General features: G+C 48.4%; 46 protein-coding genes and 1 pseudogene. 25 read left to right on the top strand and 22 right to left on the bottom strand.

Going from position 1 to position 50,097, the window contains the following annotated elements:
* From proS to HMPREF3179_RS11095, 9 genes and pseudogenes are all read left to right on the top strand, one after another.
* The coding region (gene proS, locus HMPREF3179_RS12555; protein WP_246824457.1) for a proline--tRNA ligase at positions 1-936 on the top strand (936 nt) is incomplete at its 5' end.
* 80 nt (positions 937-1,016) lie between these two features.
* Entirely contained in the window at positions 1,017-1,457 is a 441-nt protein-coding gene (ybgC, locus tag HMPREF3179_RS11130) for a tol-pal system-associated acyl-CoA thioesterase (protein WP_070471263.1), read from the top strand.
* Positions 1,458-1,462: 5 nt separating this feature from the next.
* Positions 1,463-2,152 (top strand): protein TolQ, encoded by a 690-nt coding sequence (tolQ, locus tag HMPREF3179_RS11125; protein ID WP_018025509.1) that lies wholly within the window; start codon positions 1,463-1,465, stop codon positions 2,150-2,152.
* Position 2,153: 1 nt separating this feature from the next.
* Positions 2,154-2,594 (top strand): annotated as a pseudogene (tolR, locus tag HMPREF3179_RS11120) (protein TolR).
* A gap of 11 nt (positions 2,595-2,605) precedes the next feature.
* Positions 2,606-3,748: a cell envelope integrity protein TolA gene (tolA, locus tag HMPREF3179_RS11115; protein WP_070471261.1), complete on the top strand. Its 1,143-nt coding sequence runs from the start codon at positions 2,606-2,608 to the stop codon at positions 3,746-3,748.
* Positions 3,749-3,825: 77 nt separating this feature from the next.
* Positions 3,826-5,109: a Tol-Pal system beta propeller repeat protein TolB gene (gene tolB, locus HMPREF3179_RS11110; RefSeq protein WP_036556810.1), complete on the top strand. Its 1,284-nt coding sequence runs from the start codon at positions 3,826-3,828 to the stop codon at positions 5,107-5,109.
* 303 nt (positions 5,110-5,412) lie between these two features.
* Positions 5,413-5,898: a peptidoglycan-associated lipoprotein Pal gene (gene pal / locus HMPREF3179_RS11105; RefSeq protein WP_018025505.1), complete on the top strand. Its 486-nt coding sequence runs from the start codon at positions 5,413-5,415 to the stop codon at positions 5,896-5,898.
* 200 nt (positions 5,899-6,098) lie between these two features.
* Positions 6,099-6,764, top strand: coding sequence for a tol-pal system protein YbgF (gene ybgF, locus HMPREF3179_RS11100; protein ID WP_018025504.1), 666 nt, complete (start codon positions 6,099-6,101; stop codon positions 6,762-6,764).
* A 16-nt stretch (positions 6,765-6,780) separates the two neighbouring features.
* The gene (locus HMPREF3179_RS11095; protein WP_070471259.1) at positions 6,781-7,578 is read left to right on the top strand and encodes an alpha/beta fold hydrolase; all 798 of its coding nucleotides are present in this window, start codon (positions 6,781-6,783) and stop codon (positions 7,576-7,578) included.
* A gap of 42 nt (positions 7,579-7,620) precedes the next feature.
* On the opposite strand, the gene HMPREF3179_RS11090 is transcribed toward HMPREF3179_RS11095, so the two are convergent.
* Positions 7,621-8,160, bottom strand: coding sequence for a copper chaperone PCu(A)C (locus tag HMPREF3179_RS11090; RefSeq protein ID WP_036556815.1), 540 nt, complete (start codon positions 8,158-8,160; stop codon positions 7,621-7,623).
* Between the two features lie 89 nt (positions 8,161-8,249).
* Here HMPREF3179_RS11090 and HMPREF3179_RS11085 point away from each other — a divergent pair, with 89 nt between their 5' ends.
* Entirely contained in the window at positions 8,250-8,864 is a 615-nt protein-coding gene (locus HMPREF3179_RS11085; protein WP_048767741.1) for a tRNA 5-(aminomethyl)-2-thiouridylate-methyltransferase MnmM, read from the top strand.
* Here HMPREF3179_RS11085 and ubiM read toward each other — a convergent pair.
* The 5 genes from ubiM to HMPREF3179_RS11060 all read right to left on the bottom strand — a co-directional run bounded on the left by ubiM (position 8,850) and on the right by HMPREF3179_RS11060 (position 16,624).
* The gene (gene ubiM / locus HMPREF3179_RS11080; RefSeq protein ID WP_070471258.1) at positions 8,850-10,046 is read right to left on the bottom strand and encodes a 5-demethoxyubiquinol-8 5-hydroxylase UbiM; all 1,197 of its coding nucleotides are present in this window, start codon (positions 10,044-10,046) and stop codon (positions 8,850-8,852) included. The two genes, HMPREF3179_RS11085 and ubiM, sit on opposite strands and share 15 nt — an antisense overlap.
* Before the next feature lie 95 nt (positions 10,047-10,141).
* Positions 10,142-12,259, bottom strand: a complete 2,118-nt coding sequence (locus tag HMPREF3179_RS11075) for a UvrD-helicase domain-containing protein (RefSeq protein WP_070471256.1) — start codon at positions 12,257-12,259, stop codon at positions 10,142-10,144.
* 34 nt (positions 12,260-12,293) lie between these two features.
* Positions 12,294-14,498, bottom strand: a complete 2,205-nt coding sequence (locus HMPREF3179_RS11070) for a primosomal protein N' (RefSeq protein WP_070471253.1) — start codon at positions 14,496-14,498, stop codon at positions 12,294-12,296.
* Positions 14,499-14,586: 88 nt separating this feature from the next.
* Positions 14,587-15,657 carry a uroporphyrinogen decarboxylase gene (gene hemE / locus HMPREF3179_RS11065; protein WP_070471251.1) on the bottom strand — a complete coding sequence of 357 codons (1,071 nt, stop codon included), beginning with the start codon at positions 15,655-15,657 and terminating at the stop codon, positions 14,587-14,589.
* 115 nt (positions 15,658-15,772) lie between these two features.
* The gene (locus HMPREF3179_RS11060; protein ID WP_018025496.1) at positions 15,773-16,624 is read right to left on the bottom strand and encodes a hypothetical protein; all 852 of its coding nucleotides are present in this window, start codon (positions 16,622-16,624) and stop codon (positions 15,773-15,775) included.
* Positions 16,625-17,180: 556 nt separating this feature from the next.
* Between HMPREF3179_RS11060 and HMPREF3179_RS11055 the strand changes: the two genes are divergently transcribed.
* The 10 genes from HMPREF3179_RS11055 (at position 17,181) to HMPREF3179_RS11010 (ending at position 27,212) form a co-directional block, all read left to right on the top strand.
* A complete protein-coding gene (locus tag HMPREF3179_RS11055; RefSeq protein ID WP_070471250.1) occupies positions 17,181-18,674 on the top strand; it encodes a DEAD/DEAH box helicase in 1,494 nt (497 codons plus the stop codon).
* Positions 18,675-18,811: 137 nt separating this feature from the next.
* Complete coding sequence (gene prpF, locus HMPREF3179_RS11050) at positions 18,812-20,002, top strand: 2-methylaconitate cis-trans isomerase PrpF (protein ID WP_070471248.1); 1,191 nt, start codon at positions 18,812-18,814, stop codon at positions 20,000-20,002.
* A gap of 29 nt (positions 20,003-20,031) precedes the next feature.
* A complete protein-coding gene (rpe, locus tag HMPREF3179_RS11045) occupies positions 20,032-20,736 on the top strand; it encodes a ribulose-phosphate 3-epimerase (protein ID WP_180963759.1) in 705 nt (234 codons plus the stop codon).
* 3 nt (positions 20,737-20,739) lie between these two features.
* The gene (locus HMPREF3179_RS11040; RefSeq protein WP_070471245.1) at positions 20,740-21,450 is read left to right on the top strand and encodes a phosphoglycolate phosphatase; all 711 of its coding nucleotides are present in this window, start codon (positions 20,740-20,742) and stop codon (positions 21,448-21,450) included.
* Positions 21,451-21,806: 356 nt separating this feature from the next.
* Positions 21,807-23,330 carry an anthranilate synthase component I family protein gene (locus tag HMPREF3179_RS11035; RefSeq protein WP_036556834.1) on the top strand — a complete coding sequence of 508 codons (1,524 nt, stop codon included), beginning with the start codon at positions 21,807-21,809 and terminating at the stop codon, positions 23,328-23,330.
* A gap of 21 nt (positions 23,331-23,351) precedes the next feature.
* On the top strand, positions 23,352-23,927 hold the full coding sequence (locus tag HMPREF3179_RS11030; protein WP_036556836.1) for an anthranilate synthase component II: 576 nt from the start codon (positions 23,352-23,354) through the stop codon (positions 23,925-23,927).
* 32 nt (positions 23,928-23,959) lie between these two features.
* Positions 23,960-24,997 (top strand): anthranilate phosphoribosyltransferase, encoded by a 1,038-nt coding sequence (gene trpD / locus HMPREF3179_RS11025; protein ID WP_070471243.1) that lies wholly within the window; start codon positions 23,960-23,962, stop codon positions 24,995-24,997.
* Between the two features lie 18 nt (positions 24,998-25,015).
* On the top strand, positions 25,016-25,816 hold the full coding sequence (gene trpC / locus HMPREF3179_RS11020; RefSeq protein ID WP_036556839.1) for an indole-3-glycerol phosphate synthase TrpC: 801 nt from the start codon (positions 25,016-25,018) through the stop codon (positions 25,814-25,816).
* Positions 25,817-25,833: 17 nt separating this feature from the next.
* Entirely contained in the window at positions 25,834-26,280 is a 447-nt protein-coding gene (locus tag HMPREF3179_RS11015; RefSeq protein ID WP_070471241.1) for an HIT family protein, read from the top strand.
* A gap of 23 nt (positions 26,281-26,303) precedes the next feature.
* Positions 26,304-27,212 (top strand): hydroxymethylglutaryl-CoA lyase, encoded by a 909-nt coding sequence (locus HMPREF3179_RS11010; protein WP_018025486.1) that lies wholly within the window; start codon positions 26,304-26,306, stop codon positions 27,210-27,212.
* Between the two features lie 127 nt (positions 27,213-27,339).
* On the opposite strand, the gene dprA is transcribed toward HMPREF3179_RS11010, so the two are convergent.
* Complete coding sequence (gene dprA, locus HMPREF3179_RS11005) at positions 27,340-28,254, bottom strand: DNA-processing protein DprA (RefSeq protein ID WP_246824455.1); 915 nt, start codon at positions 28,252-28,254, stop codon at positions 27,340-27,342.
* A 153-nt stretch (positions 28,255-28,407) separates the two neighbouring features.
* Here dprA and def point away from each other — a divergent pair, with 153 nt between their 5' ends.
* The gene (gene def, locus HMPREF3179_RS11000; protein WP_036556847.1) at positions 28,408-28,932 is read left to right on the top strand and encodes a peptide deformylase; all 525 of its coding nucleotides are present in this window, start codon (positions 28,408-28,410) and stop codon (positions 28,930-28,932) included.
* 91 nt (positions 28,933-29,023) lie between these two features.
* Here the strand turns inward: def and HMPREF3179_RS10995 are convergent, their stop codons facing one another.
* The 7 genes from HMPREF3179_RS10995 to HMPREF3179_RS10965 form a co-directional block, all read right to left on the bottom strand.
* Positions 29,024-30,322, bottom strand: coding sequence for a phenylacetate--CoA ligase family protein (locus HMPREF3179_RS10995; protein ID WP_070471237.1), 1,299 nt, complete (start codon positions 30,320-30,322; stop codon positions 29,024-29,026).
* 12 nt (positions 30,323-30,334) lie between these two features.
* Positions 30,335-31,189: an ABC transporter ATP-binding protein gene (locus HMPREF3179_RS10990; RefSeq protein ID WP_070471235.1), complete on the bottom strand. Its 855-nt coding sequence runs from the start codon at positions 31,187-31,189 to the stop codon at positions 30,335-30,337.
* A 33-nt stretch (positions 31,190-31,222) separates the two neighbouring features.
* Complete coding sequence (locus HMPREF3179_RS10985) at positions 31,223-32,557, bottom strand: ABC transporter substrate-binding protein (protein WP_070471232.1); 1,335 nt, start codon at positions 32,555-32,557, stop codon at positions 31,223-31,225.
* An 81-nt stretch (positions 32,558-32,638) separates the two neighbouring features.
* Positions 32,639-33,703, bottom strand: a complete 1,065-nt coding sequence (locus HMPREF3179_RS10980; RefSeq protein ID WP_048767713.1) for a branched-chain amino acid ABC transporter permease — start codon at positions 33,701-33,703, stop codon at positions 32,639-32,641.
* A 26-nt stretch (positions 33,704-33,729) separates the two neighbouring features.
* Entirely contained in the window at positions 33,730-34,659 is a 930-nt protein-coding gene (locus tag HMPREF3179_RS10975) for a branched-chain amino acid ABC transporter permease (protein ID WP_070471231.1), read from the bottom strand.
* A gap of 12 nt (positions 34,660-34,671) precedes the next feature.
* Complete coding sequence (locus HMPREF3179_RS10970; RefSeq protein ID WP_018025478.1) at positions 34,672-35,460, bottom strand: ABC transporter ATP-binding protein; 789 nt, start codon at positions 35,458-35,460, stop codon at positions 34,672-34,674.
* Between the two features lie 11 nt (positions 35,461-35,471).
* The gene (locus HMPREF3179_RS10965; protein WP_048767711.1) at positions 35,472-37,409 is read right to left on the bottom strand and encodes an AMP-dependent synthetase/ligase; all 1,938 of its coding nucleotides are present in this window, start codon (positions 37,407-37,409) and stop codon (positions 35,472-35,474) included.
* A gap of 184 nt (positions 37,410-37,593) precedes the next feature.
* On the opposite strand from HMPREF3179_RS10965, the gene HMPREF3179_RS10960 reads away from it, so the two are divergent.
* A complete protein-coding gene (locus tag HMPREF3179_RS10960; protein WP_018025476.1) occupies positions 37,594-38,271 on the top strand; it encodes a Crp/Fnr family transcriptional regulator in 678 nt (225 codons plus the stop codon).
* Between the two features lie 70 nt (positions 38,272-38,341).
* Here HMPREF3179_RS10960 and HMPREF3179_RS10955 read toward each other — a convergent pair whose 3' ends face one another.
* The 3 genes from HMPREF3179_RS10955 to galU form a co-directional block, all read right to left on the bottom strand.
* The gene (locus HMPREF3179_RS10955) at positions 38,342-39,652 is read right to left on the bottom strand and encodes a hemolysin family protein (protein ID WP_070471229.1); all 1,311 of its coding nucleotides are present in this window, start codon (positions 39,650-39,652) and stop codon (positions 38,342-38,344) included.
* Between the two features lie 136 nt (positions 39,653-39,788).
* Positions 39,789-40,661: an acyl-CoA thioesterase gene (locus tag HMPREF3179_RS10950; RefSeq protein ID WP_048767709.1), complete on the bottom strand. Its 873-nt coding sequence runs from the start codon at positions 40,659-40,661 to the stop codon at positions 39,789-39,791.
* Between the two features lie 29 nt (positions 40,662-40,690).
* Positions 40,691-41,530, bottom strand: coding sequence for a UTP--glucose-1-phosphate uridylyltransferase GalU (galU, locus tag HMPREF3179_RS10945; protein WP_070471227.1), 840 nt, complete (start codon positions 41,528-41,530; stop codon positions 40,691-40,693).
* 112 nt (positions 41,531-41,642) lie between these two features.
* Here galU and pgi point away from each other — a divergent pair, with 112 nt between their 5' ends.
* Genes pgi through HMPREF3179_RS10930 form a run of 3 tightly spaced genes read left to right on the top strand, consistent with a single transcriptional unit; the run spans position 41,643 to position 45,190 of the window.
* Positions 41,643-43,217: a glucose-6-phosphate isomerase gene (pgi, locus tag HMPREF3179_RS10940; protein ID WP_070471225.1), complete on the top strand. Its 1,575-nt coding sequence runs from the start codon at positions 41,643-41,645 to the stop codon at positions 43,215-43,217.
* Between the two features lie 18 nt (positions 43,218-43,235).
* Complete coding sequence (locus tag HMPREF3179_RS10935; protein ID WP_070471222.1) at positions 43,236-44,342, top strand: glycosyltransferase; 1,107 nt, start codon at positions 43,236-43,238, stop codon at positions 44,340-44,342.
* On the top strand, positions 44,339-45,190 hold the full coding sequence (locus HMPREF3179_RS10930) for a polysaccharide deacetylase family protein (RefSeq protein WP_070471220.1): 852 nt from the start codon (positions 44,339-44,341) through the stop codon (positions 45,188-45,190). Before HMPREF3179_RS10935 ends, HMPREF3179_RS10930 begins: the two co-directional genes overlap by 4 nt.
* On the opposite strand, the gene HMPREF3179_RS10925 is transcribed toward HMPREF3179_RS10930, so the two are convergent.
* From HMPREF3179_RS10925 to HMPREF3179_RS10905, 5 genes are all read right to left on the bottom strand, one after another.
* Positions 45,187-46,356, bottom strand: a complete 1,170-nt coding sequence (locus tag HMPREF3179_RS10925) for a nucleotide sugar dehydrogenase (RefSeq protein ID WP_070471218.1) — start codon at positions 46,354-46,356, stop codon at positions 45,187-45,189. The two genes, HMPREF3179_RS10930 and HMPREF3179_RS10925, sit on opposite strands and share 4 nt — an antisense overlap.
* Positions 46,357-46,437: 81 nt before the next feature.
* The gene (rfbC, locus tag HMPREF3179_RS10920) at positions 46,438-46,974 is read right to left on the bottom strand and encodes a dTDP-4-dehydrorhamnose 3,5-epimerase (protein WP_070471216.1); all 537 of its coding nucleotides are present in this window, start codon (positions 46,972-46,974) and stop codon (positions 46,438-46,440) included.
* Positions 46,949-47,995: a dTDP-glucose 4,6-dehydratase gene (gene rfbB / locus HMPREF3179_RS10915; RefSeq protein WP_083290762.1), complete on the bottom strand. Its 1,047-nt coding sequence runs from the start codon at positions 47,993-47,995 to the stop codon at positions 46,949-46,951. The genes rfbC and rfbB overlap by 26 nt, the downstream gene beginning before the upstream one ends.
* 24 nt (positions 47,996-48,019) lie before the next feature.
* On the bottom strand, positions 48,020-49,309 hold the full coding sequence (locus tag HMPREF3179_RS10910) for an O-antigen ligase family protein (RefSeq protein WP_083290761.1): 1,290 nt from the start codon (positions 49,307-49,309) through the stop codon (positions 48,020-48,022).
* A gap of 115 nt (positions 49,310-49,424) precedes the next feature.
* Positions 49,425-49,967 carry an isochorismatase family protein gene (locus HMPREF3179_RS10905; protein ID WP_018025465.1) on the bottom strand — a complete coding sequence of 181 codons (543 nt, stop codon included), beginning with the start codon at positions 49,965-49,967 and terminating at the stop codon, positions 49,425-49,427.
* Positions 49,968-50,097: the final 130 nt, after the last annotated feature.

The following is a 50,097-nucleotide window of genomic DNA, read 5'->3' as shown; positions in this document are numbered from 1 at the left end:
TTATTAGGGTTGCCCTTAGCTCAAACCGTTAAATCTGTGGTTTTCCATACCACAAACGATGAAGGACAGGAGCAAATCTACTTATTATTAGTGCGCGGTGATCACGAGGTTAATGAGGTCAAGGTATCCAAGCTACCCGCCTTTAAACATGGCTACCGCCTAGCTACGGAGGAAGAAATTCGTGACTACTTCGGCTCCAATCCAGGTTTCTTAGGCCCGCTAAACACACGTAAAGCAGTGCATGTGATCGCTGACCGGACGGTGGCTAAGATGCACGACTGGGTCTGTGGCGCCAATAAGGAGGACTACCACTTACGCGGCGTTAACTGGGGTCGTGATTTAGCTGAGCCAGAGGTCGCCGATATTCGTAATGTGGTAGCTGGCGACCCTACGCTGGACGGCAGTGGCACCTTAGCAATTCAACGAGGCATTGAGGTAGGTCATGTCTTCTTCTTAGGCGATGTTTACTCCAAAGCGCTTAACGCCACCTTCCTTAACGAGGAAGGCAAGGCTGAGCCTTTACAAATGGGGTGTTACGGCATCGGCGTGAGTCGTATTGTGGCCGCTGCGATTGAGCAAAACCATGATGATAAAGGTATTATCTGGCCGATCAGTATCGCTCCCTTTGAAGTAGTGATTTGCCCCATCGGTTGGGGTAAAAGCGAGGCGGTACGTGAGGAGGCGAGCAAGCTTTACCACAGCCTCTTGCAGGCCGGCGTAGAGGTCATTCTGGACGACCGTGATGTGCGTCCCGGCGTGATGTTCTCCGAATGGGAGCTTATCGGTGTGCCTATCCGTGTAACCATTGGTGAACGAGGCCTAGCTAAGCAGGAGGTGGAAGTACAGTCACGTGCTGCCGCCGAATCACAACAGATCAACTTAGCTGATTTAAATGCTTACGTTTTAGAGCTTTATCAGAGCTTAAAAACTAAGTAATATAGGCTGTTATTTACTGAGCAAGTCTACGCCCAACACCATTAGGTCGTAGACTTTTACTGCATTTATCCTAATTATTTATGAACGATACCAAAGCGCATCAGGACGAGAGCAAACGCTTTGTCCTTCCGGTTCGGGTTTATTATGAGGACACCGATGCTGGGGGCGTAGTCTTTTACGCAAACTATTTAAAATTTTTCGAGCGCGGGCGCACTGAATGGTTACGTAACTTAGGCGTCAATCAAGCGCAACTTGCCGAGGAGCAACAACGCATCTTTGTGGTGGTGGGTACTCAGCTACGTTACCGCAGCCCCGCAAGGCTTGATGATCTACTGCAAATTAACACCACATTGAGCAAAGTTGGTAATTCCTCCTGCTCTTTTGAACAAATCGCGGAACGAAATGGCGAGATCTTGGTCGAAAGCTCTATCCAGATCTGCTGTGTCGATACCCAAAGCTTTAAACCGGCACCCATTCCGGCTGATATTCGTAGTTTATTTCTTTCTGTTCAGGATAATTAATCGCTATGCCACCGATCGAAACTTCAGACACCTCCATGTCCGTTACTTCATTAATTCTTAATGCTAGTTTGCCTGTGCAAATTATTATGCTGATTTTAGTCATTGCCTCCGTTGTATCGTGGGCCATTATGATCAGCAAGTACCTACAGGTTAAACGTGCCTTGCAGCAAACACGTGATTTTGAAAGCCACTTTTGGCAAAGTAAGGAGCTCTCAGACCTCCATCAATCAGTGAGCAAGGATTTAGATCAAAGTGGCCCGCTCGCACGCATTTTTAATGCTGGCATGACTGAGTTTTTACGTCATCGCCGCAGTGGTCAGACTGATGGTGAGCGTATCATCGACGGCACCCATCGTGCCATGCAGGCTACCACACAGCGCGAGCTTGATAGCTTAGACGCTAAGCTTAACTTTTTAGCCTCTACTGGCTCGGTCAGCCCCTATATCGGTCTACTCGGCACGGTGTGGGGTATTATGCATTCATTTATCGGCTTATCAACGGCGGTAAATGCCACCCTGGCAGCGGTTGCACCGGGTATTGCTGAGGCCTTGATTGCCACGGCCATCGGTCTATTTGCGGCGATTCCAGCCGTGTTGGGTTACAACTACTTCAGTACTCAAAATGATATTCTCGCCGGTCGCTTCGACAGTTTCTCTGATGAGCTTTTAAATATTTTACAACGCCAGCTTCGCTAAGATGAAAACATATCAACGCCGCCGCCAGCGCGGCTCACGCCGTAAAAATGAAATTAATGTCGTCCCCTACATTGATGTCATGCTGGTGCTATTAGTTATTTTTATGGTGACGGCGCCCATGATTACGCCGGGGGTCGTGAATTTACCTTCAGTCGGTCAAGCAACCGAGGTACCGGCCACGCCAATTGAGATTCAGATTGCAGAAGACGGTGCTTAGAGTATTCGTCTGCGTAATGCCGGCGCTAATTTTCAGGATATCCCCAAAGAGGCGCTACTGGATGAGGTAAAAATGTTATTGCAACAGCCCGACACCCCAGTGGTGATTGCCGCGGACGGCAAGATTGCCTATGAAGAAGTGATGCAAGTGATGGACACCTTACGTGCTAACGGCGTCACTCGTTTGGCTTTGATGGTCAATCAAAATCAAAGCAGCAAAAAATAGTTTAATAGTCAATGATTAAGTTTGAGAATCCTAACGAGTACTATGAAAATAGTGATAATACCAAGGGCCTGATTGGCTCCTTGGTGTTTCACTTAGCTATTATTGTGCTGATTGTGGCTAGCCTGTTCTTAAAGCCTGAGCAAGCGGCGGGACCAATTCAACTCGAACTCTGGGCTGAGGGTACTGAGCAGATTCTTAAAGCGCCCACTGAAACAGCCACCATGGACCCGGCCGACGAAGACACGGTCAATGAGGACGAAGTCGACCCGGAACCGGAGCCTACGCCTGAACCAGAACCGGAGCCCGCAGCGGAACCTGAAGCCCCTGCACCCGAACCAGAGCCTGCGGTGACTCCACCCGTCGCGGCAACGCCTCCGCCAGCACCACAGGAAGATCCTGACATTGCTTTAGAAAAAAAGCGCGAGGAAGAGCGCAAGCAGCGTGAAGCCGAAGAAAAGCGCAAGCAAGAACTCGCGCAGCGAGAGGAACAACGCAAAAAAGAAGAACAAGAGCGCAAACGCAAAGAAGAGCTGGCTAAGCAAGAAGAACTGCGCAAAAAAGAGGAAGCGCGTAAACAAGCACTCGCCAAACAGGAAGAGGAGCGCAAAAAACGCGAAGCCGAAGAAAAGCGCAAGCAAGAACTCGCGCGCCAAGAGGAACAACGTAAAAAAGAAGAGCAAGAGCGTAAGGCAGCCGCTGAGAAAAAACGTTTAGCCGAGGCAGAAGCCAAGAAAAAAGCCGCTGCCAAAGCCGCTGCTGACGCACGTGCCGCAGCTGAAACCAAGGCTAAAGCCAATCGTCAAGGAGCCGATGTACGCGGTGCCATGCGCGGTGATATCAATAGCATCGCCGGCATTCAAGGCGGGCGCAATGCACAAAACCAACGTGGCGGTGGCGGTGGTAATAACGCCGTGATTCAGGCGATTCAACGTTGTGTCCAGCCATTATTACGCTATGGCGGTGCGCAGCGCTTAACGGCGCACTACGAAGTGACGATTAATGCCAATTTAAAAGCCACGAATGCACGGATCACCCGTCGTTCTGGCAACGCAGCCTTTGACAATGCCGTGGTTAATGCGCTTAAAGCTTGCCAAAACTACCCAGCGGCAATTCGTAGCTCGAAGTTTACTGGACACTTTAATTACGTCCGCTAATGTGGCTTCAGCTTTTTATGTTAACTTAATAAAACTGATCAATTTATCAAAGACATTTATCTAGGAGATGGTTTGCTATGACTTCAGCATTATTTCCACGCAGTACTAACCGTCTGCGCTCAACTGCTTACCGCCTCGTCGGTAGCCTGGTGACCTCTGTTGCGCTAAGTCTAGGCATCGGTGCTGCCCAGGCGCAACTCTATGTACCGCTGCAATCCAGCGGTCAGGAAAATTTCAAATTCCCAATTACCGTCGCTGACTTTACCGGCCCTAATGGCAAGGAAATTGCTGATATTGTGGCAGCTGACTTGACGCGCTCAGGTGAGTTCGAAGTTAATCGCGTGGAGGCCGTGACCTCAGACTCAGCCGGTACACCTAACTGGGATGCGATTAATGCCCTCCAAATCGCCACGCCTTTAGCCTATGGTTCTAGCACCGGCACTACGGTCAATTACGGACTCGTCGATCCAACGCAGCAGAGCACCATTGAAAGCAAATCAGTGACTGGCAGTAACCTACGCCGTCAGGCTCACCGTGTGGCTGATGCAATTTATGAAAATCAAACCGGCGTGCGCGGTATCTTCTCAACGCGTGTCGCCTATGTTGCAGGCAACCAGCTTTATGTGGCTGACGCCGATGGTCAAGGCGCTCAAGTTGTCGCCTCCTCCAACTCATCGATTATCTCGCCCAAATGGTCTCCAGACGGCCAAAAGCTAGCCTATGTTAGCTTTGAAACAGGTAAACCGGTAGTTTATGTACAAAATCTTGCCACTGGCGGTCGTACGGTCGCAGCTAATTTCCACGGCAATAACAGTGCCCCGGCATGGTCACCAGACGGTAGCCAATTAGCGGTTGCACTCAGTCGTAGTGGTCTTTCTAATATTTTCTTAATCAGTGCTAATGGTGGTGATAGTGCCCGTCAAATTACCGATTCACCAGAAATTGATACCGAGCCGTATTTCTTCCCAAATGGCAGCGGCATTATCTTTACGAGTGACCGCGGTGGCAGCCCGCAGATTTATCGTGCTGGCCTAGGTGGTGGCGGTGCTAGCCGAATCACTTTTAACGGTTCACAAAACGTTTCCGGTGCCATTTCACCAGACGGTTTAAAGCTAGTTAACTCCAGTATGCGAGGTGGCGCGTATTCAATCGCTCTCACCAATTTAGGCGGCGGTGGTGACCAACTGCTAACCCGTGGCCCTAACGATTTATCGCCCAGCTTCTCGGCCAATGGTGTACAGATTCTTTACGTCTCTGGCTCAAACTTAGCCTTAGTGAATGTGGATGGCACGAATCAACAAATTATCCCAACCTCATCTGGCAGCATCAGTAGTGCGGCTTGGGGACCATTTGTTGATTAAGCAATAGCGGATATAGCGCAAGCTTTTTAATACGTCTTGTGATAAAACTGTCATATTTTGCTAACACATTCGCTGATAACTTGCATCGAGTCGCAATTTGTTGCAGGTTTTACGCCACTTAATGCTTTAAACCTGTTATATTTTAATTTAAGAGGTAGTGCGCACTCTACAGCATAATCCAGCGTTTGGGGAAGGCGGTGAGTAAGTTCTCACACGAGGAGTTAGCGAGCTGTCTTCGAGCTTTGCTACCATATGGTTTGCAATTATAAAAATTTTATTTAATCAAAAACTAGGAGTTTTCCGATGAAATCTCGTATCGTTAAAACATTTGCTATTGCTGCTTTAGCTGCTACTCTAGCTGCGTGTAGCTCCACCAAGACAACCACTGACACAACAGGTCAAACTGGCGCACAGACTGGTGCTGTAATGGATCCATTCAACCCTAACAGCCCATTAGCTCAACAACGTTCTGTATTCTTCGGTTTCGACCGTTACAATGTTGAAGAGCAGTACTTACCACTAGTACAAATGCACGCTCAATACCTATCTGCTAACGCTCAGCAGCGCATCCGCATTGAGGGTAATACTGACGCCCGCGGTTCTTCTGAGTACAACTTAGCCTTAGGTCAGCGTCGTTCAGTTGCCGTTGCTCAGCAATTAGTTAACCGTGGCGTTAACGGTGCCCAAATCGAAGCTGTCAGCTTCGGTAAAGAGCGTCCTATCGCTCAGGGTTGGTCTGAAGAAGCTCACGCTCAAAACCGTCGCGCGGATATCAACTACATCCGCTAGGATCGATGATCTTCAGTGATCTTCGGATCTGAGCTTGTCATAATGCCGCAACTCCATAGTTGTGGCATTATTTTTGCAACAAACAGCAACAAGTCATTAATCACAAAACAGCCTTATTGCTGTAGGATAAAGAGTAGCTTTTTCAAAGCACAAGCCAACTTTTACGACTTAAAACGATAAACCACCAAGGAATGTAAAGCATGTTTAAACGTCAACTCTCCTTACTAGTGTTCAGCAGTGCTATTTTAGGTGCCGGTTTTAGCAGTCCGGCGATGGCTTTTGAAGATGAGGATGCAAGACGCGCCATCTTAGAGCTGCGCTCACAATTAAAAATGGCCGGCTTATCACGTTTAGAGTTATCCAACCAGATTCAGGCCTTACAAAAGGAGATCGCGCAGTTACGCGGTCAGTTAGAGAGCTTGGACCATTCAGCGAAGCAAGCTTCTTCACAGCAAAACTATGACGATTTTGGACCTAACCCGCAAGTAGGTGATCCGAATGAGCAGCATGACTATGATAATGCGATCAACCTATTCCGTCAGGGCGAGTACGAGATGGCGGCAAATGCATTAAACAACTTTGCCAGCGCCTACCCACGCAGTGTCTTAACACCGGCTGCACGTTTCTATGAGGGCAGCAGCTATTACGCTATTCGTGATTTCCAAGGCGCAATCAGCCGCTTAGAGCGCATGGTCAGCAGCTATCCTCAGGATCCACAAGCGGGTGATGCCTTATTAGTTGTTGCCGGCAGTCAATTAGAGCTGAATAATATTGAGGGCTCTAAGCAAACCCTACAGCGCGTGATTCAGCAGTACCCTAATTCGCCTGCAGCCGATACTGCCCAAGAACGCTTAAAAATGTACTAATTAGCTTTATTTTCCAGTGTCCGAATTCCAAGAACAATCAATTAACGGTCTGACCCAAGCCTTTATTGATGAGGGCGAGGGTCAGACCTTGGTACTTATCCATGGCTCACTTTGCGACTACCGCTATTGGCGCTTCCAAGCCCCTACTTTAGCCGCTAAATGTCGCCTGATTATCCCTAGCTTAAGGCATTATTGGCCGCTTAATGAGCCTGAAGCCATCGGTTTCAGTGCAGAGCAGCATGCTGCCGATTTGCTCAATTTACTACAGCACTTAGGGATTGAAAAAGCGCATTTGCTCGGTCATTCCAGAGGGGCTGCGGTTGCCGTACGTATGGCCCAACAGGCGCCTGAGCATATCGCCTCCTTAATTCTGGCCGATCCGGGCTTGCGCAATCCGCAAGAGCTCCAAGAGGGTATCCACTGGAAGGCTTCGGCTTTGCAATTAATTCAATCGGGTGCGGTTGATGAGGGGCTAGAAATCTTTATTGATGCGGTGAGTGGTGAAGGCACGTGGGCCAAGATGGTTCCTTGGTTTAAGCGCATGGTTCGTAACAATGCCAATACCTTAGAATTACAACAGTATGAGCAAGCGGTGCTATTTGATAAGGAAGCGCTAGCCCCCTTGGCTCAATTCCAGATCAGCTTAATCGGTGGCGCTCAGAGTCCGGCACCCTTTCCACATATCATCCGTGAACTGAGTGCACTCTGGCCTGAAGCCGCCGTGTCTATCCTAGAAAATGCCACGCACGGTATGAATCTGGCGATGCCACAACGCTTTAACCAGGCAGTATTGACGCATTTAGGACTTGATTAGAAAAAATAAGGCAGGAATCGCCTCCTGCCTTAACCCTATGAATTAATCAAAGGAAATGGCATTAATCGGTTTTACCACACATTCAGTGGTAGCAACCTTGTCACCCTCAAACTTAAACTCCAAGTTGATTTTGTCACCCACCTTGACCACATCGGCAGAATCAGCTGTTAGCATCACGTGATTATCCTTGGGCTTGAACACCGCCGTTTGCCCTGGCTCAAGCGCCAATTTATCAAGGTTGATCATCTTACTGCTACCATCCTTAACCACTGTCTGATGCAACATCACATCGTGGAAATTCGTAGCACGGGCACCAATTAAAGTAATCGTCTCAGAGCCAGTATTTTTTAGCTCAAAATAGGCAGCTGAAGGACGCTCAGGCACTAAACGCACCCAACAACGGCTAAACTCTACGCTATCCAAAGTGCTTTCTTTGCCAGTGAACTCAACCTTGGAATGGCCACCATGATGCATATCATGACCATGATCATGATCGTGATCACCATGACCAACAGCACACGCACTAAAGGTCAACAGAGCAACAGCTGCTGCGCTGAGCTTCAATTTATTAACTTTTAACATGTTATTCTCCTTAAAAATTTAGCTAAACTAAATGTGACATTGTAATATTATAGCTAAGATCAAAAAAGCACAACACACAGAAATTGATAATGACTAGCAAGCAAGCGCTGACACCTCGTCGCAGCAAAGGTCCCTTGATACTGCCTCAGATAATCCATTTTGCCGATAGCTTAGCCGCCCGGGCGATAGCCCCCGGCGACACGGTGATTGACGCCACCATGGGCAATGGTCACGATACAGTGAAGTTAGCCCAGTGGGTAGGGCCTGAGGGGCTGGTGCACGCCTTTGATATACAAACACAAGCCCTCCAAAGCACCAGAGCACGCCTAGAAGCGCATGGCTTAGTTGAGCGCTGTCAATTGCATTTATGTGGTCATCAGTTGATGCAGGAGGTGGTAGAAACTGAAGTCGCCGTGGTGCTTTTTAATCTAGGCTATTTACCAGGACAGGATAAATCCATTACCACCTTGGTCGAGACCACCTTAAGCGCGATTGAACAAGCACTAAGGCTATTAAAAGAAGGTGGCGTATTGATTGTGGTGGTCTATCCGGGGCATGCGCAGGGTCGTGATGAGCAAACAACCCTGGATCAGTGGATTCGCAAGCTTGATACTGAGCGCTACCGAAGCCTACGCTATCAATTTGAAAATACCGCTGCACCCGCCCCCTACGTCTTAGCCGTGGAAAAGCTAAAAGCCCGTTAATTGACGACTGATAAAGAACTTCACCGGCGGTAGATTATTACTCAAGCGCACCACGACCGAGCGTAGCAATCGAGCCGGTGCACGCTCATTGGTAAAGAGCTTAACAATGGCATTAGTCCCATGGAATAAAAACAGGGTGTGTGGCATATGCTTGCGCTCATAGCGCTTTAACACCGCCTCAGAGGCAAAGTCCTCGCCCCGCGTATGGGCTTCACTAATCACTGTCGCCAAAATGTCAGCGCCGCCCAAACCCAAGTTAAAGCCGTGCGCAGTGACCGGGTGCATACCCACAGAAGCATCACCGATTAAGGCGCTACGCTGCGCCACAAAGCTACGCGCATGCACTCCGACTAGAGGATAGGTATGCACATCACTCAGTACCTTCATCTTACCAAAGCGATTATTCAGCATACGCATCATCTCAGCAGCCAGCTCCTCGCGATTAAGACTTAAAATCTCCTGCGCTCGATGCGAATCAATGGTCACCACACAGTTTGTCATATGGTCGCCCAAGGGCAATAAGGCCAAGGTGCGTCCGTAGAAAAAGCACTCCGATGCGATTTCATGATTGGGTACCGTATGCTCAGTGCGGAACACCATCACAGTGCGCCCAAAATCATGCATATCGGTCGCAATGCCCAGCTGACGACGAGTATTAGAAAAACGGCTGTCAGCTGCAACTAACATGCGCGCAGTCAGTACACGATTATCCTCTAAGGTCACGGTGACTTTATCAGTACCAGTGGTGACCTGCGTCACACCCAACCCGGTCTGAAAGGTGATATTGTCAAAACCCTGCAGCGATTCATAGGCAACACGGCGGATATTGTAATTGGAAATTAAATAGCCTAAGGTGTCAATTTCACGACCGCGCACGCGCTTTGGATGCGGAAAGGTCAAGGAGTAATCAGACTCACCATCCAATACCCGCGCCTCACGCAAGAAGTAAATGGATTTTTCATCAACCCGCTGCCACATATCCAGCTTTTGCATAATCTCGCGCGAGGTGTGAGTTAAGGCAATTTCACGACCATCATAGGGCGGATCGGCCAAAACGGACTCAGGGCTTTTCTCAATCAAGGTGACTTTTAAGCCAGTGGGCGCCACGCCGCGAGCAAAGCTAAGACCGGCGGGACCCGCACCAATTACAATAATATCGCTATCAAACTGATTTTCCTGCATAAGCAAAATCCTATTATTTCTGCATAGAGCCTGTTATTACCCTATGAGTTTAACAAAGGCTGCCCCGCTAAGGGCACAATCGACCCCGTGATAAGCTACTTATTTTGCGTCAACATGTCGCGTAGCCGCGCTAAACGCTCCTTAGGCGACATGCCCTGAAAGGGATCCTTTTCAATGGCGACACCACTCTCTAATCCCATTTCGGCAATAAAGCGCGATGGCTCACAGATTATATCCTCGCGCGCACGGCGACGTTTTTTACACCAGGTTACGGTCAAATGCTTCTGCGCTCGGGTAATGGCCACGTACATCAGGCGCCGTTCTTCTTGAATGCGATCACTGTAACCGCCGTCCTCCTTATTCGGGTCGCCGTATTCATCATCCTTGCCCAAATGCGGTAATAAGCCCTCTTCGGTGCCGATTAAATGCACATAAGGGTACTCCAAGCCTTTGGAAGCGTGAATGGTGCTAAGCTTCACCGCATCAATCTCTTCCTCGTCCTCACTGCGCTCCAACATCGTAATGAGGGCAATGCGTTGCACCAACTGCAATAAATCCATTTCCTCCTCAACTGCCTTGGTTTTAAGCCAGCTCAAGAGCTCTTGGACATTTTGCCAGCGCGATAAGGCACTACGCTCTTCTAAGCTATCGTATAAATAACGCTCATAGTCAATAAAACGCATTAATTCATCTAATAGCTCGGGCGCCTTACGCTCCTCACTCCGGTACAACGCTGGATTACTCAGCAAATCGACCGCCCGTGCAGGGGCACGCCCACGGTTAGCCTGCCAACGAATACTTTCAATCACATGGGCAAAGGCTCTCAAAGCTTGAAGCTGCTTTTCATTGATGTAATTTATCAGCTCATCCTCAAAAATCGCCTCATATAAACTGATTTCCTTGGCGGCAGCCAATTCACCCAAGCCGGTCAAGGTCGCTTGCCCAATACCGCGCTTAGGGGTAGTAACGGCGCGGATAAAAGCTGGATCATCTTCCTCATTAACCAACAGACGTAAATAAGCCAAGATATCCCGCACCTCGGCCTTATCAAAAAAGCTTTGCCCACCCGTCAACACATAAGGAATATGCATTTCCCTAAAGGCCTGTTCAATCACCCTGGCTTGGTGATTGCCACGGTACAACACGGCAAAATCCTTCCAGTCGGCACGCTGTTGAAAACGTGCTTGGGTAATCCGCATGGCAACGGTTTCGGCTTCGGCTTGATCATTATCCATCACCACCACCTGCACCGGCGATCCCTCCTCAAATGAGGACCAAAGCTTTTTAGAAAAAACGCTAGGATTATTGGCAATCACATTATTTGCCGCTTCTAAAATGCGTCCTACTGAGCGATAGTTTTGTTCCAGTTTAATTAACTTCAGCTTAGGATAATCGCTCAATAAGCGCGATAAATTTTCAACCGTGGCACCACGCCAGGCATAAATAGCCTGATCATCATCGCCCACGGCGGTAAATTGCTGCCGAAAATCCGTTAATAACTTCAGCCATTCGTATTGGCAGGCATTGGTGTCCTGATACTCATCCACCAGTAAATAAGTAATGCGTTGCTGCCAACGTTCTCGTACCTCTTCATGCTCGCGCATCAGCAGTACCGGCAAAAGGATTAAATCATCAAAATCCACCGCTTGATAGGCCTTTAAGGTCGCTTCATAACTACGATACAGTCTAGCCGCATCCTGTTCATCCGGCGTTTGCGCTAAGTTTTCTGCTTGCTCAGGTAGAATCAGCTGATTTTTCCACAGTGAAATCACTTGCTGTACTGCGCGAATCCGCCCCTTGTCGGTGGTACTCAGCATCTCCTGAATAATACCGGCTGCATCGGTAGCATCTAGAATTGAAAAACCTCGCTTTAAACCGGCAAACTTCGCCTCTTCTCTTAAAAAGCGCACACCAAGAGCATGAAAGGTGCAAACCGTCAGATCTCGAATTAAGCTTGGCTCGACTAAAGACTTTAGCCGTTCCATCATTTCTTTTGCTGCTTTATTAGTAAAGGTCAAGGCCAACACGCCACGCGCGTTATAGCCGCAAGTATTAATTAAATAAGCAATTTTTTGGGTAATGACTCGGGTCTTACCACTACCCGCTCCCGCTAAGACCAAGCAAGGACCGTCCAAATACTTGACCGCCTCCAACTGCATGGCATTTAAGCCCATACTGTGCTCTGAAGATTGACGATGAGTAGAATGAGACATACTGAATTAATCACGTGCGTGGTTCAACATAAGCTTAAATCTCTAGCGGATCGACTTCAATCACGTATTTTAGCCGATGCTTTTTAGCGATTTTTGCAATCTGCTCAGCCCAATAGGGTAAAAAACGCTGCAATCTGGCGCGCGAGGCTGACTCAATTAACAGCTGCGCCCGCTCCATATGAAACACTCGCACAATCCGTAAAGGCACGGGATCATAGAAACGGATTCCCGTTTGTAGCTCGCGTAAGTGCTGATAAGTTGGCTCATCCGCATAGTCTTCAGCCAGCACAATGGCTTTAATTTCTTCTAAAAATGCTAAGCATCTTTCAATTTCTTTGCTACTTGCCGTTACTAGGGTCTGAAAGGAAAACGGCGGCAACTGCGCCAGACGTCGTTCTTGTAGCGGATGCTCGGCAAACAGTTCATAATCCTGCCTTTGTAAGGCTAGATAGAGTGGATGATTGAGCTCATTACTTTGAATTAAGACCTTGCCCCCGGGCAAATGACGTCCGGCGCGACCCGCCACCTGCAATAACTGCGCAAATAGTCGCTCTGAGGAGCGAAAATCGTGAGCGTATAGCCCGGCGTCCGCATTCAATACACACACTAAATTAAGATTTTTAAAATCATGCCCTTTGGACACCATTTGTGTGCCGACCAAAATATCGATCTTGCCCTCATGCACCCGATTAAAAAGCTCCTCAGCCTGTCCCTTACGCTTGGTACTATCAGCATCAATGCGCTGAATCCTAGCATCGGGAAACTGCTGCCGCAAATACTCTTCTACCTTTTGCGTCCCACGTCCTAAGGGCTGGATATCTGTATTACCACAGTCCGGACAGGCGCTAGGCGGACGTCGCTGCAAACCACAATGATGACATTGCAACTGATAAGTAGGAGGTCCACTGTGGCGCTTAGTGCCGTGACCACCACTCGGCAGGCGATGCATCACCATAAAAGCCGAGCATCTGCTGCACTCACTATTCCAAGCACAGGCAGGGCAATGCAACACCGGTGCAAAACCACGCCGATTAATAAACACCAATGCTTGTTGACCTCGTTCAATACAGTGCTGAATCTCGTCCAACATCTGTTGACTAATGCCCTCCACTAAAGGCGTTTTGCGTGTATCGATAAACTCAAAACTCGGTTTAAAGGCCAAGGCGCCCACCCGTTCAGGCAAGCTGCAAAGATCGTACTTCGCCTCTTTGGCATGTTGCCAGCTTTCCAGGGATGGCGTAGCAGAGCCTAAGACCACTGGAATATTTAATTGGTGTCCACGCCACACTGCCAAGTCTCTGGCCGAATAACGCAAGGCGTCTAATTGCTTATAGGAGGCGTCGTGCTCTTCATCAATCACAATCAAACCGAGATTTTGCACCGGCGCAAAAATCGCCATACGCGTGCCGAGGATGATGCCCGCCTGCTTCGTCTGCACCGCCACCCAAGCTGCCAAACGCTCACCATCAGATAAATTACTGTGCAGAATAGCTATCTGCTCATGTGGAAATCGCTCTTGAAACTTAGCTTGTAATTGAGGGCTCAGATTAATCTCTGGCACCAATATCATCACCTGTTTGCCTTGCGCCAATATATGCTCAGCCACGTGCAAATACACCTCGGTCTTACCACTACCGGTCACCCCATGCAGTAACACCGTTCTATAGCCCTCAATCGCTGTGATATGCTGAAAAGCAGTGCGCTGTGCCGCAGATAACTGCGGACGCTGAGGCGACTCGGTCTCCGCTACTTCTGCAGACTGGCCTAGGCTCGACACGGCGGTGTCAGTTCCATCCTCTTCCGCCTGTTGACGCTCTTTTGCCGCTGCTTTGGCGGCCTTTTTAGCAGCCGAAGCCTGACGTTTTAATAGCCGCTGTACCGGTCCACCGGCAGCACGGGCACCAGTATAGGCCTTAGGGTTTTTCAGTGGCGTGGGGAGAGTGGATAGTAATGCCTCACCCAGTGGGCGCTGATAATAACTGGCAGCAAAACGACCGAAATCCAGCCAATCCGTCGGCATGGGCGGCAAATCATCATAGACCTCCAACACCTCCTTGATTGACGACTCCTCATACGCAGGCTGCTCTGGCCGCTCGATCACAAAGCCAATCAGCTCCTTGGTGCCGAAGGGCACACGCACGCGCTGACCAATCATCGCTTGCATCCCCTCTGCTAGACGATAATCGAATGAATCAGCCATTGGCAAAGCCAAGGCAACGCGCACCCAAGGCCGCTGCATAAATGATGCTCTCCAGTTAAAAGAAGCCCATTAATCCGTAGACAATGGGCTCCGATGACACGTCATTGACACTAACAACAAAAACGTCTTAGTTGTGATACTGCTTACTGTGATTATGCACCTCGTCTACTAATACTGCCACTTGCTCCGGATTAGTAAATTGAGAAATGCCATGACCCAAGTTAAACACATGACCACCTTGGCCTACCGGACCGAAATCATCAATGACGCGGCGTACCTCTTGGCGCAGACTCTCCTCACTACCAAATAAAGCCATGGGGTCGATATTACCCTGTAAGGCAACCTTATCACCCGTCTCCTGACGTGCGCGAGCTAGGCTCATCGTCCAATCCAAACCGACTGCATCGGCACCGGTGGCGGCAATGTCTTTGATCCACAAACCACCGCCCTTCGTAAAGGCAATCACCGGAATATCTTCGCCCTCATGCTGACGATTTAGCTGATCAATTACCTTTTGCGTATAGGCTAAAGAAAACTGCTGGAATAATCCGTCAGGTAAAACACCACCCCAGCTATCAAAAATCATCACCGCTTGCGCACCCGCCTTAATCTGCTCATTCAAATAAACCGCCGTGGCAGTGGCCGTGATTTCAAGAATTTGCTTTAACAAATCAGGGCGCTGATACATCATGGTTTTGATCTTGCGGTATTCACGTGTAGAACCACCCTCAACCATGTAGCAAGCAACCGTCCACGGACTACCGGCAAAGCCGATTAAAGGTACCTTGCCGCCTAACTCCTGACGAATCAAAGTGACCGCATCAAAAACGTAGCGTAGCTTTTCCATATCGGGTGCCTGTAACTCGGCCACACGCTGCTCACTATCCACCGGATTAGCGAACTTAGGCCCCTCACCCTGCACAAAGCTCAAATCCAAACCCATGGCGTCAGGGATTAATAAAATATCGGCAAATAAAATTGAGGCATCCAAATCAAAGCGACGGATCGGTTGTAAGGTCACTTCACATGCATATTCAGGATTAGAGGCTAAACCCATAAATGAACCCGCTTGGGCGCGGCACTCACGATACTCTGGCAGATAACGGCCTGCTTGGCGCATCAACCACACGGGCGTATAAGGAACGGCTTGACGCTTTAAAGCACGCAAAAAAACATCATTTTTTAAGGTGGGCAACATAAAACCTCCGGAAAATCAGTTAAAGAGGAATAGCAGATAGGAATCCTGCGCACTCGTCGTTAATTTTTGATGACAAATTATAAACGACTACCCCTCTTTAAACAAATGAATCCACCTAAACATCCGGACGGAACTGCTCAGCATCTATCTTGTGCTTGCGCATCAACTCCCAAAAAGAACGGCGATTTTTCTTAGCCAGCGTGGCGGCTTGTGCGATATTACCCTTGGTCGAGCGTAACATATAGCTCAAATAGCCATGCTCAAAGCGGTCGACCACGTTTTGTTTAGCCTCCTTAAAACCCTCATTGTAATAGCTAACATGCTGGTCACTGAAAGCAAAGGCATAATGACCCGTATGCTGCTCGGCACTCCGTAACAGCGCCTCAAAAAATGCGCGCTTCGGCTCCTGATACGATGGGTGACTCGGCGCACTTAAACTCACGATGCCATCATGAGTCGCAGCCCGCGTCACAGTGTAATCATGCGAGCGACGCAAACTCGGCTTATTGGCTGCCGCTAACAGCCGCACTCGCAACTCCTCCTGATTGATGGGGTAACGCATAAAATCACTTAAGCCCAAACGCAACAAATCAATCATTGCGACTGGTTGCACCCCGGAGACTAAGGCAAAGACTGGGCATAGATTTGGATGAAACTCCTCGGCACTATGCATAAAAAACAAAAAGCGCCGCGCCAAGCTTAAACTCTCGGTATTTAATAACAGGATCACCACATCATAGCGCATCAACTGCATCAATAAAAACTGCCGATCCTCCTCGCGAAACTGAAGCTCGTCGGTCGCTGGCACTAACTCGGATAAAGCGACATCGTGAACTCGCAAGCGCTTATGCTTAATCACAACTTGCTTAAACCTATCGGAACCATCTGCCAACGCCGCTTGTCCTGACACCCCACGCCCAGCCACCTGATCAAAATGCAAGATAGCGCAATCCAATGTCTGCTTCATAAAAAACCTCGCGATTTTCTCTCTATACTCACCATAAATTAGATCGATATTGCATTAGACTAATGAATAATTGGCGCCAATAACATACCCTTGAATACCTAGTCAAAACTACGTATAAATCCAGCAAAAATTTAGTCGCATAGCTAGCTCAAAATCAATCCGATATTAACTAGCAACGCACGTTTTACGACCTCAACCAGCACCGTCCAAAACACAAGCCAAAGACCACGCCAAGGCATCAAAAAACAACAAGCACAGCTTAGCACTCAAGCATTTGCCTCGTTCAAAGATTAATACTTGACAGCTAGGGGAAACCCTTTATAATGAATTGCTTATCTGAATAAGTCACGGCATCCATCCATTGGCTATCACAGCCGCCACACGACTCACTCAAATCACAACCAGCGCTTTTAAACGATACTTCATCGCAAGCGATTGGTTTATATTTAAACAGTTCGTTTTTGTATATTATCGCTCCAACCCCTGACGTAGTTTCACCATGCGTTGATCCGGTCGGCACGATATAAACCGACACGAGATTAATAAGGAAATTACTATGTCTTTTGAATCATTAGGCTTAGCACCGGTATTGCTATCTGCCTTAAAAAAAGCTGGCTTTGCTGAACCCACCGAGGTGCAATCCACCGCCATTCCCGCTGCCCTTCAGGGTAAGGATTTAATCGTCAGCGCCCAAACCGGTAGTGGTAAAACAGCTGCTTTCGTGCTCCCCGCCTTACACCGTATCGCCACTACGCCTGCCACTAAGCAGCAAAGCGTGCGCTTACTGGTACTCACACCGACTCGTGAATTGGCGCTGCAAGTAGCCGCTGCGACCAAGCAATACAGTGTCGGGATGCGTGGTTTACGAGTTGCGACGGTGGTTGGTGGTATGCCTTACGGCCCACAAATTAACGCCTTAAGCCGCCGAGTTGATGTCTTAGTGGCCACACCGGGACGGTTAATTGATCACCTCAACGCCGCTCGTGTCGACCTCAAACAAATTGAGACCTTGGTATTGGATGAGGCGGATCGTATGTTAGATATGGGCTTCTTGGAGGACATGAAAGCCATTGTGAAGCATACCCCCGAGTCTCGTCAGACCTTAATGTTCTCCGCCACCTTTGAACGCACTTTAGCGGAATTAGCAGCGAGTATGTTAAAGGACTCGGTCCGCATTAATGTCGCCAACCAAACGCAAAAGCACGAAAATATTGAGCAGACCCTACTCTATGCGGATAATGCCGGACATAAGTTCCGCCTCTTAAGGCATATTTTAGATAATGAGCCGGTTTACCAAGCCATTGTCTTTACGGCGACCAAACGCAGTGCCGAGGATCTGGCCCAGCGTCTCAAAGACAATGATTACAAAGCCGCCGCTTTACATGGCGATATGAATCAACGCCAACGTAATCGCACCATTACTCAATTACAAAATGGCAAACTACATGTGCTGGTAGCCACTGATGTGGCCGCACGCGGTATTGATGTGCAAGGTATTAGCCACGCCATTAACTTTGATTTACCGCTGCAACCTGAGGATTATGTACATCGTATTGGTCGCACGGGTCGCGCCGGACGGGATGGTCGCGCCTATAGTTTTGCTACTTTTGCTGAGGGTATTAAAATTAAAAAAATTGAGCGCTTTACTGGTCAACCCTTTGAGGTGGAAACCATTGGCGGCTTAGAGCCTATTCGTCAAAGCACCAAGCCTAAAAGCAATGCTTCCAAAGCTCGCCGAGATAGTGCTAAAGCCAGTAACGCCAAGCGTCGCACTGCGCCACGCCGTGAAAAAGCAAGCGATTTTGACGGTTTAGACAAAGACTTTGAGCGCACAAACAACGCCGCTTCGGCTAAGGTAGCGCAGCCAGCGCGTCGCCCCAAAGCGGCCTCGCAGAGCACAGCCAAAGCACGCAAGCACAACGATCGTCGCGAGGGTGCCGAGCGAACGCTAGCAATGGATGGCGTACGCCCAAGTCGCAAGCTACGCAAAAACAGTAAAGCACTGATTGAAAGAGTAAACCGCGCTGTTCTCGATCGCATGGCTTACTAGTAAGCCTACGCAGCGGTAACGTCGCACCGCCCACGCTCTACTCCATGCCGGGAATGCTTTTTAGCAGCGCCCGGCATTTTTTTATCAATAAGCGTTATAATCGAAAGTCATAAACTATAATATTTTGGAGATCATACATGAGCCAGGTCGCACAAATTAAAATCCCTGCCACCTACATGCGTGGCGGCACCAGTAAGGGGGTATTTTTTAGCCTAAATGATTTACCGCCAGCGGCACAACAACCAGGTGCAGCGCGTGATGCGATTTTAAAGCGAGTGATTGGTAGTCCCGATCCCTACGGCAAGCAAATTGACGGTATGGGTGGCGCCACTTCCTCCACCTCCAAAACCGTCATTGTCAGCAAAAGCACGCAGCCTGAGCACGATGTGGATTATTTATTTGGTCAGGTAGCCATTAGCAATGATTTCGTTGATTGGAGCGGCAACTGCGGTAACTTAACCTCGGCGGTTGGACCCTTTGCCATTCAGGTCGGTTTAATTGATCCAGCAAAAATCCCTGACAACGGTATCTGCACAATTAAGATCTGGCAGCGCAACATTCAAAAAACCATTATTGCCCATGTCCCTATCACTAACGGTCAGGTACAGGAAACGGGTGATTTTGAGTTAGACGGCGTGACCTTTCCTGCCGCTGAAATTATTATTGAGTTTATCGATCCCTCGGATGATGACGGGGAAGCAGGTGCTTCAATGTTCCCTACCGGCAATCTAGTGGATCAATTGGAAGTACCAGGCATTGGGACATTTTCTGCGACCATGATTAGCGCAGGGATTCCGACCATTTTCTTAAAAGCAGAGGAGTTAGGCTACCAAGGCACTGAGTTGCAGAGCGATATTAACAGTGATCCCGAGGCCCTACTTCGCTTTGAGACGATCCGCGCATACGGTGCCAAGGCCATGGGCCTAATCAACGACGTGCAAGAGGCTAAAGACCGTCAGCACACCCCTAAAATCGCTTTTGTAGCACCAGCACAGGACTACACTACCTCCAGTGGCAAAGCCATTGCAGCCGATGCCATTGATTTACATGTGCGTGCTTTATCCATGGGGCAGCTCCATCACGCGATGATGGGTACGGCAGCAGTCGCCATTGCGGCGGCTAGCGCGGTGCCCGGCACCTTGGTTAATCAGGCGGCAGGCGGTGCCACTAGCGCAGGCGTGGTCTTCGGGCATCCCTCAGGCACCTTACGGGTAGGCGCTGAAGCGGTTCAAGAGAATGGTCAATGGCAAGTGAAAAAGGCCATTATGAGCCGCAGTGCCCGTATTATCATGAGCGGTTGGGTGCATGTGCCCGGCGACTGCTTTTAATTTTTAATCTAATGAACAACGTATCTACCATGAGCTTACTTCCTGCGATTATCGCCCCCAGCATCCTATCTGCCGACTTTGCCCGTTTGGGCGATGAGGTAAAGCAAGTGATTGCTGATGGCGCCGACTGGATCCACTTCGACGTGATGGATAATCACTACGTCCCCAATCTCACCATCGGCCCTTTAGTCTGTGAAGCCATTCGTCCTTATACCGATGCGGTGATTGATGTGCACCTCATGGTAGAGCCGGTTGATAGCCTTATCCCGCTATTTGCCAAGGCGGGAGCCAATATGATCACCTTCCATCCGGAAGCTTCAAAACATGTGGATCGCAGCTTAAATCTGATTCGTGAGCATGGTTGTCAAGCCGGTCTTGTACTCAACCCAGCCACCAGTTTGAGCGTTTTGGATTATGTTATGGATAAGCTGGATATGGTGTTACTGATGTCGGTCAACCCCGGTTTTGGTGGTCAACAGTTCATTCCTTCCACCCTCGACAAAATCACCCGGCTACGTCATCGCATTGATGCCTGGACAGCGGCAGGCGGTCAAGCGATTCGTCTTGAGGTTGATGGAGGCATTAAGGTGGACAATATTGCTGAGGTGCGGGCGGCAGGCGCCGATACCTTTGTGGCCGGCTCAGCTATTTTCGGTGCTGATAATTATCAAACCGTGATTGAACAAATGCGTGAGCAAATTGCCCTAGCCGATGGTAAATTAATTAAAACTTAACTGATGAAACGCACAACCCACGCCACCATCACCACCGTCTTATTTGACCTCGACGGTACCTTGGTTGATAGCATGCCGGATTTGGCCTATTGTTCCAATCAAAGTTTAAGCGAATTAGGACGCCCCATGCTCTCCGAGGAAAGGCTTAGCACCTTTGTAGGTAAAGGCCTAGAGCGTCTGATCATCCGCTTTTTAGCCGATGATATTGAGGCTACCAGTGCGGATCCAGCGCTTTTTCAGCAAGCCAAGGCCATTTTCAAGCGTCATTATCATGCAAGCAATGGCGATCGCAGTGTGCTTTATCCCCAGGTGCGTGAGGGCTTAGATCGGCTCAAAGCCATGGGCTTAAGCCTTGGCATTGTCACCAATAAGCCGATGGAGTTTACTATCCCACTGGTGGAGAAAAAAGGCATTCTGCCTTACTTTGATGTGCTAGTAGGCGGTGACACCTGCGAGCACAAAAAGCCCCATCCGCAACCCCTGTTATATGCCATGCAACAGCTACAGAGCGATTCACATCATACCGTTTTTGTAGGTGATTCACTGAATGACTCTGCCGCCGCTGCGGCCGCCGGCATCCCCTGCCTGATGCTGCCCTATGGCTACAATGAGGGTCAAGCCATCACGCCGCCGGTGCATGGTGCAGTCGTCAATGATCTAGTGGCCGTAGCACAATGGATTGAAAGACAAAACGCATTATCCGAAGCTAATTAAGCCGCGCTTAAACTAAAAAGGAAAATTGTCACACCTTTTTCATAAAACTGTGTTACCATTTTTACTATTCATCCATTAGGATTTGACGATTTTTTTACAATGATGCCATTTAACCCTATCGCTTACGCCCTTAACAACATCGCCTATTATTGGCGTTGGTGGCTTTTGCGCGCCGGGTTTATGGTGTCTTAAGGCTTAATTTAGCGTCTTCACTAGATAGTAGCTCTGAAAACTCTGAAATTAATCCTAAACTTAAAGACTGATGTATTAACCCGGTACCTCGAGTAACCGGGTTTTTTTACGTTGATACTAAGGATACCCGGTCAAACGCTACCACTTGAAAGAGAGTAATTACCATGACTGAAATTGAATTTAACGCCCTCAAGGCCCAAGGTTACAACCGCATTCCTCTGCTACAAGAAACCTATGCTGATTTAGACACCACCTTGGGTATTTATTTAAAGCTTGCTCATGCGGATAAAAAGCGCGGCAAAATGAGTTGCTTACTCGAATCCGTCGTCGGTGGTGAACGTTCTGGTCGTTATTCCTTTATCGGTTTACCTGCGCGCACCGTGATCCGCAATATCGGCAACACCACCGAATTAATTACCGACGGGCAAATTGTAGAAACGCATGAGGGTGATCCTTTTGAGTTTATTCGCAGCTACATGGCACGTTTTAATGTGGCTAATCGCCCGGGTATCCCTCGTTTTACCGGTGGTTTAGCTGGCTATATCGGCTACGATGCAGTGCGCCATATGGAGCCCAGCTTAGGCCCGGCAGTTAAGCCATTTCCCCATGGACAAGAAGAAGGCACGCCGGATATTATGCTGATGCATATTGATGAGGCGGTGATTGTGGATAATGTCATTGGCCGCACCTATCTTTTAGTCTATGCCGATCCAGGGGTAGAGGATAGCTACTCTAAAGGGCAAAAGCGCCTCCTGGATTTACGTCGTATGCTGCGCCAGCCAGTTGAAATCCCGTATAGCTTGGCTAGTTTAGTCACTGCAGAAGAGCGTCCTTTTGCTAAAGAGGACTTTTTAGAGGCGGTTGCCCAGGCCAAAGAGCATATTGCGGCGGGTGATTTGATGCAGGTGCAAATCGGTCAAGTCATTAGTAAACCCTTCCGTGATTCACCACTCTCTTTATACCGCTCACTACGTTCACTCAATCCCTCGCCCTTTATGTATTACTACAACTTCGACGATTTCCACGTGGTGGGTTCATCGCCGGAAATTTTAGTACGCCAAGAGCATGTGCTTAATAGCGATGGTGAGGAGCATACCGAAGTGACAATTCGTCCCTTAGCTGGCACTCGCCCACGTGGTCGTACACCGCAAGAGGACCAAGCCTTGGCTGAGGAATTACAAAACGATCCTAAGGAAATTGCTGAGCATGTGATGTTAATTGATTTAGCTCGCAATGATATTGGTCGCGTTTCTCAAACCGGTAGCGTTGAGGTGACGGATCAATTTGCGGTAGAAAATTACTCACATGTGATGCATTTAGTGTCCAATGTTAAAGGCATTCTCAAGGAAGGTATGGATTGCATTGATGTGCTACGGGCGACTTTCCCCGCCGGCACCCTGACTGGCGCCCCTAAAGTGCAAGCCATGAAACTCATTGATGAGTTGGAGCCAGTACGGCGCGGCATCTACGGTGGCGCTGTAGGCTACCTCAGCTATAACGGTACCATGGATATGGCCATTGCCATTCGTACCGGTTTAATTAAAAACGGCAATCTGTATGTACAAGCCGCAGCCGGTATTGTTGCCGACTCCGTTCCCGAAAAGGAATGGTTAGAAACCGAGCATAAGGCACGTGCCGTACTACGCGCTGCCGAGCAAGTGCAATATGGTTTAGATAAGCCAATGTAATAACAACACAGGAAATATCAAATGACTAAGCTTTTTATGCTCGATAACTACGACTCCTTTACCTATAACTTAGTGCAATATTTCGGTGAGTTGGGCGCTGAGGTAACCGTAGCGCGTAATGATGAAATCACCATCGCTGAGATCGAGGCACTGGATCCCGATTTGATTTGCATCTCCCCCGGTCCTTGTTCGCCTGCTGAAGCCGGTATTTCCGTGGATGTGATTAAGCATTTTGCTGGCCAAGTGCCAATTTTAGGCGTCTGCTTGGGGCACCAGTCGATCGGCGCTGCCTTTGGCGGTAACATCATTCGTGCCAAGCAATTAATGCACGGCAAGACCTCCACCATTACGCATCGTGGTAGCGATGTCTTTAGTGATATTCCCTCACCTTTTACTGTCACACGCTATCATTCCTTGGTGATTGAACGTGACTCTTTACCTGAATGTTTAGAGATTAGCGCAGAAAGTGAAGATGGTGAAATCATGGGCGTGGCACATAAAGAACTGCCGGTATTCGGAGTGCAATTCCATCCCGAATCGGTATTGAGTGAATATGGTCATGAGCTATTAAATAACTTTTTAAAATACGCACAATAAATACGGTAGTGGCGTCAAACGGAGCATATCTAATGAAAATATCCTATCAAGAAGCCCTCACTCGTCTGATTGAGCATCGTGAAATCTTCGAAGATGAGATGATTGGCTTAATGCGCACGCTGATGCGAGGTGAAATGCCTCCAGAAATTGCAGCGGCCTTTTTAATTGGTTTACGTGTTAAAAAAGAAACCGTGGACGAAATTACCGCCGCTGCCATGGTCATGCGTGAGTTCAGCACCCGCGTCAAATTAGCCCATCCAGAAGCAGCGCTCGATATGTGCGGCACCGGTGGCGATGGCTCAAATACCTTTAATATTTCTACTACCGCTATGTTTGTCGCAGCCGCTGCTGGCGTACCCATTGCCAAGCATGGTAATCGCAGTGCTTCCAGCCCCGCTGGTAGCGCCGACGGCTTGGAGGCCTTGGGCGCCTTTGTGGAGACACCGCCTGAGCGGGTAGCCGAAAGTATTCAGGAAACTGGTATCGGTTTTATGTTTGCCCCTTTTCATCATAGCAGCATGAAAAACATTGCACCCATTCGTAAACTATTGGGTGTACGTACCATCTTTAATATCCTCGGCCCCTTGACCAATCCGGCCAATGCCGGCAACCAGTTAATGGGGGTCTTTCACCCCGATTTGGTAGGTATTCAGGTGCGTGTATTAAAGCAATTAGGCGCTAATCATGTGCTGATTGTGCACGGTATGGACGGCATGGATGAAGCGACCCTAGGCGCCAGCACCTTAGTCGGTGAGCTAAAAGACGGCGAGGTCTTCGAGTATGAAATTCACCCAGAGGACTACGGCATGTCGATGGTCTCCAACCGCAGCTATCGTGTAAAAAACAAAGAGGAGTCGCGCGATATCATGCTAAGTGTCTTAAAAAATGAAGCGGGACCGGCTTTAGATATTGTCATTTTTAATGCGGGTCTAGCCATTTATGCAGGCAACAAAGCCAACAGCATCAGAGAAGGGATTGACATGGCTAAAGAATTACTGGCAAGCGGTGCTGCCTTTGCTAAAATGCAGCAATTCTGCCAATTCAGTCAAACCCTGAGACCACAACAGTAAGTACGATTTGGAAGTGTGATGGACGATATTTTATTAAAAATTCTTAAGGTCAAACACGCGGAAGTGGCTGAGCTCAAAAAGTCGCGCAGCAGCAATGATTTATTAAGAGAGGCAGAAGCCCGTCAAGATACGCGCGGCTTTGCCAATGCCTTAAAAGAGCGTATTGATATTAAGAAAAATGCGGTGATTGCCGAAATTAAAAAGGCCTCACCCTCTAAAGGTGTGATTCGTGAGGATTTTAATCCCGATGCCTTAGCCATCAGTTATGCGGCGGGCGGTGCAAGCTGCTTATCAGTATTAACCGATACGCAGTTTTTTCAAGGCTCTCATGACTACCTGCGACGCGCTCGTGCTGCCTGCGCCTTACCCGTGATTTGTAAAGACTTTATGGTGGATCCCTACCAGATTTACCGCGCTCGTGCCTTTGGTGCTGACTGTATTTTACTGATTGTGGCCGCTTTGGATGATAAGCAATTACAGGATTTCGAGCAAATCGCCATGGACTTGAACATGGATGCCTTAATCGAAGTTCATAATGAAAATGAAATGGAGCGCGCCTTAAGGCTTAAGTCACCCATGATTGGCGTCAATAACCGTGATCTACGTAGCTTTAAAACCGATATTCACAATACCCTACGCTTAAAAAACATGCTCGCCCAAGAAAAAGATCGTTTTTTAATCACTGAAAGCGGCATTTTAAGCCGTGATGACGTCAAATTAATGAATGATAACGATGTCTACGGCTTTTTAATCGGTGAGGCCTTTATGCGCCAAGAGGATCCGGGCAAAGCGCTAGCGGCCATGATGGCACAAGACTAAATTAAAGGGGTTGGAGGATGCAAAAGCAATGTGTCTTATGCACGGAGGTGGGCGGTAGGCTACTTTGGGAAAATGATTTTGTACGTATTATCAATGCTGAAGAGCCGAACTACCCTGCCTTTACCCGTGTCATTTTAAAAGCGCATTATCAGGAGATGAGCGATCTAGCACCGGCTAAACGCCACGCCTTAATGGATTATGTATGGTTAGTTGAAACGGTGCAGCGCGAGGTGCTTGCACCCACTAAAATCAATCTTGCCCAATTCGGCACCATGGTACCACACGTGCATTGGCATATTATCCCTCGCTTTGAGCAGGATCCACATTATCCGGATGCCATTTGGTCTAGCCCCAAACATTCGCCCGCTAATGCGGCGCAGCAGGACTATTTAGCCAATCAGCAAAAAATGCTGGCACAGTATGAAGCAACACTAATAAATCGTTTAAAATCGATCAGCCATTAAAATCATTACGAGGAGTGTAGACAATGGATTTCCCAAAAAAAGTCACCATTGTGGAGGTGGGCCCGCGCGACGGTCTACAAAATGAAAAGGAGTTTGTACCCACCGCCACCAAGATTGAATTAGTTAATCGTTTGGTTGATGCCGGCGCCCCAAAAATTGAGGCTGCTTCATTTGTATCACCTAAATGGGTACCACAAATGGCCGATGCGGCAGAGGTTATGCAAGGGATTGAGCGCAAAAGCGGTGTGGTTTATGCTGCCTTGACACCAAATGTGCGCGGTCTTGAGGGTGCCCTAGCTAATGGCGCTGATGAGGTCGTCATTTTTGGTGCGGCCAGTGAGGCTTTTTCTCAAAAAAACATCAACTGTTCAATTGCCGAATCCATTGAGCGTTTTGTTGATGTTGCTCGCTTAGCCAAGGAGGCCGGGGTCCTACTGCGCGCCAGTATCAGTACTTCCTTTGGTTGCCCCTATCAAGGTGAGGTGCCCATCGAATCAGTACTTGACGTGGTTAAGCGCATGCAGGACTTAGGCTGTGATGAAATCGATATAGCTGACACCATCGGCGTGGGTACGGCAGCCCAAGTGTATGAGGTGATGTCACGCGTGACAGATATCGTAGCTAAAGAAAAAATTGCTGGCCACTTCCACGACACCTACGGTCAAGCGCTAGCCAATATTGTTGCTTCACTGCAGGCCGGGATTAGTATTTACCACTCCTCCGTGGCTGGTCTCGGTGGCTGTCCTTATGCGAAGGGTGCCACGGGTAATGTTGCCACTGAAGATGTACTCTATATGCTTCACGGCATGGGTATTGAAACCGGTATGGATTTAGACAAAACGGTGCAAATCGGCCAATGGATTTCCGATCAAATCGGTCGCCAAAATGCTAGCCGTGTTGGCCGCGCCTTAATTGCCAAGTGCGCTGCCTAAGCCGAGCCCTTAAGATGATGAGAGCGTCCCTGGCCGGACGCTCTTTTTGATCGTGGACGGCGGCTTATGATAAAGACACTACCACAGCGGTAGCGCTGCAACAGCTATCCTAATCGCTAGCTGAGCATCAATCCGGAATACGATAGGCGGCACGTAGCTCCTCCTCAATATCGGCCGCACGCTCGACCAGCTTTGCTCCCTCGCGAATCAACTGATGACAGCCACGTGCCAACTGCGAATGGATAGAGCCTGGAATCGCAAAGACCTCACGACTATACTCTAAGGCCTGTTTGGCAGTGATTAATGAACCACTGCGTTTAGCCGCCTCCACCACCAGCACGCCTAAGCTCAGCCCCGCCACAATGCGATTGCGCTGTGGAAAATGATGCGTATTGGCTTGCATACCGATACCGTACTCACTCAGCAAAAGACCCTGGTCACGGACCCGCACGGCTAACTCAATATGCTCCCCCGGATAGACCAGATCCAAGCCTGTCGCCATCACCGCAATGGTGGCTGCCGGCTGAGCCGAGGCCAAGGCCCCCTCGTGCGCTGCCTTATCAATACCATAAGCTAAGCCACTCACAACAGCCCATGACTTAGCGGCAAAATAACGCGCAAAAGCACGGGCATTGTCATTACCTCCAGCGGTTGAATGGCGTGAGCCGACAATCGCAAATTTTGGCTTTTTCAGGGTTTCGATTTGACCTGCATAGTACAGTAAAAAAGGGGCATCTGGAATGCTCAGCAACTCTGCCGGGTAGTCCGCATCAGGGAGGGTTAATATGCCATTAACCGCACTACTTTGCAGCCAATCCAAACTAAGCTCAATCCGCTGCTCAATCTCCGCCGACGGGGGCGCACTTAAACTGCGGGCAATCTCTGGCGAGCACATAGCCGCTAGACTGGTATAAGAAGCATCAAAGATCAACTGTGGCAAACCAATCCTAGCCAACAGCTCCCGCCCCGTCACTGGCCCAACACCAGGCTCCATACTAAGACGTAACCAAGCTTTTAACTCATCGATGTCCATGCTACTCATACCCTATCACCCCGCCGCCAGCGCTCACCATCACTAAACTTATCATCTGCTTATTTTGCCATTATCTTAAAGAACAATTCAGCTATTGGCTAAAAACATCCACCGCTAAAATGCTAAAATACAGCTATCTATGGATTTTTTATTTCTAAACGAATGGCAATATTATCAATTCTTAAGTACCCTGATCCCCGTTTACATAAAATCGCCAAACCGGTGCAAGAGGTGGATGATCGAGTCCGTCAAATCGTTAAGGACATGACGGAAACGATGTATGATGCACAGGGTATCGGTCTAGCCGCGACACAGGTTGATATTCATGAGCGTATTGTCGTCATTGATATCTCCGAAGAGCGTAATGATCTGTTAGTGCTAATTAATCCACAAATTACCGCTCGTAGCGATGATAAAACCGTCTATGAGGAGGGTTGTTTATCGGTGCCCGGCATTTATGATAAGGTTGAGCGCACCTCCGAGATCACGGTAGAAGCGCTCAATGAACAAGGTGAGAAGTTTAGCCTAGAGGCAGACGGCCTCCTCGCCATTTGTATTCAACATGAGCTGGATCATTTAGTAGGTAAGGTGTTTGTAGAGCATCTTTCGAGCTTAAAGCAAAACCGTATCCGCACTAAAATCAAAAAAGCCGAGCGCGAAGCTAAAAGAGAGGCTCAACGAGTTTAGACTCAAAGCGGCTTCAAAGCTAGGGTGAGCGCTAAGTACATAAGCTATCGTGCCCAGTGCCCACCCCGATGACTATAACGGACCGTATCAGCTACTCATAATCACGCTGATCCTGGATGACTAAACCGTCATTCGGCAAGGTCCCCGGTGCTAACACCTCAACCGCGGTACGCAGCTTAATCACTTCGCGCGCCGCTGATTCTGCCTTGGCAATCCACGCTTCATCGGTGGCCTCGGCTCGCTCTAGGCGCAAGATAAGATTTTCACTACCTACCTTAGCATCGGCCACGATGCGTGCTTTGCTCACACCGTCCAAGCGCTTAACTAACTCAGCCACATGTTCAGGGTGAACAAACATGCCACGCACCTTAATGCTCTGATCGGCACGGCCCATCCAGCCCTTGATGCGATCATTACTACGACCGCAGGCAGAATGACCACTTAAGATCATTGACATATCACTGGTACCAAAGCGTAGTAGTGGATAGTCGGGGTTGAGCGTGGTCACCACCACTTCACCCACCTCCCCCTCAGGCACTGGCTCGTTAGTACCGGGGCGTACAATCTCCAGAATAATATCTTCTGCCACCACTAAGCCATCACGGGCTGAGGTTTCATAAGCAATTAAGCCTATATCGGCGGTACCATAACATTGATAACCATCAATACCACGCTCGGCGAACCATTGTCGCATGGTTGGAGTAAAGGCTTCGGCAGTAAAAAGCGCATGCTTTAAACTATCGATTGTGACCCCCATCTCATCGGCTTTTTCCAAAATAATTTTCAAAAAACTGGGTGTACCAGTATAAGCCTGAGGGCGCAAATCCTGCATTGACTTCACCTGTAGCTCGGTCTGACCAATACCACCGGGAAAGACTGAACAACCCAGAGCTAAGGCTCCACTTTCCAGCATATTACCCGCTGGCGTAAAGTGATAGGAAAAACAGTTATGCACCAACATCCCGCCTCGTATACCGGCGGCATACAGAGCCTGCGCCATGCGCCAATAGTCGGGTCGACTGCTGTCCAATTCATAAATCGGTCCTGGCGAGGCATAAACCCGTGCCACCTGCCCCCAAGACACCGGCGCAAAACCACCAAACACGCCTTCACACACATCACCGCTGCCCCGTAACGCATGCTGTTGATGCATCAGGGTGGATTTACGCACCACGGGGATAGCGGCTAAATCCTCACGACTTTGTAGTGTGGCGATATCAATCCCTTGCAACTGCTCTTGCAGACGAGGCGTTTGTGGCATCAATTCGCGCAGATTATGGCGCAATTGAGAAAACAACTCAAACTCACGCTCATCCTTGGAGCGCAGCTCGCGTGAGCTGTAATAAGGCGACGCTTTTTTATCGCTACGCACATTACTCTTGAGATCCATCATCTACCTCCTCTAGGCTAACCAGCGCTTACGCCGACGATAAAACTTACCGTCACGGAAGCTTTTACGATCACCACTCTCGATTCCGAGGTAGAACTCCTTGACATCGTCGTTATTGAGCAATTCCTCTGCCGTGCCGTCCAACATCACGCGACCGCTTTCCAGAATATAGCCATAATCCGAATAACGCAAAGCAATATTGGTGTTTTGCTCGGCTAAAAGGAAACTCACCCCCTCACGCGTATTTAAGTCGCGCACAATTTCAAAAATCTCCACCACGATTTGCGGTGCTAAGCCCATCGACGGCTCATCTAACAGAATCATATCGGGGTTAGCCATCAGGGCGCGACCAATGGCCGCCATTTGCTGCTCACCACCTGAGGTATAACCGGCTTGGCTATTACGACGCGTTTTTAGACGCGGGAAGTATTGATACACCATATCCAATCCCGCTTCCAAATCACCGCGACTCAATTTACGGGTATAGGCACCGGTCAGAAGATTTTCTTCAATCGTCAAATGCTCAAAACAATGACGACCCTCCATCACCTGAATCACGCCGCGTTTAACCAAATCGGCCGGGGTCAGATCCTGCACCTCCTCCCCCTTATAGCTGATACTGCCTTTGGTTACCTCACCACGCTCACTTTTGAGTAAATTGGAGATCGCTCGCAAGGTCGTTGTTTTACCGGCGCCATTCGCACCTAGTAAAGCAACGATTTTCCCCTTGGGTACGACGAGAGAAACCCCTCTTAATACCAAAATAACGTGGTTATAAATTACCTCAATACCATTAACATCCAGTACGTTTTCAAGCGCTGGTGTAACAACGGCAGCTTGGTTCTGTTGTGTTATTTGGCCTTGCATAACAATCTCCAACTACGAACAACTAAGCTTAAATTACTCTACAGCAGAGCAATCACGAGGGGTGATGCCTTTGGCATCAGCGTATTTTTTGGCTTCTTCCATGACGATAGGCTTAACAAAGTCTTGATCCGCCTGCATCCAGTCGGAGATAACCTCCCACTTAGCACCGTCCCATTGCGCAATACGTGCCCAGTCACCGCCCACGTGATCCTCACATGTCGTACGGACAGGGCGCATCATGCCGGCCATACCAGTCTCCTCTAAGCGCGCCTCGTCGATATTAAGGTTTTCAAAGCCCCAACGAATCTGCTCTGAGTTCATATGTTGACCAACACCAAACTTCTCTTGTGCAGTACGAATAGCTTCAACCGCTAAGAAAGAAATCATCATGCCGCGGTTATAAGCAATGGTACCGTAGGTACCGTTACCCTTACCCATGCCTTTACCTTTGGCATATACTTCGTCCTCTAACTTCTGATAGACGCCAAAATCCTTACCCGCTGAGTTGTGTAAGGTAATGGTTTTGTAGCCTTTAGCGACTTGCGCAATGTCTTTTACATCATTTTCAGAGCCTGCCCACCAAATGGCTAAAATCTTATCGCGCGGATAACCTGTGGCCTGAGCCTCACGAATAGCGGTCGGTGTCATCACGCCCGCACTCCATAAAATCACGTGATCCGGACGACGTTGACGGATTTGTAACCACGTAGACTTCTGCTCAACCCCAGGAGCGGTCACAGGATAAAGTTGTAGTTCAAAGCCATGTGCTTCGGCGCGCTTTTGTAATAAAAGAATCGGCTCTTTACCATATGGCGAGTCATGATAAACCAAGGCGATTTTTTTACCCTTAAGCTTATCCAAGCCACCCATTTGCTCAGCAATATGCTGTATCGCAACGTCCGCAGCCGTCCAGTAGTGACCTAATAAAGGGAAGCTCCACTCAAAGTAGGCACCCGCTGCTGATTGAGATAAACCATAACCCGTCGTTTGTACTACCATCTTGTCACTGGGTGCTCTATCCGTCACTGCAAAAGTAATACCGGTCGATTGTGTATCAAAAGCCGCAGCACCACCGTGCGCATTCTTCATACGCTCATAGCACTCTACCCCACGGTCCGTGGCATAAGCAGTTTCGCACTCCTCAAAGCGAATTTTGACGCCATTGACCCCGCCTTGCGCATTCACCAGCTCAAGGTAATCAATTTTACCGTCACCCCAAGCAATACCAAGGGGCGCAAAAGAACCTGTACGGTAAGTTAATAAGGGCAAATACTGCTCAGCTGGCTGCGCTTTTAAAGCTGCGCTCACACCAAAAGTACCTGCAACTGTCATCGCTGCCGCTAAGCTTTTGATCATAAATTTCTTCATTTCTGTCTCCCATGTATGAAGTTTTTTAATTACTTTAGTTATTTTAAAAATCGCTCTTCTAAGGGTAGCGTTATTCAATGATTAGTGAGGGAATGGCCAAATTCTCAGCTTCTCACGAGCAATTGACCAGAGCTTCGCTAAACCATGCGGTTCAACAATCAAGAAAAACACGATTAAGGAACCGAAAATCATATGCTCAATATGCGCTGCCGTATCCACCGGGAGGTTTAAACCAAACAACTCCGGAATACGGGTCAATATAATGGGCAGTAGCACAATAAAGGCGGCACCAAAGAAGCTACCTGCAATTGAACCTAAACCACCGATAATCACCATAAATAAAAGCTGTAATGAGCGATTTAAGTCAAAGGCTAATGGCTCCCATGAACCTAAGTGCACATAGCCCCAAAGACCGCCGGCAATACCGATAATAAATGAGCTCACGGCAAAGGCACTCAGTTTGGCATACATCGGGCGAATCCCAATCACTGAGGCAGCCACGTCCATATCACGGATCGCCATCCATTCACGACCAATGGCACCACGCACCAAGTTTTTCACGAGCAGCGCCAACACAATCACCACTAACAGCACAAACACATACTTCTGCACTGGCGTCTGCACCGGCAAGCCGAAGAAATCCAGACGTGCCACAGACACACTACCTGAGGCTGAATAGTTAGTTAAATAAGGAATGCGCAAGAATGCCCAATCCACAAAGAACTGTGCTGCCAAGGTTGCTACCGCCAAATAAAGACCGCGGATGCGTAGGCTCGGTACGCCAAAGATAATTCCGAACAGCATTGCGCCGAAACCACCGATCAGCAATTGGAAGATAAAAGGAATCTCCGGAATACGGGTACCAAAGTTCCATGCCACATAGGCGCCCACCGCCATAAAGGCACCACTACCCAATGAAATCTGTCCACAATAACCAACGAGGACATTTAGACCAATCGCCGCTAAGGACAAGATTAAAAAGGGAATTAAAATCGCACTTAAAAAGTAGTTACTTGCAACAAAAGGCACCACAAATAAAGCAACGGCAATAATGGCTAAGATTGCGATGCGATCTTGGCGAATCGGGAAAATCTGCTGATCCGCGCGATAACTGGTTTTAAATTGACCATTTTCACGGTAAAACATTTTTTATACTCCTTAGGCCTTAGATACTAAACACGGTCGATAATTTTCTCGCCGAATAAGCCTTGTGGTCTAAACAATAAGAACACTAAAGCCAGTACATAGGCGAACCAGTTTTCGATACCACCACCCAAGAAGGGACCCAAATAAGCCTCTGAAAGCTTTTCACCGACACCGATAATTAAACCACCGATAATGGCACCCGGCACCGACGTTAAACCGCCCAAAATCACGACCGGTAAAGCACGCAGTGCGGCTGTTGAGAGAGTAAAGGACACACCAAATTTTGAGCCCCAGATAATACCTGCCACCAAGGCCACAACACCGGCAACCGCCCACACAATCACCCAAATGCGATTTAATGGAATACCAATCGACTGCGCCGCTTGGTGATCATCGGCAACGGCACGTAAGGCACGACCGGTCGGTGTAAACTGGAAAAATAGCGCTAAGGTAGCCACTAAGGCGGCTGCAATCACGGCCGCAGTCAAGTCCTCAAGACTCAGTAAAATACCGCCCTCAAAGACATTTTCCATGACAAATAACGGATCCTTAGGCATGCCGACATCAATGGTGTACATCGCACTACCAAAGAGCGTTTGACCAAAGCCATCCAAGAAGTAGCTAATACCCAAGGTCGCCATCAAGAGTGCTGTTGCCTCTTGGTTAACCAAATGACGCAAGACAAAGCGCTCAATGGCAATAGCAAAAAGAATCATCAGGATGGCGCTGACGATGAAAGCCAAGATATTGGCTAACAACATACTTTCAAAGCCTAGCCACTGGGGTAACCAAGCGGAGAAACGTGCCATCGACAAAGCGGCCACCAAAACCATCGCACCTTGAGCAAAGTTAAACACACCCGAGGCTTTGAAAATTAATACAAAGCCGAGTCCGATTAAGGCGTACATCATGCCGCTCATGAGACCGCCAAAAAGAGTTTCTAAAAAATAAGACATATTGGCTTCTCCCTATACCTGAGCGCCCAGATAAGCACGAATAACCTCCTCGTTATTGCGCACCTCATCCGGCGTACCGTCACCGATTTTTTTACCGTAATCAAGTACCACCACGCGATCGGAAATATCCATCACCACGCCCATATCGTGCTCAATCAGCACAATGGTCGTACCGAATTCATCGTTCACATCAAGAATAAAGCGTGACATATCCTGCTTTTCTTCGATGTTCATACCCGCCATTGGCTCATCCAACAGCAGCAATCTAGGCTCCATCGCCAAGGCGCGGCCCAAATCCACACGCTTTTGTAAGCCATAGGGTAAACGACCTACGGGTACCTTGCGGTATGCTTGGATCTCAAGAAAATCAATGATATTTTCTACGAACTCGCGATGCTCAATTTCCTCCTTTTCGGCGCCGAAGATACGAAAAGCCTGGGAAATAATATTGCTCTTCATCCGTAGATTACGGCCGGTCATAATATTGTCCAGTACGCTCATCCCCTTAAAGAGAGCAAGGTTCTGGAAGGTACGACCGATACCACGGGTCGCCGCACGACGCGGTGTCATTTTCTCCAACACCGTACCGTCCAAGGTAATACGACCCTCTTGTGGTGTATAAACACCGTTAATGACGTTAAGCATGGAGCTCTTACCCGCCCCGTTAGGGCCGATAATAGAGCGAATCTCATGCTCTTTTACATTAAAAGAAATATTTGTCAGTGCTTTGACCCCACCAAACGAAAGCGAAATGCTGTCTAGGTCTAGGATAACTTCACCGATTCGACGTTGATTCTGCATCATTCGCCCCCTTATACCGCAACGACTTTGGCAGGTTCAATCTTCAGATCGGCACTGATTTTACCGATGCGGCCGTCTTCATAGCGCACCTCAGTTTCGATATACTGACTGGACTTACCCTCAAATAGTGCATCAATTAATACACCATATTTTTCTACAATAAAATTACGACGGACTTTACGCGTGCGTGTTAATTCACCGTCATCCGGATCTAGCTCCTTATGTAGAATCAAAAAGCGATGTAGCTGTAAACCGGATAGCTGCTCATCTCTGGCCACATCGGCATTAGCCTCCTCAACGCAGTCCTTGATCAGTTGATAAACCTCCTTTTTAGAGGCTAAATCGGTATAACCTGCATAGGTCAAACCGCGACGCTCGGCCCAGTTAGCCACCGCTTCTAAATCGATATTAATAAAGGCAGTACAATAATCCTTATTCGCCCCGAATACGACAGCTTCCTTAATAAAGGAGAAGAACTTCAGCTTATTTTCCATGTATTTTGGCGCGAACATACGACCGTCGTTCAGTTTACCGACGTCCTTTGCACGGTCGATAATCTTTAACTGACCCTCTTCGGTTAAAATACCGGCGTCCCCCGTGTGATACCAACCATCCTCGGTAAAAGACTCCTCGGTAGACTTAGGATTTTTATAATACTCACTAAATAAGCCAGGGCTTTTAATCTGCACCTCACCCGTATCAGCAATCCGCAGCTCTACTCCTTCACATGGCGGCCCCACGGTATCAGCCTCTACCCGACCGTCTTCTTGCACACACACAAATACGGAGGTTTCCGTAGAACCGTATAATTGCTTTAAATTGACACCAATCGAGCGATAAAAACGGAATAAATCTGGACCGATCGCCTCACCCGCAGTGTAAGCCACCTTAATCCGATTCATGCCCAAAGCATTACGCAACGGCGCATAAATAAAGAAATTCCCTAAGCTGTATAGCAAACGATCCTTTAAGCCCACGGATTGTTTATCCAAAATACGCTGACCGGATTTGGCTGCTACATCCATAAAGTACTTGTAGAGCCAGCGCTTAAAGCGACCGGCATCCTCCATACGAATACTAACAGTGGTGAGTAACTCCTCTAACACGCGCGGTGGCGAGAAGTAATAGGTCGGACCCACATCATGCATATCAATGGAGACCGTGGTGGGCGATTCCGGATGATTCACCGTAAAGCCGGTCACCAAGAATTGCGTGTAAGAGAACATATTCTGACCAATCCAAGCCGGTGGCAAGTAAGCAAGCACATCCTCTTTATCCGTCAGATTTTCCAGGCGCTGGATCACCTCGGCACGGTCAATCAAGGCATGATGCGTTAACACCACCCCCTTAGGATTGCCGGTGGTACCCGAGGTATAGAACATCGCAGCCGGATCCTCAGGGCGCAGGCTGTCGACAATTTGTCTAAATAAGTCCGGATGACGCTGACGATGCGCCTTACCCTGCTCCAGTAAATCCACGTAATTCAATAAAATGTCTTCAGTGTAATTACGCATCCCGCGTGGATCGTCATACACCACATGACGCAAGTGCGGTAACTGCTCCCGCACTTCCAACATCTTGTCAGCTTGCTCCTGATCCTCGACCACCACAACACCAACCTCGGCGTCTTTGAGTACATAGACCATTTCCTGCGCCACTGCATCCTGATACATCGGCACTGGAATCGCACCTAAACTCTGCGCAGCCATCATGCTCATATAAAGACGTGGGCGGTTTTCGCCAACGATGGCCACGTGCTGACCCTTTTGTACACCTAAAGTCATCAAGCCATAAGCGAGGTTTTCAACCTCCTCGGCCATCTCGGACCAGGTAATCGTCTGCCAAATACCTAAGTCCTTTTCACGCATCGCCGCTTGCGTTGGACGCTCTTTGGCATGCTTTAAAAGCAACTTGGCAAAGGTATTTGCCGTATTTTGCTGAGTGACCATATCTCATCGTCTCCTTAATATGGTGCTTTTAATTGCGGATAATTAAATTTATTTAAGTAACAATCTGTGATGATGTGTTTTTATACTTTTTGTGATTTTTCCTTTTGTATTGAAAATATATGCTTTTAAATGTAATCTAAATGTTATTACGGTGACATTTATTCAGTTTTTAGGGAAAGTACTTATGATTAGAACGCGTTTATCTAACACACCGTGGTTTACGATTCTGACAGAGGAACAACAACAACGTGTGATTCAGGAGACCGTCTTACAAGACTACCCAGCAGGTGCTTTTATTGTTAGAAAGGGTGATGCCTCACGCCATTGGATAGGCATGATTGAGGGCTTAGCAAGAATTTCTGTCGGCACCGCTGATGGCAAACTCGCCGCCCTCACCGGCGTACCTGCAGGCGGTTGGATCGGCGAGGGTGCGCTTTTGAAAAAGGAATTACGTCGCTATGATGTGGTGACCCTACGCAACAGTGTGGTTGCCAAAATGCCGGTGGAAACCTTTTACTGGCTGTTAGACCACAGCTTCAGCTTTAATCGCTTTTTATTAAATCAGTTTAATCATCGTATGGGGCAGTTTATCGGCCGCGTCGAATCAGATCGTCTCTTTAATGCCGATATTCGCGTAGCGCGTTGCATTGCCGAACTGGTGCGTATGCCTAACTACGCCGATGACAACTATAATCGTCAGTTAAATATTACCCAGGAGGAAATTGGCTATTTGGCCCGTGTTTCTCGACAGCGCACCAACGGTGCCTTAAAAAAGCTAGCGGATGCCGGCTTTATTGAGCTGCAATACCGCAGTGTGATTATTAATGATTTACAAGGTCTGGAGACGCTAGAGGAGATTTAGCAAGCGCCGACAAAAAAGCGCCACAGTCAAAACACAACTGGGCGCCAATCACTTATGGAGCTACTAGTGACTACTCCTCGTCATTCAAGGCCACCACCTGCTCGGGCGCTTTTACCAATAAGCGATCAATACGGTACTTATCCATATCCACCACCTCAAAATAAAAGCCTTCCCACACCAGACTTTCGGTTTCTTTAGGAATGTGACCGAGCTGATTCAGAATAAAACCGGCTAAGGTATGATAATTATCCTCATGATCCGGGAATTCTAATTGCACTTGAAAGTGGTGATTGAAGCGATCAAGCGTCACTGCCCCGTCAATTAACCAGCTACCGTCATTACGCTGCACAATATCCGCATCATAATTATCATTGAGTGGAATTTTATAGCCAACCAATACCTTTAGCACATCTCGCAAGGTCACCAAACCCTCAACCTCGCCGTACTCATTAATGACGATCACCATCTCGGTGCGGTACTCTTCGAATGACTCCAGCACATCCATCGCTGAATTGGTCTCAGGCACAAAACGGGCCGGCTTCACCAAAGCGCGAATATCAATCGCATGACCTCGAATTTGCTGTTCAAATAAGGTACCGGCATCAATCACACCAAGTACATTATCCAAACCACCATCACACACGGGAAAGCGCGAATAATTACTATCGGCAATATAGAGCAAAATCTCGTTGAGCGGACTTTCCAGGTCAATATAGTGCACATCATTACGCGGCGTCATAATGGTTAACACACTCTGATCGTCCAGACTAAGTGCCCGCGTCACAATGTCATGCTCGGTTTTTTCAAACAGACCGGCTGTTGCCCCCTCGCGCAAGATACCGCTGATATCCTCCTCGGTTAGCTCATCGCCTTTGCTATCTACCCGTAACAGCTTCAACACCAAATCGGTCACCACCGTCAAAATCCACACAAAGGGTGCCATGGCTTTTGACAAAAGCGTCATCGGCCGCGCCACAACCGTAGCAATTTTCTCGGCGTGATTCATGGCAATGCGCTTAGGTACCAATTCCCCAAAAATCAGCGAGAAAAAGGTAATACCCACCACCACTAAAAACATCGCTATTGCTTTAGCCGTTTGAGCACTAAGACCAATATCCTCAAATAGGGGCGTCAAACGGGACACAATTGAGGCCTCACCAAAGGCCCCCATAAAAATACCAATCAGCGTAATACCAATCTGGATGGTCGATAAGGAGCGGCTCGGATTATCAACCAATAGCAAGGCTGCCGCAGCCGCTTTATCTCCTTGATCTGCCTGCTGTTGTAAGCGCATACGCTTAGCCGACACAAGCGCAATTTCGGACATGGCAAAGACGCCATTGACCAAAATTAACAATAAAATTATCAAAGTACCGATCATTGTTACTTAGCTAAATCTCCACACGAGAATAAAAATATGTCATCAAGGTATATTACGCTGAAAAAGCGCAGCTTGTCATCATTATCCATCACTAAACGCTGCAGTCTAGCAGATCCATATGACAGATAAATGAAGCCTAATCCGATTTTTCTCTTAATCGCATCAAGCCCTCTTGGCTAGCACTGGCAACCAACTGCCCCTGCTGATTAAAGAAGACCCCATGCACTAAGCCGCGTCCACCCTGCGCTGCGGTTGATTCAGACACATAGAGTAGCCACTGATTCATATCAATAGGACGATGAAACCACTGGGCATGATCCAAACTGGCCATCTGCATTTGCGGATCAAAATGCCAACGCGCGTGCGGTAGTAACGCTGTCGTCATTAAATAAAAATCCGACACATAAGCCAGCATACCCTGGTGTAGTCGCTGATCATCAGGCATTAAGCCATTGGCCCTAATCCAATACATGGTCTTTGGCTCATAATGCCCTAATTCTAACTGGCGCTCGGGGTAGACTAAACGGATTTCTAACGGCCGTTCACGCTTAAGACGCTCATCCCACTCCCCGGTGCCGAGACGCTGCGCCAGCGCTTGCTGTATCTCCTGCTCTAAGGGACAATCCTCCGGTGGTGGTGCGGCAGGCATCGCCAGCTGATGCTCAAAGCCGAGCTCAACCGATTGATAACTACAGGATAGGGTAAAAATAAACTTGCCCTCTTGGCTGGCCGTGACCCGACGCACCGAGAAGCTACCACCATCACGTATCACTTCTACCGCATACTCGATGGCCTTAGTCGCATCTGCTGGACGCACAAAATAACCATGCATGGAATGGGCTAACCGACCGACGGGTGTAGTATAACTGGCTGCCATCAAGGCCTGGCCCAAGACCTGCCCACCAAATACACGACCGCTGCGAAAAATATCGGTACTGCGCCCAAGAAAACGTCGCTCACCAATTTGCTCTAACGCCAACTGTGAGATAAGGCGATTTAAAATACTCATTGCTATTTCAATATCAAATGGTCAATTTCTTAGTCAAGACTCAAACCATGATACTTCTGCCCCAGAGCGATATTGGCTTGGAAAAATCCCTCTTTGGAACCACAGTCATAGCGCACACCCTCATAATCAAAGCCGAACACCTGACGACTTTGTAGCATGGAGGCAATGCCATCGGTTAATTGAATTTCATTGCCCGCACCCTTTTGCGTGTGTCGAAGATGCTCGAAAATCTCCGGTTCCAACACATAACGACCCACCACGGCCGAGGTCGATGGGGCCTGTTCAGGGGCAGGTTTTTCTACAATCTGCTCCACCCGTCTGACCCCATCAGCCACCGTTGCGCCAGCGATAATACCGTACTTTTTAGTGTCCGCTTGGGGTACGACCTGGGTCCCTAACACACTGCCACCATAAGCATGGGCTGCATCAATTAACTGCTGCGTCACAGGCACCTCGGCATCAATCAAATCATCCGCCAATAGCACCGCAAAAGGCTCATTACCCACCACCGGCTCAGCGCACAATACGGCGTGACCTAGACCCAAAGGTGCCGGCTGACGAATATAGATGCAATTCACATTAGTCGGGAGAATGCCACGCACAATCTGTAATAACTCATGCTTGCCCTTTTGCTCTAACTCATGCTCAAGCTCGGGCATAAAGTCAAAATGATCCTCAATCGAACGCTTATGACGACCGGTAATAAAGATTAAATCGGTAATACCTGACTTCACCGCCTCTTCAACTGCATATTGAATCAAGGGTTTATCCACCACCGGCAACATTTCTTTAGGCATTGCCTTAGTGGCTGGTAAAAAACGAGTGCCTAAACCGGCAACAGGAAATACAGCCTTACGAACAGGGTTCATTACTATCCTTATATATAATCGCTAATTTGAATTCAACGCTTCAATTGTAATATAAAATCAGATAACAATAAGTAAAGCGTTTTAGCATCATTTAAGCGAGTAGCAAAATTTTATGATACACCAGCTATTAAAAGAGCTTGAGCCCTTAGATCAACTGTCCGAATGGGCGCAGTTTAAGCAAGCCGTTTTAAGCGCCAATATCAACTGTGAGCAGACGGTGATTTTAGACGCCGCCGGACTTAAGGTTGATCTGAGCGCCCAGCGCCGCTCCACCGAATTAAGCCAAGCTGCCACTAAGTTATTAGAAGCAAGGAAATTTGAGCCGCTACGACAGGCCTTATTTGATGGTGAGCATCTTAACAGCACCGAGGATCGTGCGGCTTGGCATACAATGTTGCGCCAACCGCAGCCCCTGATGGAGGTTCAAAGTGAGCGTTTGCGCATGCTGGAATTGGTGCGACGTGTCGATAATGATCGACGTTGGCGCAATATTGTACATATAGGCATTGGCGGTAGTGACTGGGGCGTGCGCTTAGTCACACAGGCCTTTGGTTATGCCGGTTCTTGGCGCCACATACGCTTTGTTTCCAATATCGACGGTCACGCCATTGAGGGTGGTTTAGCCGGCTTGGATCCGCACGATACCTTAGTGGTGGTGGCAACCAAGTCTTTCCGTACCGCTGAAACCATGGAAAATGCTGCACGTGCACGTGAATGGTTTGAAGCCGCAGGTGTCAACCCGGGCAATAATATGATTGCCGTCACCGCCAACCCAGAAGCCGCTGCTGCCTGGGGCATTCCACGCCACCATATCTACCGTTTTTGGGATTGGGTCGGTGGTCGTTTTTCACTCTGGTCCACCATTGGCGTGGCAGCAGGCTTAACCGTAGGTTCCGGTGTTTTAGCTGGTTTACAAAGTGGCGCTCATGCCATGGATCGGCATTTTCTCACGGCGCCACCCGAGGAAAACGCCCCCATTCAATTAGCCCTAGCAGAATTAGCTAATCGTAGCGTATTGGGCTATGGCTCACGCAATCTGGCAATCTACGACTCTCGCCTGAGTTATTTAATCCCCTATTTACAGCAATTGGAAATGGAGTCGCTGGGCAAATCCGTCGACCACCAAGGACGACCTATTCATGTCGCTACTGGTCCGGTCGTGTGGGGCATGCCCGGCACCGATGCCCAACACACCTTCTTTCAATGGTTACATCAAAGTAGTGAGGGGGCACCGGTCGATTTTATTGTTTGTAAAACGGCCGACCACCAATGGCAGCAGCACCATCAGCAACTCTTAGCGCATTGCTTAGCCCAGCGCCAAGCTTTGTTACACGGCAAATCCACGGCTCAAGCTGAAGCTGAGAATCTGCAAAAAGGCATGGCACCCGAGCAGGCGCAATGGCTTGCGCATCACCGCAAACAGCCCGGTGGCAGAGCCTCCAATCTGATCGTGCTACCACAACTCACACCCTTCTCACTTGGCGCCCTACTGGCCATGTATGAGCATAAGGTGTTTGTTGAAGCCTTGATCTGGGGCCTCAATCCCTTTGACCAATGGGGTGTGGAACTCGGCAAGGTGCTCGCTGATGATATTTTTGAGCGATTAAGCAAGGACTCATCCCAGCCTCACAAGCCTCTTGAATTGGACCGCTCAACTCAATATTGGATTGAACAGTTTAAAGCCTAAGTCGCTAGCCAATAGTTTATGACAAGCGCAAGGCCTTTAAATATCTTATTTACTGAACATGCCCAAGGCTACGGCGGCCAAGAACGTTATATCCATCGCTTAATGCTGACACTACGTGAGCAAGGTCAGCAGGTGGAGGCCTTATGTATGCCTGGGGCTGAACTCGTGTCACGCCTACAAGATGATGGCTTTGAGGTGCATACAGCGGATATGCGTAAAGGCATCCGGAGTTGGCCTGCCATTTTTTCTATGCGTAGGCTGATGCGTGAACGTGGCTATGATGTTGTCAATACCAATAGTCGCCAAGACACCCTACGAGCAGGCTTAGCGGCACGCTTAGCCAGGGTACCGTTAGTTGTCAGAACACGGCATTTGGCCAAGCCGATAAACTCCTTGCTCGCCTACAGCATGATCCCACAACGACTGATTACCCCCAGTGAGTATGTGCGCCAAATGCTAATTCACAAAGGCGTGCCGCCTGAGCATATTCAAGTCATCGGACCGCCAGTGAATTTACCCACGCCTTTGCCCAGCGCTATTTTGCGTCAGGAATTAGCGCTTTCCGAGAGTGACGTCATTGTCGGTAGCGTAGCAGTGCTCCGCAAAGATAAACATATGGATGAACTCATCCAGGCCATGGCGCCGTTACTCAAGCAACAGGCCTCACTGCACCTAGTGATCGTTGGCGACGGCGCTCAACGCCCTTATTTGCAACAACAAGCGGCAGACTTGGGACTCAATGCACAGGTGCATTTCTTGGGCCGACGCAATGATGTGCCCGCCTTACTGAGTGATTTTGATATTTTTGCCTTAGCTTCACACACCGAAGCATCCGGCACCGTCTTTGCCGAAGCCGGGGCGGCTAGGCTACCGACGGTGGGCTATGCCGTCACAGGCATTCCCGAGATGATTAATCCCGGTGTCAGTGGCTTGCTAGTGCCCCTACAAGACATTGCGGCATTTACCGAGGCCTTAGCAACACTCATACACAATCCCGAACTAAGAGCACAAATGGGTGCAGCGGGTTATCAATTTGTGGTAGCAGATCAGCGCTTTACCATGGATAGGGTTGGACAACTTACACTAAACAGCTATCATAACTGGCTGAGGGAGCTTAACAAATGAAATTTTTAGAGACTTCAGTACCAGTATTGATGTATCACCATATCCGACCGGAGGCAGGGTTTATTGCCTGCACCCCTGAACATTTTGAGCAACAATTACAGTGGCTATCACATCAGGGCTACGAGAGTCTAAGCTTGGCAGAATTCGCCGCTCACTTGGCGGGCGAAACTCGTACAAAAGCGGTGGTGATCACCTTTGATGACGGTTACTTGGATAATTGGGTCTATGCCTTTCCCTTGCTGCAGAAGTATGGTTTTAAGGCGACCATTTTTCTCGTCAGCGGCTGGCTTCATCATGGCGAAATTCGAGCCAACACAGCTACCGCCAAAAGTCCTGCTGAACTGCCACCATACCCGGAACATGCACAATGCGAACAGCTAATTGAGCACGGTTGCAGTGATGAGGTGATTTTGCGGTGGTCTGAGGTAAAAGCCATGATAGATTCTGGCCTAGTTGAGTTTCACTGCCACACCCATAACCATACTCGCTGGGATCTAGACCCAAGCATTGATAAAAATACCATGTTTCGTCAGGAGCTAAGGGATTCTAAAGCAACCTTTATTCGTGAACTCGGCACCTGTAGTCAGCACTTCTGCTGGCCCCAAGGCTATTTTGACGAGGATTACTTGGCCATCGCACAAAGTGAAGGCTTTGCGTATTTTTACACCACCGATCCCTTCGGTCGCAATACTCAACACACCTCTAACACGCATATTTATCGCTTTCACGCACCAAATCGGAATGGTCATCGCCTAGGCAAAAGAATCCGTGCCTCGCACCATCCATTGATCGCACCAGCTTTCAACCGCTTTAAACGTTGGAAGAAATCGCTTTCACGCACGCACTAAGCATCACCACCAAAAATATCTCGGGTATAGACTTTATGCGCTACATCTGCCAGCTCCGGGCTCTGGCGGTTAGTCACAATGATATCCGATTGCTCTTTAAAGCTTTGCAAATCATGGATTAGCTGACAACCCAAAAACTCGGCTGCTTTTAACATCGGCTCATACACCACCAAACGCACGCCTTTGGCCAGCAAATGCTCCATCACGCCTTGCACTGAAGAGTCTCTAAAGTTATCCGAGCCCGCCTTCATCACCAGCCGATAAATGCCCACCGTTGCCACTTGACGTCGGCTGATATCCTCAGCGATAAAGGCTTTGCGCGTGCTATTCGAATCCACAATCGATTGAATCAAATTTTGCGGCACATCTTGGTAATTGGCTAATAATTGCTTCGTATCCTTTGGTAGACAATAGCCACCGTAGCCAAAGGAGGGGTTGTTGTAATGGGTGGCAATGCGCGGATCCAAACAAACCCCTTGAATAATTGCCTCAGTATTTAACTGCTTGGTGGCAGCATAGGTATCGAGCTCATTAAAAAAAGCGACTCGCATCGCTAAGTAAGTATTAGCAAATAGCTTAATCGCTTCGGCCTCGGTATTATCCGTCAATACGACGGGAATCGCTTCTTTGAGCGCTGCCTGCCGCAACAATTCAGCAAAACGCTCGGCACGCTCAGAACGCTCGCCCACCACAATACGCGATGGATATAAATTATCATGCAGCGCCTTGCCCTCTCTTAAAAACTCTGGCGAAAATAAAATATTCGATGCGCCTAATTGCGCTTTCAGATGCTCGGTAAAGCCAACCGGCACAGTGGATTTAATAATAATTGTAGCCTCGGGCTCATACTGCAATGCCTCGGCCGTCACTGCCTCCACAGAGGCGGTATTAAAGTAATTTGTCTCTGGATCATAGTTTGTCGGCGTAGCAATCAGCACATAATCTGCCCCGGGGTAGGCCTCTGCCGCTTGGGTGGTAGCCCGTAACTTAAGCGGATACTGCTTAAAATAAGCTTCAATATCCGCATCCACTAAGGGAGAAGTTCTGTGATTAATCAAATCGACCTTCACTGAGTCAATATCTAAAGCAATCACCTCATGCTGCTTAGCTAATAAGGTCGCTAGCGACAAACCCACATAACCCGTACCAACAACAACTATTTTCATTTAAGCTCTAAATTTTTATCAAAAAACAAAGCTAGTGTAACGATAGATGTTGACAGTATAGTGACAGTTCAAAATGTGTTATCAACGATGAAATGCAGCCAGCCTTGGTAAATGCTGATCTTTGTCCGATAAAATAGGTTCTTTGATGGGCCAAGGAATCGCTAAATCAGGGCAGTTCCAGCGTACACCGGCTTGATCCATCGGATCATAGTAATCCGTGCATTTATACAGCACCTGCGCAGATTCACTTAAGACACAAAAACCATGGGCATAGCCCGGTGGTACCCAAAGCTGCAGCTGATTCTCCGCACTTAATTCAACCGCAAGGTGTCGGCCAAAGGTAGGTGAGTTTGGGGCAATATCAACCACCACATCATAAATCCGCCCCCAGCCGACCATCACTAATTTACCCTGTGGTTTGTTTTTTTGAAAATGCAAGCCGCGCAATACCCCCTGTTTTGACTGGGACAGATTATCCTGCACAAAGTCCTGCTCAAGTTCAAGCAGCGATAGGTAGCGCTGGCGACTAAATGACTCCATTAAAAAGCCGCGCTCATCATAATGCACCTCGGGCTTAAGTAGTTTAACCCCCTTAAGCTCGGTATTTATCAGCTGCATCAAAATCCCTCACAAACCAAGCGACAGTGCTAGCTAAGCCCTCCTCAAAATCCTGCGTCGGTGCCCAGCCAGTGGCTGCCCGTAGCTTAGAGGAATCGACTGCATAACGACGATCATGCCCTGGGCGATCAGTCACATGCACAATCAAATCAGCATAAGATGCACCATCTGCGCGCGGTACCTGTTGATCCAGAATACGACAAATTGCCTGCACCAAATCCAAATTACGATGCTCATTATCCGCACCGATATTATAAACTTGCCCTACTTCTGCTTTACTTAATAATAAATACAGCGCCTTCACATGGTCGTCTACATATAGCCAATCGCGTATTTGTTGACCTGAACCGTAAATCGTCAATGGCTGTAACTTAAGCGCCGCTTGCACCATATGGGGAATCAACTTTTCAGCGAACTGAAAAGGGCCATAATTATTTGAACAACGGCTAATTATCGTTGGTAGACCATAGCTACGATGCCAAGCCTGCACCAAATGGTCAGATGCCGCCTTGCTGGCCGAGTAAGGCGAACTGGGACAAAGGGTAGATGATTCTGTAAACTTTAAGGCACTGGCCTTCGGCTCGCTATCCGGATGCGGTAAATCACCATACACCTCATCCGTACTCACATGTAGCAAACGGAATTGCTCACGCTTTGCTGTGGGCAGTGCCTGCCAATACTGCCGCACCGCCTCTAACAAGGCGTAGGTACCCAGATAATTACTTTGCATAAAGGCATCTGCGCCCACAATTGAGCGATCCACATGGGTTTCAGCGGCTAGATGCATCACCGCATCCGGCTTAAAGGCGTCAATAACTTCCTGTAACGCATCCCGCGCTGTAATATCCAGTTTTTTAAAATGGTAACGAGGATCTGCGTTAACACTCGCTAAGGCATAGGGATGCGCGGCATAGCTAAGCTTATCAACAACCAACACCTCATCTTGCTGTTGCTCGATAATAAAACGGACCAAGGCAGAACCGATAAAACCAGCCCCACCTGTAATTAAAATTTTCATCATCTTTGCTCTATGGGATTAATGTCACTAACTGCTGATCTTTGCTTGTTCAAAGCGCATCACTTTAAAATAAGCTGCAATCACCATCATATAGCATACATACACCATCAAACCGTTGTTATGCCTTAGAAAGGCCTGTGTTAGTCCAAAATCAAAATAACACAGTGACAAAAGAATCCCTGCCATGGCCACCGCCCGCGTCGGCAAATGTGCCGTTCGCTTAGCGCTAGCAAAGGTCCAGAGCGGTACTTGATATAAGAGAATCAATGCTATCAACCCGGTAATACCCTGCTTGGCTAAGCGATCAATAAACTCATTGTGGGCATGCGTAAAGAGATCGGCACGACCGCGTATTTGATTAGTTTCGCGTAATTGCTGCATCCCCTCTTGATAGCCTTCATCGCCCCAGCCGAAAAGGGGTTTTTCCTGCGCTAATTTTATGGCCCCACGCCACATTTCCAAACGATAACCAACGGAGGTCTGCACCGTACCGTCTTGGAACAAAGCGATCTCATGATAAGCCTCCGCAATACGCTGCTTGACCCCGATATGCGGGTTACTGAGTAAGAAAAATCCACCCAACACCACACAGAGCAACACCAATAGCTTGGCCCGCAATGAAAAAATCGCATAATAGGCCACAAAGATCACCACTAAAATTATGGGTAATCCAAGCCAACCGCCACGGCTTCCGGATAAAGCTGAGGTGATCACGCCGGCCACTGCGGCCAAGCTAAGTAACACCAACATCTTACGTCGATGCCTACTTAAGGAATGAGCCCAAGCCAAACCGGCTAAACACAACATCCCCATCAGCATGGCCAAATTACCGAATTGAATTGCATTGCTAAAGCCATCCGCCCGCAGCTCACCTAAAATCAGACGCTGATAGAGCGCCAACAGCAAGGCCCCTAAGACGCCAAACGCCAAACCCAACCACAAAGCATGGAGCGAGGGACGTGCCCTATAAATCAGAAAAAACACAGGGATCGCTAAAATAAAGCGCGACAACTTATCCACATCCCCATCAAAGCCATGGATTAGCCAACTAACAAGGCCCTGCACGCCAAACAATAGCACCGCGCCTAGAATCAACTTATCATAGCGGTCCAACGGCAAGGCTCGCCAATGAGTGAATAAGGTATAAAGACCGCCCACGAATAACAGCGTCGCACCATAGGAATAGCCACTAGGAATAATCAAGCACAAAAAGCCCAACAGAAAAACACTGAGCTCGGCATAAATTTTCAGCCGCGGACAGGGAAGCCTGGATTGATAAACGAGTAGCTCGGTCACAGAAGGTGGATGAAGCGCCATAAAGAAAACTTAAATTGAGACTGTAAAAACGATAGACTGTCAAGGAACTCAATTATAAGTCAAATGCAATTGAGGCAAGTTGTTATCGAGCAAACACTTGCTCAAGCACAACAAACTACTTAATCAACTGCTTTAAGACCGACGAGAAGCTAGGATGATCCGCACTAGCCATCAACTCAAAAGCCACCATTTCCGTACTCACAACAATCGCCCCCGCTTGTCTAAGGCGTGCCATTGCTAATTTGATATTGCTGCGCTTACGCGAAGAGACTGCGTCACGCACTAGGTAAACGGTTTTGCCTTTAGCAAGCAAATCCAAACACGTTTGTAATACGCACACATGAGACTCCATACCACAGACAATCACATGTGCTTTATCTTTTAATAAGGTGCGCTCAACCAAGCCATCACGCACGGCGGAGAAACTACGTTTTTGAAAAACCTGAGCGCCTGCGGCAGCCGCAGACACCGCCTGATTGGTGCCGCCAATTTTATCCACACAATGCTCACTAATCACAGTCGGCAGTTTTAAATACTCAGCTAACTTACAAAGCCACAACACCTTCGCATGCATCTGTTCAGCCTGATGAATATAGGGTAACAAGCTGTCCTGTACATCCACAATTAATAAGGCTGCTTTATCAAATTGAATTCGCATATCGACCTCCTAAACTTTCTAAACTACTAGACGACAGACTAATTTTAAGCATTAATTCCTTAATCAGCCCCTAGGGTATTCATCAGGCTAGCGTAATTGCTTACAATAGCAGCTGGTAACAATCTTAAGT

Origin of the sequence: Oligella sp. HMSC09E12, assembly GCF_001808505.1 — a bacterium.
Classification (GTDB): domain Bacteria; phylum Pseudomonadota; class Gammaproteobacteria; order Burkholderiales; family Burkholderiaceae_B; genus Oligella; species Oligella urethralis.
Note: the sequence above shows the minus strand (reverse complement) of the source record. Positions and strands in the feature narration are given on the sequence as shown.

Coding starts and splice junctions, on each gene's coding strand:
- pal (WP_018025505.1), top strand. CDS start 5,413: ATGAAATCTCGTATCGTTAAAACATTTGCTATTGCTGCTTTAGCTGCT.
- hemE (WP_070471251.1), bottom strand. CDS start 15,657: ATGTTGCCCACCTTAAAAAATGATGTTTTTTTGCGTGCTTTAAAGCGT.
- HMPREF3179_RS10905 (WP_018025465.1), bottom strand. CDS start 49,967: ATGCGAATTCAATTTGATAAAGCAGCCTTATTAATTGTGGATGTACAG.
- ybgC (WP_070471263.1), top strand. CDS start 1,017: ATGAACGATACCAAAGCGCATCAGGACGAGAGCAAACGCTTTGTCCTT.
- HMPREF3179_RS10960 (WP_018025476.1), top strand. CDS start 37,594: ATGATTAGAACGCGTTTATCTAACACACCGTGGTTTACGATTCTGACA.
- HMPREF3179_RS10970 (WP_018025478.1), bottom strand. CDS start 35,460: ATGCAGAATCAACGTCGAATCGGTGAAGTTATCCTAGACCTAGACAGC.
- HMPREF3179_RS10935 (WP_070471222.1), top strand. CDS start 43,236: ATGACAAGCGCAAGGCCTTTAAATATCTTATTTACTGAACATGCCCAA.
- trpD (WP_070471243.1), top strand. CDS start 23,960: ATGAAAATATCCTATCAAGAAGCCCTCACTCGTCTGATTGAGCATCGT.
- HMPREF3179_RS11060 (WP_018025496.1), bottom strand. CDS start 16,624: ATGAAGCAGACATTGGATTGCGCTATCTTGCATTTTGATCAGGTGGCT.
- HMPREF3179_RS10985 (WP_070471232.1), bottom strand. CDS start 32,557: ATGAAGAAATTTATGATCAAAAGCTTAGCGGCAGCGATGACAGTTGCA.
- HMPREF3179_RS10910 (WP_083290761.1), bottom strand. CDS start 49,309: ATGGCGCTTCATCCACCTTCTGTGACCGAGCTACTCGTTTATCAATCC.
- HMPREF3179_RS10925 (WP_070471218.1), bottom strand. CDS start 46,356: ATGAAAATAGTTGTTGTTGGTACGGGTTATGTGGGTTTGTCGCTAGCG.
- HMPREF3179_RS10975 (WP_070471231.1), bottom strand. CDS start 34,659: ATGTCTTATTTTTTAGAAACTCTTTTTGGCGGTCTCATGAGCGGCATG.
- HMPREF3179_RS10995 (WP_070471237.1), bottom strand. CDS start 30,322: ATGGATCTCAAGAGTAATGTGCGTAGCGATAAAAAAGCGTCGCCTTAT.
- galU (WP_070471227.1), bottom strand. CDS start 41,530: ATGAACCCTGTTCGTAAGGCTGTATTTCCTGTTGCCGGTTTAGGCACT.
- prpF (WP_070471248.1), top strand. CDS start 18,812: ATGAGCCAGGTCGCACAAATTAAAATCCCTGCCACCTACATGCGTGGC.
- HMPREF3179_RS11085 (WP_048767741.1), top strand. CDS start 8,250: ATGACTAGCAAGCAAGCGCTGACACCTCGTCGCAGCAAAGGTCCCTTG.
- HMPREF3179_RS11075 (WP_070471256.1), bottom strand. CDS start 12,259: ATGTCTCATTCTACTCATCGTCAATCTTCAGAGCACAGTATGGGCTTA.
- tolB (WP_036556810.1), top strand. CDS start 3,826: ATGACTTCAGCATTATTTCCACGCAGTACTAACCGTCTGCGCTCAACT.
- rfbB (WP_083290762.1), bottom strand. CDS start 47,995: ATGATGAAAATTTTAATTACAGGTGGGGCTGGTTTTATCGGTTCTGCC.
- ubiM (WP_070471258.1), bottom strand. CDS start 10,046: ATGCAGGAAAATCAGTTTGATAGCGATATTATTGTAATTGGTGCGGGT.
- rpe (WP_180963759.1), top strand. CDS start 20,032: ATGAGCTTACTTCCTGCGATTATCGCCCCCAGCATCCTATCTGCCGAC.
- HMPREF3179_RS10950 (WP_048767709.1), bottom strand. CDS start 40,661: ATGAGTATTTTAAATCGCCTTATCTCACAGTTGGCGTTAGAGCAAATT.
- trpC (WP_036556839.1), top strand. CDS start 25,016: ATGGACGATATTTTATTAAAAATTCTTAAGGTCAAACACGCGGAAGTG.
- HMPREF3179_RS10965 (WP_048767711.1), bottom strand. CDS start 37,409: ATGGTCACTCAGCAAAATACGGCAAATACCTTTGCCAAGTTGCTTTTA.
- HMPREF3179_RS11040 (WP_070471245.1), top strand. CDS start 20,740: ATGAAACGCACAACCCACGCCACCATCACCACCGTCTTATTTGACCTC.
- tolQ (WP_018025509.1), top strand. CDS start 1,463: ATGCCACCGATCGAAACTTCAGACACCTCCATGTCCGTTACTTCATTA.
- HMPREF3179_RS11035 (WP_036556834.1), top strand. CDS start 21,807: ATGACTGAAATTGAATTTAACGCCCTCAAGGCCCAAGGTTACAACCGC.
- HMPREF3179_RS11070 (WP_070471253.1), bottom strand. CDS start 14,498: ATGCAGCGGCCTTGGGTGCGCGTTGCCTTGGCTTTGCCAATGGCTGAT.
- ybgF (WP_018025504.1), top strand. CDS start 6,099: ATGTTTAAACGTCAACTCTCCTTACTAGTGTTCAGCAGTGCTATTTTA.
- HMPREF3179_RS11010 (WP_018025486.1), top strand. CDS start 26,304: ATGGATTTCCCAAAAAAAGTCACCATTGTGGAGGTGGGCCCGCGCGAC.
- HMPREF3179_RS10980 (WP_048767713.1), bottom strand. CDS start 33,703: ATGTTTTACCGTGAAAATGGTCAATTTAAAACCAGTTATCGCGCGGAT.
- HMPREF3179_RS11090 (WP_036556815.1), bottom strand. CDS start 8,160: ATGTTAAAAGTTAATAAATTGAAGCTCAGCGCAGCAGCTGTTGCTCTG.
- HMPREF3179_RS10930 (WP_070471220.1), top strand. CDS start 44,339: ATGAAATTTTTAGAGACTTCAGTACCAGTATTGATGTATCACCATATC.
- HMPREF3179_RS10990 (WP_070471235.1), bottom strand. CDS start 31,189: ATGCAAGGCCAAATAACACAACAGAACCAAGCTGCCGTTGTTACACCA.
- pgi (WP_070471225.1), top strand. CDS start 41,643: ATGATACACCAGCTATTAAAAGAGCTTGAGCCCTTAGATCAACTGTCC.
- rfbC (WP_070471216.1), bottom strand. CDS start 46,974: ATGCAGCTGATAAATACCGAGCTTAAGGGGGTTAAACTACTTAAGCCC.
- HMPREF3179_RS11055 (WP_070471250.1), top strand. CDS start 17,181: ATGTCTTTTGAATCATTAGGCTTAGCACCGGTATTGCTATCTGCCTTA.
- def (WP_036556847.1), top strand. CDS start 28,408: ATGGCAATATTATCAATTCTTAAGTACCCTGATCCCCGTTTACATAAA.
- tolA (WP_070471261.1), top strand. CDS start 2,606: ATGATTAAGTTTGAGAATCCTAACGAGTACTATGAAAATAGTGATAAT.
- HMPREF3179_RS11030 (WP_036556836.1), top strand. CDS start 23,352: ATGACTAAGCTTTTTATGCTCGATAACTACGACTCCTTTACCTATAAC.
- HMPREF3179_RS10955 (WP_070471229.1), bottom strand. CDS start 39,652: ATGATCGGTACTTTGATAATTTTATTGTTAATTTTGGTCAATGGCGTC.
- HMPREF3179_RS11015 (WP_070471241.1), top strand. CDS start 25,834: ATGCAAAAGCAATGTGTCTTATGCACGGAGGTGGGCGGTAGGCTACTT.
- dprA (WP_246824455.1), bottom strand. CDS start 28,254: ATGAGTAGCATGGACATCGATGAGTTAAAAGCTTGGTTACGTCTTAGT.